Source organism: Verrucomicrobiia bacterium (assembly GCA_035946615.1).
Classification (GTDB): domain Bacteria; phylum Verrucomicrobiota; class Verrucomicrobiia; order Limisphaerales; family UBA8199; genus DASYZB01.
In genome coordinates this window covers 1-47,920 of sequence record DASYZB010000149.1, presented here as the reverse complement: position 1 = coordinate 47,920, position 47,920 = coordinate 1, and the positions used below count along the sequence as shown (strand labels likewise).

Here is a 47,920-nt window from a genome sequence, read left to right as displayed (position 1 = left end):
CGGAGTTGGTCAGTTGGAGGTGGAGTTTGGTTTTTCGCTTGGTGAATGCGGGCATGGCTATACATCACCATAATGGTGATGTTGTGTCAACAGATTTTTCACCTACCTGTGCATTTTTCCTCACCTGGCTAAGGATCGGGGAAGGCCGCTTCCATTGGGAGATTTGGCGCCGGATGCTGCGCAAGGTCAGTCCGCTTTGGGTGACGGCGATAAGACCGGCAATAGCTAAGGGGAGGGTCAAGACGACGTATGCCAGCAAGGCAAAGCCGCTGGCGACTGGTTTGGGAACGCCAAAAAAGCGGAGGCCGGCGACACACAGGAGTTGAAACACCCCAATCCCAGCCGGGGTGCTGGGCATGGAAATTCCAATGTAGGCGATGATGAAAACGGCTAACTGCGTCCAGAGTGAGAATTGTAACGCGTACGCGTGGAGCAGCGCCAGAAAGGCCAGGCATTGAATGATGAGTTTAATGATCGAAAGACCGAGAGCCGCCAGGATCAGATTTGATCTGCCAATGCTGCGGAGGCCTTGGGCCAGCCGCTGAAGAAAGGAATGCAGCCTTAACACCGTTTTCGAGTGAGAGAATCTTGCTGGTCTTTGGGTTGAACGCGGTTTCCTCTTGCGGAAGGTGGTCCAGGTTATCATCGCCACGCCGGCAACGATGAATCCGCCTAAAATCTCGCCCGTCCGCGCGAGTTTGCTTGGCAAAGGAAAGAAGAAGGCGGTCAAACCAATGCCCAACGCCAGCCAGAACGAGTCAAAGAGCCGTTCGATTAAAAGAGAGGGGAGCACCTCGGCAATGGTGGCCTTGGTCCAGGCCGAAGCGAGGTAAACGCGAATAATATAGCCTGCGTGAACGGGCAACACGTCATTGGCGAAGCGTCCGGCGAGAAGGGCTTTCAAGGTTTGCCCAAAAGATAGATGGCCGGCTGGTTTCAGGAGCAACTGCCATTCCCACGCGGCGCATGCGTACACGAGCAGGTCCAGGGCTGCGGCCAAGGGCACCCACCACCAATCGATTCTCAGGATCGAGCGCAGCACCTGGGCGAAGGGGACGTTGTGGAAGACCCAATACAAACAGCCAGCCGCTATAGCATAACCCAGGAGTTGCCATCCCCACCGCCGAACCGTCCTCGATGTTTCACGAGGCTGCAAGCCGTCTTTTATCGCCATTCAACTTAGTTGCCAAACATCCCTGATTTGGGTTTCCAGGTCCCGGGGAGTTTGCGGTCCGGCTGGAGCTTTGGCAACCGTGCAACGGCACGGGGCAGCGATTCTCTTGTCACCCGTTGATCTATAAATGCCACCCCATGATACCGAGCGCAGCCAGGGTCTTTCAACGAAAAATCCAAAATGCTCAATATTCATTGAGCATTGAGCATTTTTCATCTGCCATTTTTCGGAACAGCGGTGGGATGCTCAACCGGATGAGAGAGGGTATTCAACACCGGGTTTTCTAGCGGTTGGTTTGCACCGGCGCTCCGAGCTGGTTGGTCGGGAACACGCTCATTGGAGCGTTGCTGCGCGAGGTCGGAGAAAGTGGGCCGGCGCCCGGGACAGGGAGAGTGGGAACAAACGAACCGCTCTGGCCGGATTGGGCAGGGTTGCCCTGCTGGCCAATTTCTCCGGGTTCACCCTGCTCTTCGCTGCTGCCGATACGCAATTCATCCACCACCTCAACAACGCCTGGGGTGTTTTTAACAGCGGTTTCCAGGGCCTGCTTTTCCTGCGTCGAGCCGACGGAGCCTTCCAACTCAATGACGCCGTTGCGCGCGACGATATGAACCGAATCAAAGTCGTTTTGACCATGGCGATGGCGGCGCATCTCCCCTCGAACATCCCCTAGCACTTGGCGATCGCGGTCAGTCACCGCTTCGTCCTGCGGCACCGGGTTCCAGGGCTGGGAGGGGGCGACACTCAGATGATTGATCACGCGCGTCACACCGGGGGTTTGCTGCGCGATACTTACGAACTCCTGTCCCTCCTGCGGCGAGGGCACAAAGCCGGTGATGGTGACCACCCCGTTTTGGCTTGCCAGATGAACGGCTATCCGGTGCCTCCTGATCTCTGGGAGCAATTCATGCCGAATCTTGGCCAGAAGCGCCTTGTCCTGCGGGGTCAGTCCTTGATCGGGGAGGAGAATCGACCCGTTTTGATTTGTCAATGCGCCAAACTGGTTACCATCTCCGCCAACTGCATTTGTGCCGGCAAAACGCGAGTCGTCTGCGTCAAAGTCATTGGTAACAACCACCACATTGGTTCCTGGGAGCTGGCTCCCAAACTGGTTGGTTAGGATTCCGAATTGATTTGTCAAAGTACCAAATTGATTGGTCATGAGCCCAAACCGATTTGTCATGATCCCAAACTGGTTGCTCAGCATCCCGAATTGATTGGTGAGCATCCCAAACCCGTTTGTCTGCCCGAATCGGGGCACCGAAGGGATGACGTTGGTTCCCAGCAGCATCTGCTGCCGCAGCGCGGGTGGGACCTGAGATTGTTGCTGAAGGCCGGGCGGGACTTGTCCAGGTGCAAGGATAGGGCCTTGGCCAACCGGCGGCCTTGCGGCGCCCTGAACGGGAGCCATGGGGGCACTCGGCGCGCTAGGGGCCTGCTGAACTCCCTGTGCACGGATGCTCAACGTGCCAATTCCAATGACCAACAATACTGCTGTAACCTGTGCCTTCATGAATTGTGCCTCCTCTATTTATCTCTCGGCGGGCCGATTCCACGAGGCCCTGATTTGCTTCTCGCGAAGCGCAAATGGGACTCGCCGGACCCTTCGAACCTGAGTCGTTCGATTCCTACCCTTCCTATAATGCTTAACCGTGCCTCCCCTCAATAGGGTCATGCCCTTAAATGGGCTTGTTTTCAGTTGAAGTTTAAACGAGCTTTAAAACGGCAGAGGCAGAAAAGAACCCGTTCGCTCTCAGGCAGGGTACAGTGCGAGAGGAGAGAAGTCGAAATCCGGGAAAACATTGGCAAGGGCTTGGCGAGAGCCGTGGCGCTCGAGAATGGGGGCCAAAACATTCCGATAATTATTGATGACCGGCACATCACCGGGGCCTTCCAGCACATCCTGTGTAAGTCCAGGCCATTTGCCCAGCACTCGCCCCCCGTTGATACCTCCTCCCAGCACAAACATGATGCTGCCCCGGCCATGGTCTGTTCCGAAAGCAGAGTTCTCTTGCAACCGCCGCCCGAATTCGGTCATGACAATCACGGTCGTGTGCTCCAATTCGCCGCGCAGATCATGGTAAAATGCGGCAAGCCCACGGCTCAACCGTGCCATCAACGGGTCCATGATGGTTTCCTGGCTGAAATGGGAATCCCAGCCGTTGAGGTCCAGTGACGCGGCTTGGAGGCCGATGCGGGCTTTTATCAGGCGGGCAATCTCCATCAGACCCTTGGAGAAATCGTCATTTGCATAATTGGCTTGAGGATGGGGTTTGTAGAGGGAACTGCGGAGGGTTTCTATGCGGCGCACGGCTTCGAGTGTATAGCGCCCGGCCTGGCCCAAAAGGTCCGTTTGCGCTTCATACAAACTCCCGAGGCAATCAATCAGCCTTTTGGGGTCCTCTCCGAGGGAAAAATCCTCAAGGGATTGAAAGACGGTTGCAGCCGGCGCGCCCCGCAGCGATTCTGGCACCTCTTTGCCAATAGCAACCGCCGCAAGAGGTCCAGCAGCTCCCTGGTTCTGCGTACGCAAAAAGCGCCCAAGCCACCCTCCGCCCGTTACTCCCCCATGCTCCATCAAGTCCTGCGCCTCGAAATGCGAGCGTGTGCTGTCCTCCGATCCGGCGGCGTGAATGATGGCCAGTGTGCCGTCTTGAAACAGGGGGGCCAAATCTTTGAGGAGTGGATTCAATCCGTAGAAGCCGTCCAACTGGACAGCCTGGCTCTTTGGAATCGCAATGCGTGGCCGCGCGCGGTAATAACCATCGTCTTGGAGGGGCGCCACCAGGTTGAGGCCGTCGGCGCCGCCGCGCAAAAAGATGACCACCAGCGCATGGCGTTGGTCTCCATTCCCGCTTACCAGGGCTTTGGCATCACTCATATCAACACCTCTGGAAAGCAGGGGAAGCCAGCATGAGCGCCAGCCCAGCCCCGGACTCATCATAGGCCCTTGCCTCCTGGGCAGTGGCTTTGCGCCCAAGCAAATGGGCCATCAAGCCCGTATCCCCGCCCGCATTGCTGCGTAAGGTATCCAGATGAATGCGCGTGCCCTGGATACGGTTGCGGCTTAAGGCCACCGCGAAGTTCCAACGCCACAGCAAGGTCCCCATCCAGGGAGCCGCCTGCTGCGGATAGCCATCCGGTGTCGGGTAGCTAAAGGGAGCCTGCCCCATCCGCGAAAGAAAATCGATGATGCTCATTCCCCCGTCTGTTTGGGCGCTCGTCGCGCGCAACGCAGAAACCACAAAATGGAACGGGCGTTTAAACAGGTTCCCGCGTTCCTGCTGGAATTGCGCGGTATTAAAAAGAGCGCGCAACGTGGCGCCAATATCCCCAGACGACTGGGAGAAGGCGGCAGCCACCGTGTTCACGGCTTCAATGGGGGGCTCATCTGCAATGAACCGGCGGCACAATTTCGTGCTGATATGGCGCGCGGTGGCAGGGTGACACGCCGCCAACTGAATGACCTGCTCGAGTTCTTGTCGCCCCCTGCGTTGTCGCTGCTCCCGGCTCAATCCTGGCAGTGCCGCAGCTATCCGGGTTCCCAACACCTCCTTGGCGCCAAAATCATGCTGGCTCGGATTGAACTCAACCTTTCCGATCTGGAAAAAGGGCCGCTCCCCCTTCGAACGCACCGTCCAGCCGGTCAGGCAACGAGCCACGTCCATCACGTCCTTTTGGGTGTAACCGCCATGCACCCCAAGGGTGTGTAACTCCAACAATTCCCGCGCGTAATTTTCATTGGGCTTATCGGCCCCGCTTTGCCGGCGGTTCACCCGTCCATCGAGGTACCAAAGCATGGCCGGGCTCAGCGCCGAGGCCTGCAGCATTTCCGGGAACTTGCCCAGCGCGTGCTTGCGGATGACATCGCGGTCATCGCCCACTTTGAGCCATTTACAATCGCCTTTGGACGGATCGATGTTGAAATGGTCCGACCAGAATTGGACCATCACTTCGTACAACTGGCGCTGGGAACGCACGGCGCGCACCAGTGTGGCCCGCATGAGTTCATGATGAAGGAGATTCTGTTGGTACTCGAACAATTCGCCCAAGGGCAGGCTCAGCGTCTCAAACCGGCGCGCGGCATACTCGGCCTCTTCGTCATCGAGCTTTTCGGGATGCAATTGCTGCTCGATATATGCCGCAGCGGCCTGTTCTGGATTGCCGGCGAGCTTGCGGATGCGGGCATAATCGCCGGGACGCTGCCCGAATGTGATGCGATTGATGGCATGGACGACGGGATCGATGCTCTCCCTGCACGGCGGTAGGAAAGGGCCGCTCTCGTTGGCTTGAGTGAGAAGGAATCCTCTCAACTCTTGCGGGAGTTGGTCGCAACCGGCAGCCAAAAGCGCCAGACTGCCTGTGCCCAGCTTCAGGAATTTGCGCCGTGGAATATTCATCCGGCGGCTTGGGTGGGCGCGACCAAGGTTGCATGCGTTGAGGGACGGCTGCGGCCTTGCTCGAGCAAACACAGCATCAAGGCGCCCAGCCCGCTGACGAGCACCCAAACGGGCAGGATAACCCAGCCAACTACCGGCAGCAGAAACGAAAAGGCCAGCAACACACCCCCACGCAAAACTCGACGCCAAGGCTGTGACTCATCTATGGGAGAAGGCAGACCCTTGCCAATGCGCAGGGTCAATCCTGCTGAGCCGGCCAGGCCCAGCATTGCCGGGATGACTAAAAGCGTGAAACCACTCGCTTTCAGGAGCGGATTTGGCCTATTGCTAAGAATGTAACCCAGGATGAAAGGCAAGAGCACCGCGGCGAGACCAGCAGCAGTTATCCGAAATGGCCGGCTGTACTGCCGGCTGGCCCGTTCGACCAAAACCGGGAATAGGGCTTGGGCCAACAGCCAATAGCTGACATAAATCGTCAAAATGCCCACGACTATCAGCACGATCTTCAGAATATCTGCCATTATCATAGCGTTCCCAGAGTTGCAGGCTTCGCTGAACCTCGGCCCAAAGGCCGAAACCTTCAAGGGCTTATATCACAATACACAGTCAGGGGCCGGTTTGTTTCAATTTTCCTCGAACCTTGTGACCCGGCTGGTGTTTGATAAACTGGGCTACTATGTCCGTCGAGCGCGACCCCGATGCCGTCCTTATGTTGCGAGTCAAAGAGGGCGACGAGGAGGCCTTTGCCGAGCTGGTGGATAAGTATAAACAGCCGGTGATGAACCTGGCCTATCGGATGCTTCGTGACCTGACGGAAGCCGAGGACCTGGCGCAGAATGTCTTTATCCAGGTGCATAAATCTGCCCATCGCTACCGGGTGGCCTCCAGATTCACTACCTGGCTCTTTACTATCACGCGCAACCTCTGCCTCAACGAAATCCGCCGGCGCGGACGCCACCCGGCCACTTCCCTGGACGAGCCCCATCCAGAGAATGAGGACCAGCCACTGCATCAGTTTGAGGACAAGAGCACTTTTTCACCCCCGGACTGCCTGTTGCAGGGCGAACTGGAGGAAAAAATCGAGAAAGCGCTGGCGGAGCTTCCGGAAAATCAGCGCGCGGCGGTCCTGTTGTGCCGCCAGCATGACGTGAGCTATGAGGATATCGCCCGAATCCTGGATTGTTCCCTCTCGGCCACCAAATCGCTGATTCATCGCGGGCGCGAAACCCTTAAACAAAGGCTTAAACCCTATCTGCGCAGCGGCTCATGGCACCGATCAAAATGAACCGCAACTTTCCCCTTTTTACGGTTTTAACTATTAAAGAGAAGTTTTATGACCAATAACCCGCTGGAACCCCGATTGCGCGAGTTAGTCTGGCGCCGGAAACTGACTGCATCCGAGGAGACCGAACTCAAACGCTGGCTTGCCGCCCATCCCCAGGCTCAAACCGATTGCGATGCGGAGCTAATCTTGACCGAGGCTTTGGACCGGTTGCCTGACGCGCCGGTACCCACAAATTTTACCTCGCAGGTACTGGCGGCCATCAAGCGGGATGATATCGGCAGGGCCGAAGCTGGTGAGCTGCGAGGCGGGCGATGGTGGCTTCGTTGGTTGCCTCGAACCGCGGCTGCGGCTGTTATTTTGACCACCGTTCTTCTCTCCTATCATGGTTATGAAAACCATCGGCGCGCCCAATTTGTGCGCACCCTTACAGTCGTCTCAGGCGCACCTCTGTACGACCCGGAGGTCTTGACCAATTTCGACGTTATCCGCGCCATGAGCCCCGCGCCGGCCCCGGATTCGGAGCTTCTCACGTTGCTGCAATGAGCCGGCTATTTCTCACTTCCGGCAAGTTGGTTGGGCTGGTCGTTCTGGCTGTCATGGTCTGCGTTCCGGTTCAGGGGCAAACCAACTCAACTGGCTCTGTCATGTCTCCCCCGCTGCCTCCCCCGCCGCCAAAGTCGCCCGTCGAGGTCTTTCGCGACTTGCTCGGTATGACCCCTGTCGAGCGCAGAAAAGCGCTCGAAGGCCGCACGCCGGAAAACCGGAAGCTCATTTTAGAAAAGGTGGATGCTTATTCGAAACTTCAGCCAGAAGAACGCGAGCTGCGTCTGCGTGTGACCGAGTTGTGGTGGTACCTGCCCCCGCTGCTGCGCACGCCGCTGGCCAATCGGGCCGACCGCGTAGCGGCGATTCCTCCAGACATGCGCAAGTTGGTCGAAGACCGGCTCAAGTTTTGGGATTTGCTGCCGCCTACATTGCAAAAGCAACTTCTGGACAATGAAGCCACTCTGCGGTTTCTCACGGAAATGACCGGAAGCACGCCCGAACAAAAGGAGCACGCCTTGCAAACCCTGCCCAGCAGCCGGCGCGAGCAGATCGAGCAGGGCCTGCGGCAGTGGAACCAAATGACCGATGAGGAACGGGAAGGGATTGCCAGCAGCTTTAACCAGTACTTTCTGCTGACTCCCAACGAGCAGCGGGGCATCCTGCACTCGATTTCAGAACCGGAACGCATGCAAATCGAAAAGGCGCTGACTGTTTATAAGCACCTTCCGCCATCTCAACGGCTCCAATGCCTGCGCTCCTTTCAAAAGTTCGCCAGCCTCAGCCCGGCGGAACGCCAGCAGTTTCTGAATAATGCCAAACGTTGGGAGCGGATGACTCCCGCGGAGCGCCAGACCTGGAAGAATCTCGTCCAGCAAATGAGCATGGAACCGCCGCTCCCTACTGGCCGCGGCCCTTCACCGCCGTTGCCGCCCCGGCCGCGCGCGGCCATAGCGCCTTTCCCAACCGCAACGAACTAACCATGTAGTTCTTGGTTAGTTTTGTTTAACCAGCACACGCTCGATTCGGCGGTCGGGGATGACCCACATTACTGCCACCAGCACATAAAGGCTGTTGGCAATCCAAGTGTTAACAAAAGCCAGTGGGATAGCGCTCAGGTACAGCAGAGGTGAAACCTTGCCCTTCCAATCCTTGCCGACCGCCTCCGCCAGCAATGAACCTGGCCCCTGGTGGGCGATAATGGTGCTTTGGAGAATCCAATACGCGATCGCCGCCATTAACAGCACGCACCCGTAGGCCGCCGTTGGCGTGGGGGCCAAATGATTCTCTCCCGCCCATCCTGTGGCGAACGGGAAGAGCGACAGCCAAAACAGCAGGTGCAGGTTCGCCCACAAAATGCCGCCGCTGACGTGTTTGGTGGAATGGAGCATGTGATGGTGGTTATTCCAGTAGATGCCCACATAGACAAAACTGAGCACATAGCTCAGAAACACGGGGACCACCGGCTTGAGAACGGCCAGGGCCGCCCCTTTTGGCACCTTCATTTCCAGCACCATGATTGTGATAATGATTGCCAGCACCCCGTCGCTGAAGGCTTCCATCCGGTTCTTTTCCATGCTTTAAGGCCGAATCACGCGGTAATATCGCGCGCTGTTGGTTCCCGCAAAATAGGTGAAGCTGATGCTGGGTCCCGCTGCAACAATGGGAGAGCTGACATTGCTCCAGGAATTACTGGCCAGAACCTGGCTGGACTGCAACTGATAAGTCAATCCGCTGTCCGTGCTCCAGGTCACCTGCACAGCGCCCGCCGGCGAGACGCTCAGTCCGGTAATAAGTATCGGGTCAGGGGGAATCACCGTTAGATTATCGAGGTTGAGGTAATTGGCGCTGCCCAAAGAGGAATTGAAGCTAATGGAAATTGTGTTCGGCCCTGCCGGAAGGTTGCAGGCGAGCCGATTGGTGCTGTAGATGCTCCATGCGCCTGTGCTGACAAATCTTTGGTTTCCGACCGCATTGACCCCGTTTGTCAGGATAACACGAGTGGCGTCTCCAGCACCGGCAGCATAGCGGAATGCCAGCGTGTAACGGTCCGCGCGCCGGCAGTTCACGGTGAAATCCACCGATTGCCCATTGCTGTTCCAGCCCGCAACATAGCCCCAACCGGTGAACAACCCGTAAGTGGCCTCGACTCCCAGATTGTGGAGAGTGGCATTCTCGGCTTCGTATTGATTGGACGGCAAACCGGAACCAGGGTATAGCCCTGACTCCTCGGCGAACCGGCTCAGAGCGATGCATGCGGCATTGACCTGCGCCTGGTCCACATTCGTTTGAGAAGGGCCCCCCCAGTTGACCGCAAAGACAGTCGAATTGGTGTTGCGCGCCAGGTTCCAAAGCGCGTTCGCGCTACCCCGCAGCACAGCCAGGTAAGCCGCGTAGCTGGTGTCTTTGGCATAGAGCTCCATCAGGTAACGGCAGGCCGGCCCTTTGAACTCGTGGCAATCGCCGCCGCAGCCAGAGTTGTCGCCGTCATACAAGGCCGGGCCGTACTGGGTGGACACCACTTCGTTTTGGATCATGTAACCGGCGATGTTACGGGCTTTGGTGAGAACGCTCGAACTGGCCGTTGCATCATACAGGGCGACGCTGGCGCCGATCATCAGTCCTTCGTTATAGGTGAAGCGCCACCAGACCTTGGTCCCGGTGGTAGTGATGTGGTCGCAAACCTGGTAGGTGCTCCCGCTTACCATATTGGCATACCAAAAGGAATAAACCTGCTGCGCAAACGAAAGGTAAGCTGTGTTGCCCGTGCGGGAATACAACCGGGCCCCGGCCAGGGCGGCGCCGGCGTTGGCGGCCGTCGCCTTCTGAGTGTGGGCTTTGTCCCACCAGACACCCCCGGGAATGGCCCCGCAGCAACTGGTGTCCCAACCAGCCATGATGTCGGCGTAGAGCGTTGTGGCCTGGTTTAAATATTTCGAATTGCCGGTTAAATCAAAGGCATGAATTAGGGCCATCGTCATCCAGCACTCATCGTCGTAATAGCCGCTAAACCACCCGCGCTGGTTCTGTCCTTCATAAAAGCTCTCGATAAGGCCGGCATACTGCTGGCCGCCGGTGCGCTCGACACCATCCATGAGCGCCTGCCAACCGTTGGCGTAAGTCCAATAACCGGTAAGGGAGCCGTTGCTGGGATAAAGATTGCGCAGATACTGGTTGCCCCCATCCCAGAACTTAAGCAGGAAACTCTGCAGCGCCTGGTCCGCTCGCGCATGATACGTAGGGACAGTCTGGCCCAGTGCAGCCTTCATCATGCAAAAAGCAAAGGCCACCGCCCCTGCAATGAAAACACGATTTGTTAAACCAGATTTCAACACGCGATAGCCTAAAAGTCCTCGATTCGATAAGAAAGGCAAAAGGCCAAGGCCCTTAGGCCCTTCTCCGCATTACTATTGATCTTTCATCGGGCCGCCGTTCAAATATGTATCGCGCGGAAGATTGCCCGTGCCAGAATGCAACCAGAACCAAACAATTTAACTTCCGCTGAACAGTCCCTGCCAGGCAGTGCGGCCCCCGGTTCACCTGCATCCCAACCGCCGGAGGGCGCCCTTCCGCCTCCAGTCCCTGATAGCGCCCCTCCGCCCACATCGGCACAGGTTCGCAAGCCCTCGCTCACGCGGCAATTGCTCGCCCTCCTGCTGAGCCTGGGACTTGGCCTGTTCCTGGCCGACGCCTTCGTTTCCCTGCTGGACGATTCTTTGATCCTCTTTTTCAACGCGCATGGCCTTGCGGCTTTCCGCGGGACATTGTTCCTTTTGGCAATACTCTCATCGCTTCTGATCTACGCGCTCATGGAGCTCACCCCAATGATCCCGAAGCGCGTGTTTCTTCCGGTGACTTTGTTCAATCCGCTGGCCGGCCTTCTTTTGCTTCCCGTAATGATTTATTGGCACAGCCGCCTCGAACAAGCGGCCTGGCTGCTGTCGCTCTGCCAGGTTACCTTGGGCCTGGTGATTCTTTGGCGGCTCCAGGGGACCCTGCGGTTGCACTGGCCGCTGTTCCGGGAAGACCATCTGGCGCCCCGGGCCTTTAGCTGGTTGAACTTGTCGGGGTTCTTGCTGATGAACCTGTTCGTTCTGGTCCCTGCTGTCGTGGCCTACTGCTTTCTGTGCGCCTCGCTCGCGGTGGGCCATTTCAGCGAAGGTTTTGTGGCCCTGCGCGCCAGTGGTCTGACCGTCGAGGCCAGAAAATATGTCCGCAACGACGGCAAGACCATCCAGTTGGTCCCCATGGCCCACATTGGCCAACGCGATTTCTATCGCGAGCTTTCCCAATCTTTCCCATCCAACTCCATCATCCTTATGGAAGGGGTGAGCGACACCAAGAACCTGCTCACAAACAAAATCACCTACCGGCGCATGGCCAACTCCCTGGGGCTGGCGGAACAGCAGAGGGAATTCAGGCCGCCACCCAACGAAGCAGTCCCCGCCGATATTGATGTCGATCAATTTGAGCCCGGCACCATCGACTTCCTGAATCTCGTCATGCTCATTCATTCCAAGGGGCTCACCCCCGAGAACCTAATCAAGCTGATGCAATACTCCCCACCGCCAAACTTTGAGCAGCAACTGTGGGAAGACCTCCTTAAGAAGCGCAACCGCAATCTCCTCAACCAAATCGATGACCACCTCGACGAATCGGCCAACTTGATAGTTCCCTGGGGCGCAGCCCACATGCCCGGCATTGCCGACGGCATTCAAAAGGCCGGCTTCCGCCTCGTGGAGCAAAAGCAATATCAGGTGATTGGGTTCGGAGCGCGTCGCGCCCGGTGAGCGCAGAAACGCAAGAGCCATGCGGTCTCAGCGCGCTGAAATCTCCAGCATCCGACGAATCGGGAGGCGGGCGCGCTGGAGGACGGGCTCGGGCAATTCGATGCGCGGGGCCAGCACTTTCATGCAATCGCGGACTTTCTCGAGCGTGTTCATTTTCATGTAGCGGCACTCGCTGCAGTGGCACGGGTCGGACGGCGCCCGCATTACATCAACCGCAGGGGCGCAGATGAATTGTTTTCCGGGGCATTCCTTTTGCATCCGGTGAATAATGCCGGATTCCGTGACAATAATGAATTGGGCCGCCAGGCTGGTCCGGCAATAGGTAATCATCTTCTCGGTCGAGCAAATGGAATCAGCCAGGTCCCGCACCTCGCGCAGGCTCTCGGGATGAACAATCACCTTGGCCCCGGGGAATTGCTGCTTGAGCCGCAGCAAACTCTCGCGCCGGAATTCAATGTGCGCGTAACAATTGCCCCGCCACAACGTCATCGCCCGCCCAGTCTGTTCCATCACCCAGGCCCCGAGATTCTCGTCCGGAACAAAAAGCACCTCCTTGTCCTTCGGGGCGGCCTGAACGATTTTGACGGCATTTCCGCTGGTGCAGATGACGTCGCTGAGCGCCTTGACCGCGGCGCTGCAGTTGATGTAGGCGATGGTCCAGAAGTCAGGATTGGTCTTCTGCAAAGCCGCCAGCTTGTCTGCCGGGCAACTCTCCTCCAACGAACATCCGGCGGCTTTGTCCGGCAAAACCACTATCTTTTCGGGGTTCAAAATTTTGGCCGTTTCGGCCATGAAATGCACACCGCAGAAAACAATCACGTCGGCCTGGGTCTGGGCTGCCTGCTGTGAGAGTCCGAGCGAATCGCCAACGAAATCGGCCACGTCCTGGATTTCGGGGACCTGGTAATTGTGGGCAAGAATGACGGCGTTAAGCTGCTTTTTGAGCACGAGAATCTCGCGGGACAGTGTATCGAGTTGCGCCCGGGGCAAGGGCTTGCGCAACCGGAACCGGTCCACTACTGCGGCCTGACTTTCCAAAAGCGCCATTTGACAAATCTAGCGCCCCATAGATAGGGCGTCAATTGGCGCCGGGAATGGTTTTTCCATTGTGAATCCTGAGTGTTTCCCGCTATAACGCCCCGCATGTCTCAATATCGCGTCGGGCTAATCGGCGGCAGCGGTCTTTACCACATCGAAGGCTTTACCGGCCAGAAGTGGCTCCGACTCAAAACGCCATTCGGTTCGCCATCCGATGATGTCCTGTCCGGCACCCTGGCCGGGCGCCCGGTGCTCTTTCTGCCGCGCCATGGCCGAGGCCACCGTATCCTGCCAAGCGAGTTGAATCATCGCGCCAACATCTGGGCGATGAAAAAACTGGGCGCGCAGTGGATTATCAGCGTCAGCGCCGTCGGTTCGCTCCAGGCCAAATATAAACCCTGCGACATCGTCCTGCCGAACCAGTTCGTGGACCGCACCAAGCAATCCATAACCCACACCTTCTTTGGACGTGGCATCGTGGCGCACCTGGCCTTTGCAGAGCCGGTGAGCGAAGAATTGCGCCAAATCCTTTTGAAGGCGGCGCGAACATTGAAAGCCCGCGTCCACAATGGCGGGATTTACGTGAACATGGAAGGACCCGCCTTCAGCACGCGAGCTGAGTCGATGAGCAACCACAATCTGGGTTATGATGTCATCGGCATGACCAATCTGGGCGAGGCCAAATGCGCCCGTGAGGCCGAGATCGCCTACGCCTCAATGTCCATGGTGACCGATTACGATGCCTGGAAAGCCGACGAGGCCCACGTCACCGTGGAAATGGTCATTGCGAATCTGACGAAAAATGCGGCGCTTGCAAAGGCCATCATCGCCCAAGCGCTGCCCCAAATCCCGTCGGACCCCAACTGGCCTTGCCATCGCGCGTTGGAAACCGCCATTATTACGGATAAAAAACTCTGGCCGGCCAAGACGAGGAAAGAGCTGGAACCAATCCTGAGGAGGTTTCTTTAAAATTGAAGTCGTGAGAAGATGAGGTCCCTCTTTGGGAAAAAGACGAAAACGCAAAATAACTGTCCTGCCGGGACCGGCCCTTTCGTCGTATCCATGAAAAACGATATTAGCAGTCAACAACAAGAAAATTATGACAACCAATGCAATCGTCCAACCTTACATATTCTTCGACGGAAAATGCGAAGAAGCCATCGAGTTTTACAAGCGGGCGCTCGGCGCGGAAGTGAACATGCTGATGCGTTACAAAGACAGTCCCGAGCCGCCGCCGCCCGGCTGCGCCCCTCCCGATGCCAACAAAGTGATGCACGCAAACTTCCGCATCGGCGAAGCGCAGATCATGGCCTCCGACGGGCGCTCGACGGGCAAGCCGAATTTCCAAGGTTTCGCGCTGTCGCTCACCGTGCCGACCGAGGCGGCGGCGGACAAGGCATTCGCCGCGCTGGCGGAGGGCGGGAAAATTGAAATGCCGCTCGGGAAAACATTTTTCTCCGCGCGCTTTGGCATGGTAGTTGACCGGTTCGGTGTGTTCTGGATGGTCCTGGTCACACCGCACTGAAATCCAAAAGGGTTTTGCCTGCAAGGGCGCAGCCATTAGGTGGACATCGCCTGCGCCCTTGGGGAGCTACCCAATCTCCCACCCCAGTTATCCGCCACCCGGGGTCGGCATTCAAATGGGGCGTTCAAGGGCCTTTGGGGTATTCACCCCATTTCGTGCCTTTACGACAAGCGTAATCTAGAATCGTATGTCGAAGAACTTCGCGCCAGCCGCCCTCTATGCCTGATCCCCTCCGCGTCCTGATGGTCGAAGACTCCGAAGATGACAGTTTGCTGCTGCTTCGCGAACTTCAACGAGGTGGCTTTGAACCTATCCTGCGGCGTGTGGAAAGCGCCGAGGCAATGAGCGTTGCTCTGGATGATGAGGAATGGGACGTGATCATAAGCGATTATTGCCTGCCATTATTCAGCGGCCCGGAGGCCTTGGGTGTCTATCAGCGCAAGGGGCTGGACATCCCCTTCATCATCGTTTCGGGGGCTATCGGCGAGGAGACAGCGGTTGAGTTGATGAAGGCGGGTGTTCACGACTACCTTATGAAAGACAGGACATCGCGTCTTGCCTCGGCTGTCAGGCGCGAACTGGCCGCTGCGCGCGAGCGGCGCAGCCGCAAGCTGGCGGAGGCTGCAACGGCCCATTTGGCCGCCATTGTCGAGTCCTGCGAAGACGCGATAATCGGCAAGACCCTGGATGGAACCGTGGTCAGTTGGAACGCCGGGGCTGAGCGCCTTTACGGTTATACAGCGGCCGAAATGATCGGGCGTTCGGTCTTTTCCCTCGTCCCGGCGTGCCGGCCCCGGGATGTGGTTGAGATTTTTGAATTGCTCAAACAAGGGGAGCGTCTCGAGCATCTGCAGACCGTTCGTGTTCGCAAAGACGGTTCTTACGTGGAAGTGGACCTGACGATTTCACCAATCCAGGATGCCACAGGGCGTGTCATCGGCGCATCGAGCTTTGCGCGCGATATATCTCAGGCCAAGCAGGAAGAGCGCGAACGGCTGAAGCTGATCCAGGAATTGAGCCACGCCCTGGCCCATATCAAGACTCTCTCCGGCCTTTTGCCCTTCTGCGCAAGTTGCAAAAGAATCCGCAATGACGCCGGCTACTGGCAGGCGGTAGAGGTTTATATTAAGGAGCATTCCAACGCTCAGTTCGCATCCAGCGTCTGTCCGGATTGCGCCAGTCGGCCACATCCCGAGCCGTTCCCCACCTTTGTGTCGTAAACGGCGAATGGGAAAGTCTTGCATAGCATGCGATGATAATCGGCGTAAACCGCTCTGTGCACTCCGGCTGTGATCCTCAAACTTTCGATGTCAGCTCGAACGGAACTCAGAAAGTAGTCCCCCAATCCAAGCTCCTGCGAATCGTAGAATTGGAAGCCTTCCTCCAAATCGCGACGTGCCGAACCAACGATCCGGATCATTCGCGGCGGCGCGATCCGAGGGAGCTCTTGACCGAATCCCAGTCGAGGACCTCTTCGCGGCCTTCCGTGACGGCTTTCCTGCGCTCGTCCAGCAGCGTTTTGTGCCATGATGGCACGGGGACCTGATCGGCCTGCGCACGCAACTCTTCCCAGATTGATTCCATTATCTGAAGCTTCTCGGCCAAGGGCAGTTGCCTGATTTCCGTGATGCTCATAACACCTCTATGATACGCTGATGCGCACCTCGACACCTTTTTAGCCAACCGCTGAACACGAGAACACCACTCGCAGCGAACGGTTCAAATAAGCGACCGCCGCTGAAACTGAAACCAGCACGCGTTCAACGCCCAACTTCCAGCAGGGCCGCATGCGCGATGACGAAGCGTCGGTTCGCTTTCATTAAATGTTAAACCTCACCCGCGCAGCGTACAAAACAATTCGCGTGCCAAAAAGCAATTCAATTCAATATCAATAATTCAAACTGCCTGGTGCCAATCGGGCGCATCCCGAGCCGCCGCGCAATAGAGCGCAAGCAGGGCCTTCGAAGCACAGCCTTCGAAGCAAAAGCTGAAAAAAGGCTTATTGTCGTTTATAATCTTGGGACTCCATGAGATTATTTCAGCAGGTCCTGTTAATCTGCGTGCTCTCGGCTGGGGCGGTGTGTGCCCAATCCCCTGCATTCAAGGTGCTGGTGTTCTCGGCCACAGCGGGTTATCGCCATGCTTCGATTACCAATGGCATTGCTCTCATTAAGGCATTGGGCGCGACCAATAACTTTGCGGTCGATGCCACCGAGGACGCGACCTGGTTTACCGATGGCAATTTGGCTCAATACAAAGCGCTGATTTTCCTGAACACAACTGGTGACGTGCTCACCAATGCGCAGCAGGTGAGCGCCTTGCAGCATTACGTCGAGGCAGGCGGCGGCTGGGTGGGGGTCCACGCGGCCTCGGATACGTTCCATAACTGGCCGTGGTATGGGCAGTTGGTAAGCGCTTATTTCGTCAGCCACCCCTCTATCCAGCAGGCCACCATCAGGGTCGAGGATCATAGCGATCCTTCGACCATCGCGCTGCCCGCAGCCTGGGTCCGAACAGATGAATGGTATAACTTCAACATCGATCCGCGCGGTGCGGTCCACGTTCTGGCCACAGTGGACGAAAGCACCTACTCCGGCGGCACGATGGGGGCCGACCACCCGATTGCCTGGTCTCATTATTATGACGGCGGGCGCGCCTGGTACACGGCGGGTGGCCACACACCAGAGAGTTACTCTGAACCGCTGTTTCAGGCCCATTTGCTCGGTGGCATCCTATTCGCAGCCGGGAGCGCTCCCGGACACCCGCCTCTCCTTTCAGTTCGTTCCGGCAGCCAGCTTTTACTCTCCTGGCCAGCCGGTGCGACAGGTTTCCTGACCGAAACAGCGACCAACCTTCAGCCCGGAACGGCTTGGAGCCCGGTCACCAATACACCCGTGCCGCAGAACGGACAGGAAGTTGTGTCGCTGGCCATAACGCAACCCGAACAGTTCTTTCGACTTCGTAAACAGTAAAGCGGAGAGCCGTGGTTCTGTTGGCGCTCAGACAGGCAGCAAATCGATGCACAGTGCCGAGATGCACTCCAACCCCCCTTGCGCGGCTTCTCGCATTTCCTCATATTATGCATTGAATGAATCTGGCTGCCGCTTTCGCGAATGCTGTCCAAAAGCACGCAGGCAAAACCGCTCTGTTTTGGGGCGACCGCGAATATTCTTATGCCGACCTGTGGCGCCAGAGCCTGCTGGTCTCGGGCCGTCTTCAGAACGACGGAGTGAAACCCGGCGACCGCGTTGGCCTCTGGCTTAAGAATTGTCCGGAATTTGTTTCCGCTCTCTTTGGGATTCTACAGGCCGGGGCGGTGGCCGTTCCGATCAATAATTTCCTCAAACCCGACGAGGTTAAGTTCATTATTCAGGACGCCGGAATCGGTGTTCTGATTACTGACTCGGAACTTGGGGCGCATTTTCGGGCAGTCGCATCCGAGCGGCCAGGATTGAAGCTGTTTAGAGTTGAGGAATTCAATGAAACCGCTGGCAACGGCGCTGATTGGCCGCCAGAAATTCAACCGGCGCAGCCCTCGGCTTCGGACCTGGCCCTGCTCATTTACACTTCCGGAACTACTGGCCGCCCCAAGGGCGCGATGCTCTCCCATGGCAATCTGCTCCACAACGTCGAAAGCTGCCGAATCGTTCTTCAAACTGTCGAGTTGGACCGCTTCGCCGTGTTGCTGCCGCTCTTCCACAGCTACATGCTGACGGTTGGATTATTCTTGCCGCTGCTGGTGGGCGGCTCGATTGTCCTGATAAAGTCGCTGCACCCTGTGCGCAACGTGCTGCAAGAAATCATTCAACGCCAGGCTTCAATCCTCCCGGCCATTCCCCAGTTTTACCGCAGCATGGTCAATGTCTCGTTGCCCGTGCCGCTACCCGTCCGCCTATGCGTCAGCGGCGCCGCGCCTCTGCCTGTGGTCGTGCTGAAGGAATTTGAGGCGAAGTTTAAGATTCCTCTCATCGAAGGATATGGTCTGAGCGAGGCAAGCCCGGTTGTAACAAAGAATCCGCTCAATGGTGCGCGCAAGCCCGGCTCGATCGGGCTGCCTGTCGCCAATGTCGAGGTGAGCATCCAGGATGACGCCGGCAACCAATTGGGCGCGGGGGAGATTGGCGAGGTCTGTGTGCGGGGGGGCAATGTGATGCTGGGCTACTGGAATCAGCCGCAGCAAACCGCCAAGGTCATGCGCGAGAGATGGCTGCTCACCGGCGACATCGGCTACCGGGACGAGGAGGGTTACTATTTTATCACCGACCGCAAGAAGGACATGCTACTGGTCAATGGCATCAACGTGTATCCGCGCGAGATCGAAGAGGTCCTTTATGAATTCCCGGGAGTCAAGGAGGCGGCCGTCATCGGCAAACCGGATTTGCGGCGGGGCGAACAACCGGTGGCGTTTATTTCCTCAATCGACGGGGCGGTGCTCGAGGAAAAGGCGGTCCAACAGTTCCTGCGCAAAAAACTGGCGGATTACAAGGTCCCTCGAAAAGTGGTCCTTCTGCCCGCCCTGCCACGCAATGCCTCCGGCAAGATACTTAAAACGCGGCTGAGAGAAATGCCGCTGCTCGATTGACCGTGGACGCGTTTTAAAATTGTAGGAGCCGACGTGAGGAGGCTTCTTATCTTACCTTTGGTCCATGCAGAACTCCTTTGAAGTTTGAGCCTCTCTATATCTGCTCCTGCAAGGATTCTCAAAATGCGCTCTCAGTCACTCAGGCACTCCTTCAAGGTATTGACGACTAATTCGATCTGCTCGGGGCGCAACTCCGGGTACATCGGTAACGAGAGAAGCTCCTGCGCCAATTGTTCGGCAACCGGATAAGAGCCCGGGCGCAACCCCAAAAACGCGTAGGCCCTCTGCAGGTGAATCGGGACTGGATAATGGATGGAGCAATGGATGCCACGGGCGACCATCTTTTCCAGGACGCGGTCCCGATGGCCCACGCGCACGGCGTAGATGTGATAGACATGAAGATTGTGGGAAGCGGTTGAGAGGCGGCCCACTCTTGGTTCATCGACGAGGAGTTCGTCGTAAAAGCGGGCGTGAGTGCGCCGGGCCTGGTTGGCGGCATCCAATAAGCGCAATTTCAGGCTGAGAACGGCGGCCTGAATGCCATCCATCCGGGCGTTCCAGCCGATGGCCGAGTGGATGTGTTTAGTGGCTTGCCCATGGTCCCTCAACATGCGGATTTTAGACCAAAGCTCGGGTTCGTCCGTTGTCACTGCTCCTGCCTCGCCAAATGCACCCAGGTTCTTTCCCGGGTAAAAGCTGAAGCAACCCGCCACCCCCAGACTGCCCGCTCGACGCCCTCGGTACTCGGCCCCATGCGCCTGGCAAGCGTCCTCGACGACAGGTGTGCCGTGGCGGCGCGCGATCTTGAGAATCGCATCCATGTCGGCCATCTGACCGAACAGATGCACCGGGACGATGGCCTGGGTTCGCAAGGTGATGGCCGCCTCAAGCTGCGCCGCATCCATCGTGCAGGTCTGCTCGTCAATATCCACAAAGACCGGGCGCGCCCCGCACAAACTGATGGCTTCAGCGGTGGCCATGAAGCTGTTGGGAACGGTGATCACTTCGTCGCCGGGGCCCACCCCCAGGGCTTGAAGACTCAACCACAGCGCATCGGTCCCACTGCCCACCCCTAAGGCATAACGCGCGCGGCAATATGCGGAAAATTCCGCCTCGAACCGGGCCACATAGGGTCCGCCGGCAAAGGCGCTGGACTCTGTTACCTCACGGAACGCATCGAGCAACTCCGGCATCAGCGCTTCGTTTTGAAGCCGCAGGTCCACGAATGGGACTTGGAGGTCCACAAGATTTTCACACGGCAGCAAGACGAAGGACACGGGCGGGGTTGCCAGCGACGACCGCGCCTTCCGGGACATCCCGGGTCACAACGCTGCCGGCGCCCACAGTAGCGCCCTCGCCAATAGTAACACCACAGAGGATGGTCGCCCCAGACCCAATCGAGGCCCCCCGCTTGACCATGGTAGGCACACATTGCCAATCGGCTTCGCTCTGCAAGAGCCCTTCGGCATTGGTGGCCCGCGGATGGCGGTCATTAATGAAGATGACGCCGTGCCCGACAAAGACCTCGTCCTCCAGAGTTACACCTTCGCAAATGAAGGTATGGCTGGAAATCTTGCAGCGATTACCCACTCGTGCCCCCTTTTGAATTTCGACGAACGTGCCGATCTTCACGTCGTCCCCAATCTCGCACCCATAGAGATTGGTGAACGAGTATATCTTCACCCGCTGCCCCAATTTCACATCGGGGGCAATGCGTTGTAACAGTTGCTCGCTCATATCAAGCGGCTACCATCGCCCGTTCAGAATCGATAGGCGTGTTTTGGAGGCCGGCATTATGTCCGTTGCCGTTTGTGTGGCCATTGCCGTTCGTATGGCCGTTGTTCCAAGGAGCGGCTGAGCTCAGGGCCACCGAAGCCCCATGTTGGCGGAGCGATTCGGTGGAGGCCTCCAGAATCTTGACCACTTCCAGACCGAGCTGTCCGTTGGTGACCGGCACAGTCCCGTCACGGATGCATTCCAGAAAATGCTGGCATTCGAGCTTCAGAGGCTCGTCCTGCTTGATATAAGGCACATACGCATCCCCGTAGTGATAGGAATAAGTGAACTCGGCAAAGGTGTCGTAGTGCGGTGGCACCTCGACCCGGGCGTCATAAATTTTCAGCTTCTCGAGCGGCTCGGTGTCGTCATAAACAATCATCCGTTGGGAACCGATCACGGTCATTTGCCTCACTTTCTTTGGGTCCAGCCAACTATTGTGTATGAATGCGCACCGGCTCTTGCGGAATTTGAGATTCATCATGGTGACATCCTCGATGCCACGGGTGACATGGCTGCTGCCCTGGCAGGCAACACTCACCGGGAGTTCCTCGAGCAAATGCAGCAGGATCGAAATGTCGTGCGGGGCCAGGTCCCACGCTACATTAATGTCCTTTTGGAACAGGCCCAGGTTGAGCCGGCGCGCGGACACATACTGCACCTCGCCGATGTCGCCGGCCTCGATGATCTCCTTCATCCGGCGCACCGCCGGGGAAAACAGAAATGTGTGTCCCACCATCAGAATCAGTTTTCGCGCCTGGGCGATGCCGACCAGCTCGGCCGCCTCGACCTCGGTCCGAGCGAGTGGTTTTTCAATAAACACGTGCTTGCCAGCGTCCAGCGCGGCTTTGGCCATCTGATGGTGAAACCGGACAGGCGTGGCGATTACGATCGCGTCCAGGCCGTTATCCTTGAGCAGGTCGCTGTAATCCCGCGTGGTTTGCACCTCGGGGTAGAGCTTGCGCATGTGGCTCAGGCGGGATTCGCTCGCATCGCACAGGACTTTGAGCTGGCAATCGGCGGATTGCCTCAGGTTGCGCACTAAATTTGGGCCCCAGTAGCCGCACCCGATTACCCCGACTTTGATCGCTGTTTTCATCGCTTTCATACGTTGTAGGACTGAACCGATTTCCGAAGTGCCTGGCTGGGCGGCGCGCTTTCCTGGCTTTTGAATCCGCGCATCTCCCAGTATTGCCCCCAAAGAGCGGGGAGCGTTTTGAAAATAATCCGCACATCGAGCCAAAGATTTCGCCTCTGAGAATAATCAATATCCATTTGGATCATCTGCTCGAAGGTAGTATGGTTCTTGCCGCTGACTTGCCACAGGCCGGTCAAACCCGGCACCGCATCAAATCGTTTCCAGTGCCAGGCCTGGTATTTCTCGCATTCGTAAGGAATACATGGACGCGGCCCGACCAGGCTCATCTCACCGCGCAACACATTGAGCAGTTGCGGCAGTTCATCCAGTCCGCTGGCCCGCAGCACGGACCCGAAAGGAATCAAACGCGGGTCTCGATGCGCATCGAGCTTGGTCATCGGCTGACGCGACTGAATCAATTCATGCAAATGGCGCCGATGCGATTCCGTTTCCGCATCGACTCGCATGGTCCGGAATTTGTAGCAGGTAAACTGGCTGCCTTTGCAGCCGACACGTTTCTGGCGGAAAAAAATCGGACCAGCCGAGCCGAGCCTCACCAGAAGCCCCACGACGGTTCCGACCAACAGAATCGCCGGAGATAAAAGCGCAATGAGCCCATAATCCAGGCACCGCTTCCATGCCGGAAGCCCCCCTCGGCCCTCGACCACTTGTCTCCCCGACCCCTTATGCCTTCTTGCCATACATCATCCAGCTCTATCTTTTAAATTTTGAGTTTTCCGCACCCACATTTTCTTCCGTTGTTCGGGAGCAGGACGTATCGATCTCGCTCGCCAGAACGATTGGGTGATAACACTCGTCCATCATCCGCTCAGAAGAGAGACTCGCAACTCCGCCGATTACGGAGTAATCATCGGTGAAATTACGGAGCTACGAGAAGAATGGAGCGGGCATGGATTCATGCCCTCCAAATTGGGACGTATTCCCCATAGTCCGACAGAGGATAAAAAGTAGTGTGCCTGTATGAAACCGAGCACAAGAAACATCGCCAAGGGCGTTGGAAGACAGGTTAAGGGGAAAAGCAAAGAAGCCGCTGGGCGTCTTACCGGCAACAGGCGGCTTAAAGCGAAGGGCCGCTTGCAGAGCGAGGCAGGCCGTGTCCAGCGGAAGCTGGGTCAAGCCGAACGCGACCTGGATAAAGACCTGGAAAAAGAGACCGCGTGACCCTGGGGTGAGGTGTCCGCAGCCAGTTAGTTAGTCGTTAGTCTCCGGTGGAGGAAGCTCCTCTGGTTTTTTCGGCGCTTCCAGATTCCCGGGTCCGGGCCACGATGTCATGAGCGATCTCTCCGGAGAGCTCGGCCAGGCGACCCAGAATGCTGAATCCGTTCGAGTAGCGCGTTCTCTTGTGATCTGCTCTCGGTATCGTCTTCTCTGGAGCGCCCCCAAGCTTTATCAATCCCTGTACTGAACTAGATTAGCCCGGCGCAAATTCCAACCACTCAACCCGTTGGACCGCAAGCAACTGCGCAACCCAAACCACACCTCCCCATCGATTGCTGGAATTTGACACCTCCTTGAGACTGGTGGTGTTTGAAGGTTCACACCATTTGGCCCCAAAAACCGTCAAATTTCCTTCTTGCCACCCGTGCCAGAAAGGGTAAAAGGGAGGGCAAATGCAGGTTCCGTTGGCAACTCGTTTATTATGATTTACCACGAAAAGGCGCCCAGCAGGGACAACGGGCACGTAGAGCAGCTCGAGGTATACCGCTTGCCGCGTCCTGCAGGCATCCGGGAAACAGACCATCGGACCACCCGAAATAAGGGCAAACCTGCCCACGGCAGGCTACCGCTCTTTGATAAGGTCAAAAATTTCAAGAGCGCCGCCCAGGTACGGGCATTGGGATTATACCCTTATTTTCGGACGATTTCCTCTGCCCAGGACACCGAGGTCATGATCGAGGGCCGACGGGTCCTGATGCTAGGGTCCAACAGCTATCTTGGGCTGACGAACCATCCCAAAATCAAGGAAGCTGCCCAAGCTGCTGTTGCCAAATACGGCACCGGGTGCGCCGGATCGCGTTTTTTGAACGGGACATTGGATATCCACCTGGAACTGGAAGCGGCTTTGGCAAAACTGGTCAACAAGGAGGCGGTGCTGCTCTACAGCACGGGCTTTCAAGTCAACCTGGGCGTTATCAGCGCCTTGGTGGGCAAAGGCGACTATATCATCGGCGATAAAAGCAACCACGCCAGCATTGTTGAGGGCTGCCTCGTCGCCCAAGGCAAGTTCTTCCGCTTCCCGCACCAAGACATGGAGGCGTTGGAAACCCGCTTGGAGCAACTGGAACCGGGGGCCGGCAAGCTGGTGGTAGTGGACGGGGTGTTCAGCATGGAGGGTGACGTCATCCAGTTGCCCGAATTGTGCCGGATTGCGAGCAAATATGGCGCAGCGGTGATGATTGATGACGCTCACGCAATCGGTGTTTTGGGCAGGAATGGCGCCGGGACCCCCAATCATTTCGACATGACGGACCAGGTCCAGCTTATCATGGGCACGTTTAGCAAGTCGCTGGCCAGCCTGGGCGGATTCATCGCTTCGGATGCCGGGACGATTGATTACCTCAAGCACCACTCCCGTCCACTGATCTTCAGCGCGAGCATGAGTCCCGCGAACGTTGCCGCCGTGCTGGCGGCAGTCGAAATCATGATGCAGGAACCCGAGCGCATCGGGCAATTGTGGCGCAACACCGGGCGTATGAAGAATGGCCTGACCAGCCTGGGCTTTGATTTGGGCAAATCCGAAACGCCTATCCTGCCCGTCTATTGCCGCAGCCTGATGGTGGCGTTCAAGATTTGTAAACGCTTGCAGGACGAAGGCGTCTTCGTCAACCCGGTGGTCTCTCCTGCTGTTGCCCCTGGGCACGAGCTAATCCGCATCAGTCTCATGGCAACCCATATGGATGAGCAGATTGATTTCGCCCTTGAAAAGATCAGCAAGGTGGGCAGAGAACTTGGGTTAATCTGATTGGGACCAGTGGAAGCCAAACCGATTTCTCCGGACCCCCAAATTCCATTAACCCCGATTCCCTAAAGTCTTCTCATGCTCTTAAATGAAAGTCCTCCTCACCGGGGCTAGCGGATTTGTTGGAAGCCATATCCTTGATGTCTTGGTTGAGCGGGCGATTCCAACTGCCATCCTGCTGCGGCCCACCAGTAATCGACAATTCGTTCAGCGCCATCTGGGCTGCGTCGAGGTCCGGCCCGGCTCGATCAACGACCTGAAGAGCCTGGAAAAGGCCCTGGCAGATGCGACCCATGTGATTCATTGTGCCGGATGCACCAAGGCCAGGCGCAACTCGGATTTTTATGAGGTGAATGAAACGGGCACGCGCAACATGGTCGCAGCCCTCAATTTGCGTAACGGAGCAATTCAACAGTTTCTACATATATCGAGCCTGGCAGTGGCTGGACCAGCCACGGCCGAACGGCCCGCCACCGAATTGGATGCGCCAAATCCCATCTCGGAATATGGCCGCAGCAAGCTGGCCGCAGAGCTCGAGGTGCGCAATCATTGCCGCACGGTTTACACCATCCTGAGGCCGCCGGCTGTTTATGGACCGCGCGATAGCGGTTTTTTTGCCATGTTCAACGCTGTACACCGTCATTTGCTGCCGCGGCCAAACAGGCGACAAATACTAAGCCTCGTCTATGCCAAAGACCTGGCGCAAGCCGTCGTGAATTGCCTGGGCCACCCTGGCGCTGCCGGCAAGGCCTATTTTGTGGCCTCGCGTGAGCGGGTCAGCGCCAGCGGCATGGCGCAGCAAATCGCTGGAACCATGGGGGGTTGGACGCTCCCTTGCCCTTTGCCGGCTGCGGCGTTGTGGCCCGTGTGCCTGGCACAGGAGATCTTTGGCCGGCTGACAGGCCGGGCAATGTTGCTGAACATGCAGAAGTACTCCGAGTTGCGAGCCCCGGGTTGGGTGTGTGAGCCGTCACTCTTCGAGAAGGAGATTGGATTTCGATGCGAGACCCCGCTCAAACAGGGGATTTCAGAAGCTCTTGAGTGGTATCGAAAAGAGGGATGGCTGCCTTAATTTGGCTCGGTCATGTTGAGGCATTACACCTTTGTCGATTACGCCACCCAGGCTTACATGACTCTGGTGGGGGCGTTGATTCTCTTCTTTCATAATGCAACCGTTCCTCATTGGCCCTGGCTTCTGGCATCCGAAGCGGCTGGTATTGTTCTGGTCCACCTCCTCATTCAATTTCAAGGCAGCCGCCGATTGGGGAGCCTTTTGAATTTTCTGCGCCATTTCTATCCGGTCCTGCTTTACGCATGGCTTTTCGCGCAAACAGGCTGGTTGAACCGGATGTTTGTGGACCACTACCTGGACCCGTCGATCATCCGCTGGGAACAAGCGCTCTTTGGCTGCCAACCCAGCGTGCTGTTCATGCAAAAACTGCCGGACCTGGCCCTGAGCGAGATTCTTTATGCCTCTTATTTTTCGTATTACCTGATGATCGGCGGCATTGGCCTGGCATTGTATTTGCGCAATCGCCAACAGTTTTTCCATTACATCTCTGTTATTTCATTTGTCTTCTATGTTTGTTACCTGATCTATATAGCCTTGCCCATCGTCGGGCCGCGTGTGTTCTTTCATGATGTGCCCGATTATTCCCTCCCGCGGGCTTGCCAGCAATTAGCTCCCATCGCCTTTTACCCTGACACAGTCAAAGCCGGCCCGTTTTATCACATTGTGAGCTTCATTTACCGCGTCATTGAAGCTCCGGGGGCGGCCCTGCCCAGCAGCCATGTGGCCATCGCCATGTGCACGGTCTTTTTCTCATTCCTGTACCTGCCCCGCATCCGCTACGCCCATTTGGGCGTGGCCATCCTGCTGTGTGTGGCGACCGTCTATTGCAGATACCATTATGGCCTGGACGTTCTGACCGGTCTGCTGACGGCGGCGATCCTGGTTCCTATCGCCAATTGGCTCTATTTCAGACTGTGCCCTCCCCAGCAGGAGGGCTTAAAAACTGCGGAAGCCGAAGTGCAGAGGCTCTGATCTGACGCCGATTTCTTTGCCTTCCTTGCGTTGACAGCGGCTGCTGCTCTACGGCTTTATCGCCTTGATCTTCGCAATATAGTCGGGCGCCAGTTTGTTCTGCGGATCGAGCTTGCGGGTTTCCTCGAATTGGCGCAGGGCCTCATCCAACTGGCCTTCTTTCGCCAAAGCCACGCCCAGGTTCAAATGCGCCATGGCGTAATCGGGTTTGAGGTGAAGCACCTGCTCGAATTGTTCGCGCGATTCCTTGACTCGCCCGGCAAAGGCCAACTCCTCGCCCAATGCGTAATGCGCCTCCCAATTTGACGGCTGGAGCTGGACAGCTTGTTGGAACTGTGCGATGGCCTCGGGTTGGCGTTGGAGCTTCGATAGCGCCTTGCCGGCCAGCAAATAACTGCGCGGCTCCTGGGGCAGCAGCTTTCGCGCCTTCTCGTAGTCGGCTAGCGCTTGCTCCGGCTTGCCTTCGAGTGCTTCGATTTCGCCCAACTCAAGCCACCCCTCGCTCAGGTCCGGGCGCAACACCAGGGCTTGCAGCAAGCGCCCCCGGGCTGCCGTAAGTTTTGCCTGGCGCAACAGGAGCCGGCCGGACTGGAAGTACGCCAGGTGATGGTGCGGGATCAGTTCGATGACCCACTCCCATTGTGCGGTTGCGGCCAGCAGGTCGCCGGTGGCTTCAAGGAACTCGGCAAAATCCTCGTGCAACCGATAGTCTGCCGGAGACCATTCGATTGCCTGCTGATACAGCTTTCGGGCCGCAGCGGCAGCCGTGCCGTTCATCCGTTGTCTGAGCGCGCGCAGATTGGCGCGAAAAGATTCCAGTCGTTCGGCGTAGTTAAATTGCGCGCTGAACGGCGGCTGGGCCAGTCGGCGAAGCATCTCTTCCAGCACGCCATAGCGATTCCAGTCCGTCAGTCCCAGGCGCTTTTCGCATGTCTCCTGTGTAGCCCAAGTTGCCGCCGATTGGTTCATGGCGGCAGCCGGGACAAACCGCTCAACCTGCTGGGCCCAGGCTAGGGCGAGGCGATAGTTGCCGTCGAAATTCAAATGAACGTGTTCGTAAAACGATTCCTGCCCTGGAATGCCTGTTGGACTATTCGTGGCAAACACCGCCGCTGCGTCAAAGAACGTCAGCCCGGGGCCTGCAGAGCGGTGTGCGGAGTCGCCTATCAACGCGTTGATGCGCGAATCAGCGCGAAAAGGCAGGGCGTCCAGATCGCACGCCTTTTGGAAATGCCGGCGAGCGGCGGCGAAATTCGTCAAATTAAACAGGCAGCGGGCTTCTAAAAATTCGAGGTCTGCGCGCCCGGGGTCCAGGCTGGCAGCTTGCGCAAAAAGTTGCGCCGCTTGGGAGTAATTGGTCTGGCTGGCCATGCTCAAGCCATCCCTGAACAACTTGTCGGCTGTGGCAGGATTGCCCCCGTTGCTGAAAGTATTTGGGCTCGGGACGCTCGCGAAGGGAGGGGAGTCCAGAAGATTGACTGCCACCGTGCTGAGCACAATTTTTGCGCCGGAACTCAGGCCGGTTTCGAGAATGTCACGCAGGTTCTCGCGGAAATTCGCATAGACCCTTTCCTTTTGCGGGTTGCCGGGCGCGACCCAGTTCCTGACGAACATCTCCATCCCGCCCCAGGATTGGGGTTCCGCCGAGCGGTTCCTGAGCCTTCGCGCTACTCCGGCCAGCAATTGACCCAGCCGTGTTTTTTGCACTGCAAGGCTCACCCGCACCCAGGCGCGCGAAGGGGCTTGCGCGCCTAAAACCCCGGCAGCGCCAAAGGGCCCCACCATTTCGTTGTTCCCCATGTAGATGATCCAAATATCGCCCTGGCGCCGGGCGCATTCGCGGGCAATGTCGAGAATCGCGTGCGAATTGATGGCGGTCATGGCAACGCAGACCACTTCGAAATTGGTTTGTGGGAAACGCTCGCGCAGAAGCGCTTCCAAATACCGTCCGGCGCCATAAGCAGGGCGCGGGTCGCCCAACGCTGCGGACTCCCCGAGAATGAAAATCCGGCAAGTGCCCGGCGGCTTCCGAGCCTCCATTTTTACTGGCGCCGGGCTGCGCGCCAATTCGGGCGGAAAGAAGCGCAGACCGAATTTGTCATTCTCGACCAAAAAATTATCGTTTCCAATGCGTATGGATTTGAAAAACCCGGGGTCATAACCGAAACCTGCGAGGCGCAGCCCAAATTCAAGCCCCCCCAGGACCAGAAGCGGCCCCAAAACAGCGGCTGCAAACCGAAACCAAAAGCGCCGGGCTTTCGAGATCGGTGCTTCTGGCGGGCTGACCGTTGTCGGCGGACTCGGTGACGCCGGCGAACCGGCTTTTTTTTCGCTATCCTTTGGTTTCAATTTTGCAATGGGGCCGTTAACCGTACGCAAGCGCCCCCTTCAGCGCCTGGAGCTGTTTCGAATTTGCCGCCGATATCTTCCAGGCGCCGCCGCATATTGCGCAGGCCGTTCCTGCCTTTTTTCTCGTCGGCAGCGGTGAGGCCCTTGCCATTATCCTCTATCTCGAGCACGAACTGGCCGGCTTCGAGCCGCAACCGCAGCCAGGCGGCGGATGCCTTCGAGTGCTTCACCACATTATTGACGGCTTCTTTTGCGGCAAGAAAGACGTTGTGGCGAAGCTCGGGTGAGATGGGAATGGCGGGCAATTGCGGCGGGACTTCCAGCCGGTACTTTAGCCCGGCGATGGCCAAGTACTCCTGGGCGTATTTGCAGACGTAATTGATCAGCCCATCGAGCGTGTCGTTCGATGGATTGACCGTCCAGACAATTTCATCCAGAGCGCGAGTTGTTTCCCGCGCGGTTTGAGAGATTTGCCGGGCGTGGCTTTCGATCTCAGCCGGCAGCTCTTTATCTGTCTCAGCCATTTCGCCCAGCAGCGCGACCTGGGTGAGGTTTGCGCCGAGTTGGTCGTGGAGGTCGCGCGCGATTCGGGCCCGTTCTCTTTCGAGGGCTTCCTGCTGGCGCAAGGCCGCGAGTTGTCGCTGGAGTTTTTGGGTCGAAACGTAATGCACCGAGCCGACAATGGCCCCCAGCAGGCAGGCTGTGGCAGCGCTCAGAAACCACCACGTTTGCCAAAAGGGCGGCAGGACCGTGATGGCGAGGGACGCGCCAGTTTGGTTCCAAACGCCGTCTTCGTTGCAGGCCTGGACCTGGAACCTGTAGTGGCCATGCGGCAATCGGCTATACCAGGCAAACCGCCGTTGCGCCTCGGTCTGGGTCCATCGAGTTTCATGACCCTCCAAGCGGTACTTAAACAGACCTTTGTCAGGAGCTGACAGATTGAGGCTGGCGAAATGAATCTCGATGCTCTCCTTGTCGGCCGGCACGGTGACTTCCGTCGGGGCGGGGCCGCGCAGGACATCGGCATGCTGCGGTTGGCCATCCAACAGCACCCCATCAATCACGACCGGCGGTGGATTGGTATTGGGCATGAGTTCAGCGGGTTGGATGGTTGCGAGCCCCATGGTTGTGGAAAACCAAAGCGTGCCGTCAGTCGTGCGGCAGGCGCCCGGCTGGGAACCGGTGCTGCATTCGCCGGGCAGGCCATCGGTGGCGCCAAAAAGCCTGCACGGAATCGAATCCGGCGCTTGGGTCGAAAAACTGTTCAACCTCCGCTTATCCACACGCATCAAACCTGCGTTTGACCCAAGCCACAGAAAACCTGCGTCATCTTCGAGCAGGTAGCCGATTTTATTGCTGACCAGCCCGTCGCGTGTTGTATAGCGCTTCCATTGCCCCTGGTAAAAACGGCCAAGGCCACCCGAGGTTCCGACCCATAAAACCCCCTGCGGATCGAGGTAGAGCGAACTGACATCATCGCCCGGTAAATCCTTAGGGTCAGCGCGGAACACGGTGAACTTGCCATCATGCAGCCGGTTCAAACCACCGCGCTCGGTGCCAACCCACAGATTCCCCTGCGGGTCGTCGGCAATGGCACGAACATCGTCCGAGGAGAGCCCGTCCCGGGTGGTGAAGACCTTCCAGTTGTGGCCATCCCAGCACGCAAGGCCCAGTTGCGAGCCCAGCCACAACCGCCCGTCACGCCCCTGGTATATGGCGGAAATATCGGCGTTGATGAGCGGCTGACCCGCCATCGGCATGAACTGCTCATCGCGCAGCGTGAAGAGGCTGAAGTGAGGCGCTATCGTGCACAATCCCCCCGCCCACACCTGCCGCGCCTGGTCTTGAAACACCGACTGGATGGCAAACTCCCCTTTGCCAGGACGAATTGAAATGGAAGCGGGCCAGAGGTTTGTAAAGCGCCGAAGGGCGCGTGTTTTCCAGTGATCGACCCGCTCAGCCCTATACCCAATCCACAATCCACCGTTACCATCCGGGCAAACCGATTGCACTGTCTCGCCGCCAGTTCCCTCGAGCAAATCGAGATTCTGCCGCTTCACACGGTCGAGGCCGCCACCATTGGTGCCGACCCAGAGATTGCCCTCGCTGTCGGTCACCAAACACCAAATCGAGGGAGCCGTGACACCCTCGACCCAAGTGGATTTGCCCTCCGCGTCGAACCACCAGATTCCATTGCCATAGGTGCCCACCACGAGATTCCCGTCGCGGTCTTCACAAGCCGCCAGAACCGGAACGCCCTCTTTCCATGGGTAGCTTCCCAAATCTTTTTCCAACTTATCAGCCTTCCATTTCTGCACCCGGCCATTAGCCAGCCGCCAATAGCCACCGGGTTTGCTGGCTAAAAGGAAATCGAGCCTGCCACAGGGAATCTCATAAGCCACCGGAACCGCTGCCAGGCTGGGGCTGGAGATGGGGCCCAGGGCAATGAGCCTGCCATCGGACGTGCCTATCCAAATCAGCCCGGAATTATCTGCGACAAGCCCGCGGCAGTTATCAAGAACCAACCGCATTTGATTATTTCCATAATGGTAAAGCTGGCCTTTGGCCATGTTGAGCCAGATACCCCCGGCAGGGTCTTCACAGATGACGCGCACCGGCCCTTGGCTGGCGGTATTCGGCATTGAAAGCCGGTTAATCCTCCCGCCTGTAGCCACTATGAACACACCCGCCTTTTCAGTCCCAATCCACAGGTTTCGTTGGCTGTCCTCGAACAGTTTTACAATTTTGCTGTCGCTCAACTCGGGCGCGTCGCTCTGGTCGTAAGTTTGAAAGCGCAACCCATCAAAGCGGGCCAGACCGCTGCCGGTGCCCACCCACAAATAGCCGTCACGGGTTTGGACCATGCTGATGACGGCGCTTTGAGGCAACCCCTCTTCGGTCTTCCACTGTCGCACCAGATAATGAGAATTAGCAGCGCTGGAAAGAGGAACCGAAAAGGCGCAGAGCCATAGCCAGGAGGCGATGAAAGTCCAACAGTTCTGCGGCATATCCGTATCGGGGTTGCGGCCAGTGACACAGGTCTGCTGCCGCCCTGAGCTTAGATTGCCTGGACGAAGGGGCTGAGGCAAGCAAGATGGGCGTAGCGGCGGTAGCTTTCCTGGGGAATTGATACGGGCGCGTGGAATATCCCAAAGCGGTAGAGGACTACCGCAGTCCAAAACGCTGGCGCGCCATCGGGTAGCGGTCCGTTCTGACTTATCGAAAAACCGCCTAACGCTTGCTGAATCGGCTCTTTACGGTGCGCTTTTTGAGCGAGCCATTGCCCCTGGGGGCGCCACTTTTTGCCGGCTTGGCGGGCGGCTCCCCCTCTAATGCGGCCTGGGCTGCAGCCAACCGCGCCACAGGCACGCGGAACGGCGAACAACTCACGTACGAAAGCCCAATCCGGTGACAGAACTTCACGCTGTCCGGGTCGCCACCGTGCTCCCCGCAGATTCCCAGCTTGATGTCTGGCCGCGTGCTTTGGCCGCGTTCGACCGCAATCTTCATGAGCTGGCCGACTCCGGTTTGATCAATCGAGGCAAAGGGATTCTTCTTCACGATTTCCAGCTCCTGGTAAGGCGGCAGGAAAGAGCCCGAATCATCGCGGCTCATCCCGAGGCAGGTTTGGGTCAGGTCATTGGTGCCGAAGCTGAAGAATTGGGCGGTCTCGGCGATTTCATTGGCGGTGAGCGCGCCTCGAGGGATTTCGATCATGGTGCCGACGAGGTAGGCCAGCTTGACCTTCTTCTCGGCCATCACCGCCTGCGCCACGCGATGGACCAACTCGACTTGCAGGTCCAGTTCCTTCTTGAACCCGACCAGCGGGATCATGATCTCGGGTTTTACCTGGATCCCTTCCTTTTGCACATCCGCTGCGGCCTCAAACACCGCGCGAGCCTGCATTTCGGAAATCTCAGGATAAACCAGCCCTAGCCGGCAGCCTCGAAACCCGAGCATCGGATTGAACTCGTGCAGCTCTTTGACTCGCTGCGCTATCTTTTCGACTTTGATGCCCATCTTTTCAGCCAGCAGGTTCTGCGCGCCGTGGTCATGCGGGAGGAACTCGTGCAACGGCGGGTCGAGGAAGCGAATGGTCGCGGGCAGCCCCTTGAGTTCCCGGAAGATGCCTTCGAAATCGCCTTTCTGGTAGGGCAGCAATTTGCCGAGCGCTCTTTTCCGCTCCTCTGTGCTCTCGGCAAGGATCATCTCACGCATCGCATCGATGCGGTCGCCTTCAAAGAACATGTGCTCGGTGCGGCACAGGCCGATGCCGCTGGCGCCGAAGGCGACCGCGTTGGCGGTTTGTTCCGGGGTGTCGGCATTGGTCCGCACCTGCAAGCGCGTGACTTTGCTGCACCAGTTCATCAGCTTCTGAAACATCTGGTAGGTGGCGCTCTCATTGCCCCCAAGCGATTTCTCGACGAGCACCTGCACCACTTCCGAGGCCGCCGTGCGCAAGGAGCCCGGATAGACCTCTCCGGCGGTGCCGTTGATCGAGATGAAATCCCCCTCGTTATACATGCTGCCATCTACGGTCATCGTCCGGGCCGTGTAATCGATCTGCAACGCGCTGGCGCCGCACACGCAGACCTTGCCCATCTGCCTCGCGACGAGCGCCGCGTGCGAACTGACGCCCCCTTTGGCCGTGAGGATGCCCTCGGCGGCAATCATCCCGCGCAAATCCTCCGGGGAAGTCTCGTTGCGGACCAGCAGCACCTTTTCGCCTTTAGCTGCCGCTTCCACGGCGCGATCAGCGTTGAGGTAAAGCTTGCCGGAAGCGGCGCCGGGCCCGGCCGGCAGCCCTCGGGCAATGCACTTGGCGGCCTTGATTGCCTGTCGATCAAAAATCGGCGCTAGGACCTGATCGAGTTGGTCGGCCGGGACACGCCGGATGGCGGTTTTCCAGTCGATGAGTTTCTCTTTCTCCATCTCGATGGCAAACCGGACGGCAGCGAGCCCAGTCCGCTTGCCGTTGCGGGTCTGAAGCATGTAAACTTTTCCATCCTGGATGGTGAACTCGAAATCCTGCACATCTTTGAAATGGGATTCGAGCGTCTTGCGGATATTATCCAGCTCGGTGAAGGCCTCGGGCAAATGATTCTTGAGTTGGGCGACTGGCTCGGGTGTCCGCACACCGGCGACGACATCTTCGCCTTGGGCATTAATCAGGAATTCGCCATAAAACACCTTCTCACCGGTGGCTGGGTCGCGCGTGAAGGCCACACCGGAGCCGGAGCGGTCGCCGGTATTGCCATAAACCATCGCTTGCACATTGACGGCGGTGCCCCACTCCGAGGGGATATTGTACTTGCGCCGATAAACCATCGCCCGGTCGTTCATCCAGGAACCAAACACAGCCCCGGTTGCGCCCCAAAGTTGTTTCCAGGGGTCCTGCGGGAATTCATGGCCGGTGCGCTCCTTGATGAGGGCCTTGAATCGGGCGACCAATTCTTTGAGGTCATCGACACTCAACTTGGGGTCCTCGATGTCCTGCTGGTAGCGCTCATGCTTGAGCCCGTGAATGACCACTTCGAATGGTTCGTGATCTTCCCCGGCCCGCTTCTGGACACCCATCACCACGTCACCATACATCTGGATGAACCGGCGGTAGCAATCCCAGGCAAATCGCTCATTCCTGGTGGCGTTCACCAGGGCCAGGACTGTCTCGTCATTCAGGCCCAGGTTCAGAATCGTGTCCATCATCCCCGGCATCGAATCACGCGCCCCGGAGCGGACCGAGACCAGCAGCGGCATGAGAGATTTATCACCGAATTTTGTGCCGATGCTCTTCTCGATGAAGGCCACACCCGATTTCACCTGAGACTCGAGTTCCTTGGGGTAGCTCTTTTTGTTCTGATAATAGTAAGTGCAAACCTCCGTGGTCATGGTGAAGCCGGGCGGCACCGGCAGGCCAATGCGGCTCATCTCGGCCAGGTTCGCCCCCTTGCCGCCCAGCAGCGGCTTCATGCTCCCGTCGCCGTCGGCCTTCTTATTTCCAAACAGATAAACGTATTTTGCTGCTCTTGCCATAAAATGATTCCTATTTAAGGGTTTCAGGATGGTTCCCCGGAAACTACGTGGCCGACTCTAACAAAGCCCCTTTGTGTGTCAACGAACGAATGGGACAAATCCGTGAACGCCGACACCAAAAACCACGCAAAAAGCCCAATAAAACTCTTATTTCTCTCCTGGCCAGGGTGATGACAATAAATGCTAAATGTTCCGCAAAAAATGTGCCGTGGCTCCTCTCCCCTTCGCGACGATTTTCTGGTGCAGAATCCTTAGCAATCTTTGCGTTCTCTCGCGGCTTCGTCTTGGTTGCGGCTTCCTGTGCTGCGAAATGTCCAGGCTAGCTCCAGGCCTCGAGCTCTTTTACAAGCCGCTCCATCGGCAGACCGACCACATTGCTGTAAGAGCCGGCTATCTTTTCAACGATCCAATCGCCCTGCTCCTGGATGGCATAGGCCCCTGCTTTGTCGAGCGGATCGACCTTCGTCAGGTAGCGGCGAATCTGAACCGCATCCAGCGGGTGGAAAGTGACCTCGGTTGTTTCGGAAAAAACGCGCTGACGATGCCCGCGCAAGTGCAGGAGGCAGATGCCGGTGACGACCTGATGTGTGCGGCCCTGGAGTTGTTCGAGCATTTGATAGGCCTGCTCGAGGCCGGATGGCTTTCCAAACAGCGCGTTTCCCAGATAAACCAACGTATCAGCAGCCAGAACCAGGGTATCGGGGAAATGCTTGGCAACTGCCCGGGCTTTACGATAGGCATTGATTTGGCAAACCTCCCGGGCCGTCAATTGGTCGTGATGAATTTCCGGGGCGTCGCTGGGGACAATTCTGAACTCGATGCCCATATCGCCAAGCAGCTCCGAGCGGCGCGGCGAGGCGGACGCCAGGATCAGCGGTGGCAACTTCATGCGACGCGCAGGGCTCATAGACCGTTTATAGCTCTCTTTATTGGCTCCCTCTCCCCTCCCTGTACTCTATGCCATGGCCCATGTATATGCAGCTACAACATTTTTGTGGCGCCCTGCAATGTCAAGCGAGTAATGTGGCCCCATTGTGGCCACCAATACCGAGCAACTTTACCAGCAACGCCTCAACCGCTATGTAACCGCCATGCGCGATGAAAAACCGGACATGGTTCCGATCCGGCCTTTCGTGGCTGAGTTTACAGCCAAGTACGCCGGCTATACGTGCCAGGAAGTTGCCCATGACTTTACCAAGGCCTTCGACGCGGCGATTAAGACCGCCAAAGATTTCGATTGGGACGCCGTCGTGCCCAATATGGTCTATGTATGGACTGGTCTGACCCAGGCGATTGGCCTGAAGTACTATGGGATTCCGGGAATCGGCATCCCGCACACCACTGGATTCAATTACATCGAACCGGCGGAAGACCAGGCCTTCATGCGCCCCGACGATTACGACGCCCTCATTTCCGATCCGACCGCATTCCTGTACGAGACCTGGCTCCCACGCGCCTCCAGCGAGGTCTGCAAGCTCGGCCAGCCCTCGACTTACCGCAATAATCTTTCCTTTGTTAAAGGCGCCATGGCTATGCTCTCTTATTTCTATGCGTTTGGACCGCAAATCGCCCGCTTGCGCTCCGAGTGCGGAGTGGTTTCGGCCATCGCCGGCATTTTCAAGGCCCCCTTCGATATTCTGGCTGATAAGTTGCGCGGGTATGTCGGGCTCACGATGGACATGCACACCCAGCCCCGCAAGGTCCTCAAGGCCTGCGAGGCCCTCATGCCGCATCTGTGTCATGTGGGCCTCACCACCGCCGACCCGCAACGATTGGTCCCCATCGGCTTTTGGATGCACCGGGGTTGTGTTCCATTCATCAATCCCAAACAGTTCGATTCGCATCAATGGCCAACGCTCAAGCCGATTATCGAAGAGTTTTGGAAACAGGGCCACCAGACCCTGTTCTACGCGGAAGGCAAATGGAAGCATCATTTCGATTCCTTTCGCGAGTTGCCTGAGCGCAGCATTGTCTTTCACTGCGACCAGGACGATATCTTCCACGCGCACCAAAAGCTCCATGATAAGTTCGCCCTGAGCGGAGGCGTGCCCAACACGCTGCTGAGTTTTGGCAAGCCGGAAGAGGTCAGGGCTTTTTGCCGGCGCGTGCTCGCTGAGGTGGCCAAAGAGGGCGGCTACATTCTGGATGCGGGGGCCATCATGCAGGATGATAGCGACATCGGGAATCTGCGGGTCATGACGGAGACGGCCCGCCAATACGGTGTCTATCCAGCCGGCAGTTACTCCGCGCCCACTGCGCTGGCCCCGTGCGATTCGAGGGACTGTGTGCCCGCCCGGCATCACCTCAAGGCGATGGCCGCTCAGCCGCCGCCTGCCACAACCCCGGGCGCCTGTTTCCCATGGAAAGAACGCCTAAAAGATTTGCCTGAAATCACCGGCAGCCCGGAACTGGTCCGCAAAATCTGGGAAGACATCGATGCCTTCGGCAACATGTACATCTGGCAATTGCTGCTGAGCTTTTAAGCCGCGCGCAAATCTTTGCATCGATTGCGGCAGCCGCACTTTCCAGCAGCGCTCCGCCTGGCTGATGCCCATTGGCAACCATTTTCACCACAGAGAGCACAGAGGCACAGAGAAGACTGCGAAGCCACTTTCGTTCGTTTGATTCTCTCAGTGCCTCGGTGCCTGATACGCTTTCCAGAGTTATTCAGCCGAGGGCGAGGAGAGCCCCGGAAAGGTCCCCGCAGCCATCGGTGAATAACTCTGCCGCGCGCAGTGTGAAATCTGGTGAAAAACTTTTGCGTATCCGGCACTCTTGCCACGGCCGCATTGCCCCGGGCGGCTCACGGTCTTCGGTGCCAGATCCCTCGAGGATCTCCGTGGTTTGATAGTCTCCCTATTTCGGCTGGTACAGCAACAAAATGCGCGGCGTCCACCAGGGTTTGTTGCCACGCCAGCCTCCGAATCGGTGCCGTTAAATCAGGCACTTTTTCGGACCTCTGGTCGCTCGAAGACCTCCCTGGCACAAATTCCACCACTCTAGGATCCGTCTCGGGCGGCGAAGCGGGCTTTTCCCTTGACAAGCACCAGCCGTTGGCTTTATGGTCTGCCTCACCTACGGCGGGAAATGCTCGAAAATGTGTCCAGACACCGAAAAACCAATGCTCCCTCACCCGCGCAGCGCACAAAACAATTGGCGTGCCAAAAGGCAAATTCCTATAACATCAATTTCTCTTTGAATTTTGGAGTACCGGCTTTGAGCCTTACCTTATGTATCTCGGCATTATTGCGCAGGCAACATTGAGGGCTATGAAATCAGTTACTGGTTTACGACACAGTCTCTTTTATTTCACGTTCATGGTCCTGGCCTTGTCCTGGACCACATTGTCAGAAGCTCAATTCGTCGGCCCATACGCTCTGACTCCTCCAAACCTAGGGCTCCACACTATTTACGGGGGAAACCCGCAAGTTTTCGGAGACTGGACGCTGATCGCGGGACCACCGCAATCGACACCGCCGGTGTCGCTTTATGTGGAAACCGGGACCAATGGCCTGAGCTTGGACACCGGGCTTAAACAGACAAGCGTTACTGCTATTTTCTTTGCCCAAGTGTAGTGCTGCCGGCACGGTCACATTTGATTACTCCATCTCCGGGTCGAGCCAAGGTTCTTTCGGGTGGTTCAACGTTGGGTCGATTAAGCCTACTGGTTATTACGTCCCTTACGGTCAATTACAGGGATACGCGACGGACTTGGTTACCAATTTCACATCGGCATCGTTTTCCGTCGCCGCCGGGGATTACTTTGGGTTCCAGATCTCCATCCCGCCCTTTGCTCCACCACCAAACCAGCGAGTAGCGACCATACAGAATGCTGTGATGTCAACCAACGCTCCCGTCGTAAATATGAGTTACTTGCTTTCGGGTAAAAGCCTTGTTTTGTCCTGGTCTCAAGGCGTTCTTCAGTCCTCGGGCGATGCAATGGGCACATATACCGACATTACCGCTGCGACGTCTCCTTACACCATCCCGCTCACTGGCTCTAAACAGTTCTATCGGGTGCGAATTCGGTAGAATTGGGGCTTATGATCGCCAATGAAAAACCTTCCTCTCTCGTGCGGTTGCCAGCCCCTTCCAAGGACGAGTCGTCCCCAAACCTGAGGCTCGCAAATCGATCGACAAATCCGGTTCAACAGCGTTGAGGGCTATGAAATCAGTTACTCGTGCAGGACACAATCTCTCTTGTCTCACGCTCACGGGCGTGGCCTTGTCCTGGGCCACATTATCACAAGCTCAATTCGTCGGCCCATACGCTCTGACTCCACCAGACTTAGGGGGCTACATTCTCATCGGCGGAACGCACAATTTTGGAGGCTGGACGGTCATAGCGACACCAGAGGTGTGGCTTTTGCTGGGGACCGGGACCAATTCGCTGACCTTAAGTACTGACCGCTTAATAGTAAACAACAGTGCTGTTGTTTTTACTCAGGCTGCCGCCGCGGGCACCGTCACTTTTGATTACCACGTCGATGCGTCTGGCATCGGTTATTTTGGGTGGTTCAATTCTGGAGCGAACAAGCCCGCCGACTATTATATGCCTCACAGTCAATTGTTGGGGTACATTACGGATGCGGTCACCAATCACCAATTACACATCGGCATCGTTTGCTGTGGCCGCTGGAGATTACTTCGGGTTCACGATATCCATTCCAGAGACCCTTCCACCAACAGCAAACTCCCGAGGAGTGATGATTCAGAATGCTGTGATGCCAGTCGGCAATCCTCCTGTCGATTTGAGTTATTTGGTCTCGGGGAAAAACCTTGTTTTATCCTGGCCGCAAGGTGTTCTTCAATCCTCAAGCGATTCAATGGGCGCATACACAGATATTACTGCTGCTGTCTCCCCTTACAGCCTTCCGCTGACAGGCTCTCAACAATTCTATCGCGTGCGAACCCAGTAGAATCCCAGTAGAACACCTCTCTTTTATTTCGACTTGCGGGGGCAGATCGCTTTTGGCATGCCCGCATAGCGGGGGCCGATCGAGTCCCCCTTCCATTAATCTAATGCGATAGGCAAAGGGTCAAGCCCAGACAGGGGTGGGGTCAAGCCCTTGGTCAAGCCCAGACTTCGAGTCCTGCGGGATTCTGCGATCTGAAACTCTACGAAAGTAGAGGCGACCCCCTTCAGTGGAAGGCAGACCTCGGGGGATGGCGGAAAAATATGTGAAGTTGGCAGCTTACTATATCCAATTGCAAAGCGAGAACTATGACAGGTCTCTTAAGCACTTCTCAGAGACGAAGGTGTTTTGAAAAGCAGAACGTGACGTGAAGGTCATTGCCCTGCCAAGAATGGCGGGAGCGGACAATCCAGCTCAACAGCCGCCTCTTGGTTTAGCTCGTTTTGGTGAAATGGTTATTCTTTACCAGGGATGTCGTACGAGCCACACACTCCCGGAACGTAACCGCTGGCCGGGTTTTCCGATGTGCGGCGGCCGGGAGGCCGAGATTGATCTCCTCGTAGGCGAAGTGGTTGGTGGTGCTGCGTACTTAATACCTGCGGGATGGCTCGCCTGCGATGCCGCACTCGTGCTGAAAGAAGCGGCGATCAATGCGCGCCGGGTCGAGGCTCCAGCGCGCGGCTAAAAGCGGGACTTTATCCGTATTGCCTGAGAGCACATCGGGCTGTCCAAACATCGATGGTTGGGCTGTTTCATTATATCCAAAGCACTTGAGGTCCAGCTCCTTTTCGGCAGAGGACATCTTCCCCTGGTGCCAGAGTGTTTTAGCTGCCCAAGCATAGGCCCTGACGACGCGACCTGCATCCGCTTTGACCCAAGCATGGTAATGCAACACCCGGTTGGTATTGAAAAACTGGACGTGACCCAATTTCCGGCTCAACTCCATCACGAATCGGAAACAGGCATCCACATCATCGCTCGGATCAGGCAATCCACTGCCCATCACCAAAATCCAGCCCTTGACGGGCGGGGCAATGAAGAGTTTCTCATCGCCCACGAGCCCTTCGATCCAGGAACAAGGTTTTGGATTATGCAAACTGAGCGCCGACTGCACGGCGAGCAGGCTGCGGGTTTTAACTGCGAGCCAGCAGGTTGGCCTGGGCACAACGCAATTGGGCGCGTACTGGAGAGCCGCGGAACCACCCGCCTTTCGCGCCGGAGCCGCAGCTTTAGGCCGCGCACGGCGGATGACCAGGATGATAATTCCCATCCCGATGCTCAGCGCGATGCTGAACAGCATCAAGAGCAACACTGGCATGACTTCCCATCCATTCACCCGCTATAAATCTACGCACCTCGCGCAACTCATCAACTGGGCTTTTATAAGGTATTAGGACGGGGTGAGCCGCCCACCCGGCCAAAGACTACCGGACGACTAACCGTGTCAAAGGTGAGCAACAGGCCTGGAGCAGGACCAAGATGCCCATGAGCACAGCCAGCGCCAGACTGTGAAAGAAAAGATATCGAAGAATACGGCCCTCGTGCCCGTACCAATCCGTTGCCGTGCTTGCCACAACAATGCTTTGCGCATCGATCATCTTCCCCATCACACCGCCGGAGCTGTTGGCGGCGCACATCAGAATCGGGCTCAGGTGCGTTTGTTCGGCGGTGATTCTTTGCAGGCTCCCGAAAAGGGCGTTGGATGCTGTGTCCGACCCGGTGAGAGCGACTCCTAACCAGCCCAACAACGTGCCGAAAAATGGGTAAAGCCGTCCCGTTCGCGCCAAAGCCAGCCCGAGGGTGGCATCGATGCCGCAGTACTTGGTGAGTGTGCCCAGGGCGAGCATTGCGGCGATAGTTAACAATGAGAAGCGAATGCGCCAAAAGCTCTCGAGGTACGTCCGAATCAAGGTGCCAGGATTAAAACCCATTGCCAACCCAGCGACCAGGTCCGCCAGCAGGATGCCGGTGCCCGTTGCCGACAGAAAGTTGAAGGTGAACTCGGCGGGTTTGGGAGAGACGCCAAGTACTGCCACCGGAGGCATCCGTTGAACGGCGTGATGCAATCCGGGCACCTCGATGCGTGGGGCAGCAATTCGGTCGAGCCGCCGTTTGACTTGCGGCAGACCCCACAGCAGCATAAACCCGGTCAGGATCACCCAGGGAAACCAGGCTCGCAACCGGGGCGCCTTGGCCGGCTTGAGTTCCGACCCACTCGCGCCGGGGCTGGCTGCAGCCAGACCCAGTTTCGAAGCCGATTTGGGCCGCCAGAATCGCAACAGGGCAATCAGCGCGCCGATGGAACAGCTAGCCGAGATGGTATCGACCAGCCAGGGGCCATGGAGGTTTGAGACGAGGACTTGAGGCACAGCGAAGGCCAGCCCAGAGACCAGCGCGGCGGGCCAGATGCCGACCATTCCCCGCCAACCCGCGAAGGCCGCTACCACCCAAAAAGGCACCAGGACAGAAAAGAAGGGCAACTGCCGACCGACCATGGCGGAAAGTTTGAGCGCACTCAGGCCAGTGACCTGTTGCAATGTGGTAATGGGAATGCCCAAAGAGCCAAAAGCGACCGGCGCGGTATTGGCGATCAAGGCGAGACCGGAGGCATGGAGCGGCTTGAATCCCAGTTGCATCAGAATCGCCGCCGTAATCGCCACAGGGGCGCCGAACCCGGCGATACCCTCGATAAAGGCCCCGAATGAAAACGCGATGAGTATGACCTGGAGCCTTGGGTCGGGAGCAAGGTGCGCAAGGCCATCGCGCAACTGATCAAACAAGCCGCGTTTTACAGTAAGTTGATAAAGGAAGATGACGTTGAGAAGAATCCAACCAATCGGGAAAAGCCCAAAGACAGCGCCGTAAGCAATGGAAGCCCCGGCAGCCCGGGAAGGCATGTGGTAAATCCAGAGGGCAATTGCCAGCGCGGCTGCCAAACAAAGCAACGCGCACAGATGGATGCGAATCCTGGCTAAAGCGATCGAACCGAGCAAAATCACGGCCGGCAACGCCGCGGCAAGAGTGGACCACACGGCGCTATGGAGCGGGTCGTAGTTCTGAGACCAGACGTGTGTCATTTCATGCGCTAAATGGCTATTGTATCGGACGCATCGAGGCCGATCAGCAGCCTGATTCCAGACTCCTGCGAAGACAAGTGCTCAGCTCACGCATTGTTGCCACCAGCGAAGGTACCGTTTATTCCCTCGTTTGACGTGCAGCACGATGAATTCCGGCGTCACATAAGGATGTTCAGATAGAATTAGCCTCTCGAGGCCCACCAGGCGCGAAGAGTTCGTCTTGAGCAGCATCAGGACTTCCGAAGCCTGCTCGATTTTGCCGTGCCAGTGGTAATGGGACTCGACCTTCGGAATCAAATTGATGCAAGCCGCCAACCGGGCAGCGAGCGCAGATTTGGCCAAACGCCGTGCCGTCCTCAACTCCGGAGCCGTTACCAAAACCATAACAAATTGATTTTTTGGCATTGAGTCCGTTGGATGGTCGCTACCGTTTTAGCGTGGTGTCACCTCAGGCCAGGCCAGCGGAACGCCTTGTTCGCTGAGCAGCTTCTGAAACGCTGCCAGTTGGCTGCGGTCATTGCGCACCGCCCTCGGTGACGTCTTGCGCGCCAGACAGAATCCAGCCAGCGCGCCGGCGGCTTCTCCAATATTCCATTCCACCGGGTGCAGCCGGTAGCAACCGTTGCTTATGTGCGTGACCCCAAGATTTTTGCAGGCCGGGAGCAGGTTTTCCACGCGCTGCGGGATCAAGGCGCCCAGCGGGATTTGAAACGGGAGTGAACTGATGTCGATATAATTGTCTCCAGCCGTCGTGGGATGCAGATCGATCCGGTAACTGCCAATGCCCACTGAATCCGCGAAATGCGCCGCCCGCACTTTATTCCGGTCCAGCCCCGTCTCCCCCACCCGCGCCTCAGTGGAGACATGCTGCTCGAGGACAGTGAATTGGGCGCGAATCCGCCGGCTCTCGCGGATATAAGGGTATTGGGCCAGCCCATCCTCGGTCCCAACCACATCGGGCCGCAAACGCAATCCTTTCCAGCCCGTGCCGCCGTCGGGGCGGGGTGCCTCCGTTTGGAGCCAATACAACAGCGAAAGGCTGAGCTGCTTTGCCCGGGCCAAATGGATTGCCGCTTCCTGCTCGGCCACCTCGCAAATGTTGCCCAGCAAGTAATCATTTTGTGGCCAGTTGACCAATGATACATCGGCGGAATAGGTCCCAGGCGCAAATAGAGTCTTATCCGCAATCCGGCGATAGGACCAAAATCCTGTTCCTTTTTCGGGGTCAGTCTCAACCTTCCGAACCTTGAGCGTAACCGGGTCGCAACAGGTCAAGGAAAGGAGACGCCCGGTCCAGGGCGGAGTGAGCGCGGGGACAAAGTCCCGCCAGAAATCGTATTCGCGCGGTTTATCAATCGTGTGGTCCTGGTCGGCCAGGAAGTCCATCACAAAACAGCAGGTAAAGGCCTGCATGTTTTTCGGGGCGGCCTCTGGGGAGGCGTGCCGTTCGCCCGTCTCCTTTTGGGCCTCGGCCCCAGTCACGTATTCAGTTTTTGTGAGGGGAAGTAGCTCGCCCAGTTCGGTTGCGTCGATGAAGTAAGGCGCGCGCAGGACAACCTCGTTCCCGGATTCAAGACTGCGCGCTCGCACCGCCTCGACGCGATCCTGGTCGAAGGCGGCATCGGCAGCTTTGTGCCGCAGCAGGATGAGCAAACGCCGGCCTGCCACAAAAGGAGCAAAGCACTCGTTGAGCGCCGCCAGGGCCACGCGCGGGTCGTGGCACAAACGGGACACCCAGCCGTTGCCCGGATTCAAGTAAGGTTTGGCGCGCGCCTCGGCTGTGAGCGGGAAATTACGCCGATAATAATCCCGGATGCGCTCGCGCAGTTGGAGGTAGCTGCGCGTTGCGCCAAAGCTCTCGATCCACGGGTTCTCATCCGGCGGCACGGCCTGGGCCGTAAGCTGCCCCCCGATCCAATGGGTCTCCTCAGTCATAATAACCTGCAATCCGTTGCGGAGGGCCGCCAGGGCGGCGGCGCAACCGCCCAGGCCTCCCCCAACGATTACCAGGTCTGCGGCTAATTCGCTGGCAGCGGGAGTATGGTTTGGAGGGAAGGCCGCAGCGGGGCTTGGGACTGGCTCAATTGCCGAAGCAGGCGCCCGCCCCAAGAATGGCGCGGCAACACCGAGAGTTCTGAGAAAGCGTCGGCGGTCCAACCAGCGGTTTGGGGAGCTATCGGACATCTTCGCCCAATTCCACGTTCCAGTAGGCGAGGTCGATAAAATGCTTCCAACTGTCGTGCTGGTGCAGGCTGAAATTGATCTGGATGAAAGGGCGCCACTTTGGCCGCTTGGGTTTGCGAATAAGGTGCAACCCGGCCTCTTGCGGGGTGCGGTTGGCCTTGAGCGTGTTGCACTCGATGCACGAGCAAACAATGTTTTCCCAGGTCGTCGGCCCTCCCCGGTCGCGCGGGATCACATGGTCCAGGTTCAGGTCTTTGCGGTCGCAGCTCTTCCCGCAGTACTGGCACGTGCTTTTGTCCCGCTCGAAAATGTTGTGGCGGGTAAACTTCACTTCCTTCTTGGGCAAATGATCATAAACCAGCAGCAGGATGACTCGCGGCAGGCGGATTCGAAATGAAACGCTGCGCAGAGACTCCTGATGCGGTTCCTGTTGGGAGAAATCGCGCCACTCGTTAAAATCGAACGTTTGAAATGAGCCGTCGCTGCGGTCCAGCACAGCATGGGCGTGACCCTGAAAGAGCAGGGTGAGCGCCCGGCGCGCAGTGCAAACATTGACCGCCTGCCAGAGGCGGTTGAGCACCAAAACATGTTGGTTAAGTAGCGAGGTCATAACCTCATCCAACCGAGGCCAAACTACACAGAAGCACTCGGGCTGTCAACGCAAGCCACTCCCCCCTCGTTCTTCTTTTGTATCGCGAGGCAATTGCGGCCCTGATAAACTCCTGGCCAATGATCATACGAACGGTTGGCCTGACTTCGTGCCTGCTGCTGGCCTTGACGGCGAGGCCGCTGGCGCTGCAGGCAGCCGATGCGGCGTTCTTCGATGTTACCAAGGGGACGGAGTACACTCAGACCGGGTCCGGTGTGCCCACCCTCAATGGCACCAATGGCTGGGCATTTGAGGCCGAAGTACTGATGTCCGCCAATAACAGCGTCACCAATGCTGTTGTCCAGTCGCCCGCCGCCGTGCCCCCCTATCCCCTGACGCTCTCAGCGAGTCAGAGCAAACGGACCTACAAGCATAAGTACAACACGGTGACCAAGCTCAACGCTAATGACCCAAGCGGGGCTTACCTCATGACCATGCAGGGCGTCCATGACGGCACTCGGCAAGCCAGCCTCCAGTTGGCAGGCGATGTCTATCCGGCAGGGCCCTACATCCAAAATTTTCCCAGCACTCAAACCATTAACGCCAATGGCTATTGTTTGGTCACATGGGGACAATTCCCGGGCGGTGCCAGCGCTGATATCATCCAGTTCCGGGTCCAGGACCTGCTCGGCAACAAAATCTTTGAAACACCTGACCCCGGGAAACCAGGGGCTTTTGATGGAACCGCGATTCGAGTCTTGATAGCGCCCGGGATTCTGTCGCCGGGTCAGACCAGCCAGGCGACGCTCCTGTTTCAAAAGACAGTCGGGATTAACCAGACCAGCTATCCAGAGGCCCTGGGTGAGGCTGGTTATTTTGCAAGGACTACCTTTTATCCCATCACCACAACAGCCGTTGCGCCTGATGTCAAAACCTTCGAGATAGACAAGGCCAGCAAATGGATTCAAACAGACACGAACTCGCTAGCGCTGGAAACGGGACAGCAATTCGAGTTCGAAGCGACCATTCAGGCCTATGCTACCGGGGCGCTCACTACGGCCACCGTGCTGGTGCCCTCAAACACCAATTCCCTATCCCGCAGCCTGGTCCTTCAACCGGGAGGCACAACCCTCTATTTTTCGGATATCGCCCCGACCGCAGGCGGACTGGACGCATTCTACGGGGCCGGGGTTTATACCTTGGTGTTTGACACAGCTCATGACAGCAACAAATCGTTGGCCCTTTCTTTGCCCGCAGATGCCTACCCGCCCGCGCCGCGTATTTCAAATTTTAACGTCGTGCAAACGATTAACGTCAATCATGACACTCTTGTCTCCTGGGACCCTTGGTCCGGCGGCGGAGTGGGCGATTTTGTGCAACTGCGGATCGAGGACCACAATTTCAACAAGCTCTATCTGACATTTTGGCGCTAATTTATGGGAGGTTATTGGAGGTTCAGACCTTAGTTTTCCGCAGTGTTGCGCGGTTTTGCTGCTT

Annotated in this window: 39 protein-coding genes; 17 read left to right on the top strand and 22 right to left on the bottom strand. The window is 57.4% G+C overall.

The genetic code is table 11. From position 1 onward, the window contains the following. Positions 1 to 64 precede the first annotated feature (64 nt). From VG146_21710 to VG146_21690, 5 genes are all read right to left on the bottom strand, one after another. The gene (locus tag VG146_21710) at positions 65 to 1,174 is read right to left on the bottom strand and encodes a lysylphosphatidylglycerol synthase transmembrane domain-containing protein (protein HEV2394975.1); all 1,110 of its coding nucleotides are present in this window, start codon (positions 1,172 to 1,174) and stop codon (positions 65 to 67) included. Positions 1,175 to 1,457: 283 nt separating this feature from the next. Then, positions 1,458 to 2,687: a BON domain-containing protein gene (locus tag VG146_21705; GenBank protein HEV2394974.1), complete on the bottom strand. Its 1,230-nt coding sequence runs from the start codon at positions 2,685 to 2,687 to the stop codon at positions 1,458 to 1,460. Positions 2,688 to 2,927: 240 nt separating this feature from the next. Beyond that, positions 2,928 to 4,055, bottom strand: coding sequence for a DUF1501 domain-containing protein (locus VG146_21700; GenBank protein HEV2394973.1), 1,128 nt, complete (start codon positions 4,053 to 4,055; stop codon positions 2,928 to 2,930). 1 nt (position 4,056) lies between these two features. Then, entirely contained in the window at positions 4,057 to 5,574 is a 1,518-nt protein-coding gene (locus VG146_21695) for a DUF1800 domain-containing protein (GenBank protein HEV2394972.1), read from the bottom strand. Beyond that, positions 5,571 to 6,101 (bottom strand): hypothetical protein, encoded by a 531-nt coding sequence (locus tag VG146_21690; GenBank protein ID HEV2394971.1) that lies wholly within the window; start codon positions 6,099 to 6,101, stop codon positions 5,571 to 5,573. The genes VG146_21695 and VG146_21690 overlap by 4 nt, the downstream gene beginning before the upstream one ends. A 149-nt stretch (positions 6,102 to 6,250) precedes the next feature. Here VG146_21690 and VG146_21685 point away from each other — a divergent pair, with 149 nt between their 5' ends. Genes VG146_21685 through VG146_21675 form a run of 3 tightly spaced genes read left to right on the top strand, consistent with a single transcriptional unit; the run spans position 6,251 to position 8,382 of the window. Further along, positions 6,251 to 6,859, top strand: coding sequence for a sigma-70 family RNA polymerase sigma factor (locus VG146_21685; GenBank protein HEV2394970.1), 609 nt, complete (start codon positions 6,251 to 6,253; stop codon positions 6,857 to 6,859). A 48-nt stretch (positions 6,860 to 6,907) separates the two neighbouring features. Then, positions 6,908 to 7,402 carry a hypothetical protein gene (locus VG146_21680; protein ID HEV2394969.1) on the top strand — a complete coding sequence of 165 codons (495 nt, stop codon included), beginning with the start codon at positions 6,908 to 6,910 and terminating at the stop codon, positions 7,400 to 7,402. Further along, positions 7,399 to 8,382 carry a DUF3106 domain-containing protein gene (locus VG146_21675; protein ID HEV2394968.1) on the top strand — a complete coding sequence of 328 codons (984 nt, stop codon included), beginning with the start codon at positions 7,399 to 7,401 and terminating at the stop codon, positions 8,380 to 8,382. Before VG146_21680 ends, VG146_21675 begins: the two co-directional genes overlap by 4 nt. A 15-nt stretch (positions 8,383 to 8,397) precedes the next feature. On the opposite strand, the gene VG146_21670 is transcribed toward VG146_21675, so the two are convergent. Together VG146_21670 and VG146_21665 are read right to left on the bottom strand one after the other, a co-directional pair. Next, positions 8,398 to 8,979 (bottom strand): TMEM175 family protein, encoded by a 582-nt coding sequence (locus VG146_21670; protein HEV2394967.1) that lies wholly within the window; start codon positions 8,977 to 8,979, stop codon positions 8,398 to 8,400. A gap of 3 nt (positions 8,980 to 8,982) precedes the next feature. After that, entirely contained in the window at positions 8,983 to 10,674 is a 1,692-nt protein-coding gene (locus VG146_21665) for a glycoside hydrolase family 76 protein (protein HEV2394966.1), read from the bottom strand. 198 nt (positions 10,675 to 10,872) lie between these two features. Between VG146_21665 and VG146_21660 the strand changes: the two genes are divergently transcribed. Then, positions 10,873 to 12,192, top strand: a complete 1,320-nt coding sequence (locus tag VG146_21660; GenBank protein HEV2394965.1) for a hypothetical protein — start codon at positions 10,873 to 10,875, stop codon at positions 12,190 to 12,192. 27 nt (positions 12,193 to 12,219) lie between these two features. Here VG146_21660 and nadA read toward each other — a convergent pair whose 3' ends face one another. Further along, entirely contained in the window at positions 12,220 to 13,239 is a 1,020-nt protein-coding gene (nadA, locus tag VG146_21655; GenBank protein ID HEV2394964.1) for a quinolinate synthase NadA, read from the bottom strand. A 96-nt stretch (positions 13,240 to 13,335) separates the two neighbouring features. Here nadA and mtnP point away from each other — a divergent pair, with 96 nt between their 5' ends. The 3 genes from mtnP to VG146_21640 all read left to right on the top strand — a co-directional run bounded on the left by mtnP (position 13,336) and on the right by VG146_21640 (position 15,975). After that, positions 13,336 to 14,199: an S-methyl-5'-thioadenosine phosphorylase gene (gene mtnP / locus VG146_21650; GenBank protein HEV2394963.1), complete on the top strand. Its 864-nt coding sequence runs from the start codon at positions 13,336 to 13,338 to the stop codon at positions 14,197 to 14,199. Positions 14,200 to 14,329: 130 nt separating this feature from the next. Then, positions 14,330 to 14,755, top strand: coding sequence for a VOC family protein (locus tag VG146_21645; GenBank protein HEV2394962.1), 426 nt, complete (start codon positions 14,330 to 14,332; stop codon positions 14,753 to 14,755). Between the two features lie 218 nt (positions 14,756 to 14,973). After that, positions 14,974 to 15,975 (top strand): PAS domain S-box protein, encoded by a 1,002-nt coding sequence (locus VG146_21640; protein ID HEV2394961.1) that lies wholly within the window; start codon positions 14,974 to 14,976, stop codon positions 15,973 to 15,975. 196 nt (positions 15,976 to 16,171) lie between these two features. On the opposite strand, the gene VG146_21635 is transcribed toward VG146_21640, so the two are convergent. After that, entirely contained in the window at positions 16,172 to 16,390 is a 219-nt protein-coding gene (locus VG146_21635) for an addiction module protein (GenBank protein HEV2394960.1), read from the bottom strand. Positions 16,391 to 16,782: 392 nt separating this feature from the next. Between VG146_21635 and VG146_21630 the strand changes: the two genes are divergently transcribed. Beyond that, positions 16,783 to 17,727, top strand: a complete 945-nt coding sequence (locus VG146_21630) for a ThuA domain-containing protein (GenBank protein ID HEV2394959.1) — start codon at positions 16,783 to 16,785, stop codon at positions 17,725 to 17,727. Between the two features lie 116 nt (positions 17,728 to 17,843). Further along, on the top strand, positions 17,844 to 19,337 hold the full coding sequence (locus VG146_21625) for a long-chain fatty acid--CoA ligase (protein HEV2394958.1): 1,494 nt from the start codon (positions 17,844 to 17,846) through the stop codon (positions 19,335 to 19,337). A 131-nt stretch (positions 19,338 to 19,468) separates the two neighbouring features. Here the strand turns inward: VG146_21625 and VG146_21620 are convergent, their stop codons facing one another. The 4 genes from VG146_21620 to VG146_21605 are packed head-to-tail and all read right to left on the bottom strand — an operon-like array spanning position 19,469 to position 22,952. Further along, positions 19,469 to 20,581: a DegT/DnrJ/EryC1/StrS family aminotransferase gene (locus tag VG146_21620; protein HEV2394957.1), complete on the bottom strand. Its 1,113-nt coding sequence runs from the start codon at positions 20,579 to 20,581 to the stop codon at positions 19,469 to 19,471. A gap of 7 nt (positions 20,582 to 20,588) precedes the next feature. After that, a complete protein-coding gene (locus tag VG146_21615) occupies positions 20,589 to 21,074 on the bottom strand; it encodes an acyltransferase (protein ID HEV2394956.1) in 486 nt (161 codons plus the stop codon). A 1-nt stretch (position 21,075) separates the two neighbouring features. After that, positions 21,076 to 22,212 (bottom strand): Gfo/Idh/MocA family oxidoreductase, encoded by a 1,137-nt coding sequence (locus tag VG146_21610; protein HEV2394955.1) that lies wholly within the window; start codon positions 22,210 to 22,212, stop codon positions 21,076 to 21,078. Positions 22,213 to 22,217: 5 nt separating this feature from the next. Further along, on the bottom strand, positions 22,218 to 22,952 hold the full coding sequence (locus VG146_21605) for a sugar transferase (protein HEV2394954.1): 735 nt from the start codon (positions 22,950 to 22,952) through the stop codon (positions 22,218 to 22,220). Between the two features lie 280 nt (positions 22,953 to 23,232). On the opposite strand from VG146_21605, the gene VG146_21600 reads away from it, so the two are divergent. The 4 genes from VG146_21600 to VG146_21585 all read left to right on the top strand — a co-directional run bounded on the left by VG146_21600 (position 23,233) and on the right by VG146_21585 (position 27,275). Next, positions 23,233 to 23,433: a CsbD family protein gene (locus VG146_21600; GenBank protein HEV2394953.1), complete on the top strand. Its 201-nt coding sequence runs from the start codon at positions 23,233 to 23,235 to the stop codon at positions 23,431 to 23,433. Between the two features lie 478 nt (positions 23,434 to 23,911). Further along, positions 23,912 to 25,234, top strand: a complete 1,323-nt coding sequence (locus VG146_21595; GenBank protein ID HEV2394952.1) for an aminotransferase class I/II-fold pyridoxal phosphate-dependent enzyme — start codon at positions 23,912 to 23,914, stop codon at positions 25,232 to 25,234. A gap of 85 nt (positions 25,235 to 25,319) precedes the next feature. After that, the gene (locus VG146_21590) at positions 25,320 to 26,303 is read left to right on the top strand and encodes an NAD-dependent epimerase/dehydratase family protein (GenBank protein ID HEV2394951.1); all 984 of its coding nucleotides are present in this window, start codon (positions 25,320 to 25,322) and stop codon (positions 26,301 to 26,303) included. A gap of 12 nt (positions 26,304 to 26,315) precedes the next feature. Beyond that, positions 26,316 to 27,275: a phosphatase PAP2 family protein gene (locus tag VG146_21585; protein ID HEV2394950.1), complete on the top strand. Its 960-nt coding sequence runs from the start codon at positions 26,316 to 26,318 to the stop codon at positions 27,273 to 27,275. A 48-nt stretch (positions 27,276 to 27,323) separates the two neighbouring features. Here VG146_21585 and VG146_21580 read toward each other — a convergent pair whose 3' ends face one another. The 4 genes from VG146_21580 to VG146_21565 all read right to left on the bottom strand — a co-directional run bounded on the left by VG146_21580 (position 27,324) and on the right by VG146_21565 (position 36,564). Next, entirely contained in the window at positions 27,324 to 29,624 is a 2,301-nt protein-coding gene (locus VG146_21580; protein HEV2394949.1) for a tetratricopeptide repeat protein, read from the bottom strand. Next, positions 29,621 to 32,632, bottom strand: coding sequence for a two-component regulator propeller domain-containing protein (locus VG146_21575; GenBank protein HEV2394948.1), 3,012 nt, complete (start codon positions 32,630 to 32,632; stop codon positions 29,621 to 29,623). The genes VG146_21580 and VG146_21575 overlap by 4 nt, the downstream gene beginning before the upstream one ends. 223 nt (positions 32,633 to 32,855) lie before the next feature. Next, positions 32,856 to 35,657: a pyruvate, phosphate dikinase gene (gene ppdK / locus VG146_21570; GenBank protein HEV2394947.1), complete on the bottom strand. Its 2,802-nt coding sequence runs from the start codon at positions 35,655 to 35,657 to the stop codon at positions 32,856 to 32,858. A 319-nt stretch (positions 35,658 to 35,976) separates the two neighbouring features. Continuing rightward, complete coding sequence (locus tag VG146_21565) at positions 35,977 to 36,564, bottom strand: Maf family protein (GenBank protein HEV2394946.1); 588 nt, start codon at positions 36,562 to 36,564, stop codon at positions 35,977 to 35,979. Between the two features lie 127 nt (positions 36,565 to 36,691). Here VG146_21565 and VG146_21560 point away from each other — a divergent pair, with 127 nt between their 5' ends. From VG146_21560 to VG146_21550, 3 genes are all read left to right on the top strand, one after another. Continuing rightward, on the top strand, positions 36,692 to 38,140 hold the full coding sequence (locus VG146_21560) for a uroporphyrinogen decarboxylase family protein (GenBank protein ID HEV2394945.1): 1,449 nt from the start codon (positions 36,692 to 36,694) through the stop codon (positions 38,138 to 38,140). A 786-nt stretch (positions 38,141 to 38,926) separates the two neighbouring features. Then, positions 38,927 to 39,232 carry a hypothetical protein gene (locus VG146_21555; protein HEV2394944.1) on the top strand — a complete coding sequence of 102 codons (306 nt, stop codon included), beginning with the start codon at positions 38,927 to 38,929 and terminating at the stop codon, positions 39,230 to 39,232. Beyond that, positions 39,219 to 39,689, top strand: a complete 471-nt coding sequence (locus tag VG146_21550) for a hypothetical protein (GenBank protein HEV2394943.1) — start codon at positions 39,219 to 39,221, stop codon at positions 39,687 to 39,689. Before VG146_21555 ends, VG146_21550 begins: the two co-directional genes overlap by 14 nt. Positions 39,690 to 41,162: 1,473 nt before the next feature. Here VG146_21550 and VG146_21545 read toward each other — a convergent pair. The 5 genes from VG146_21545 to VG146_21525 all read right to left on the bottom strand — a co-directional run bounded on the left by VG146_21545 (position 41,163) and on the right by VG146_21525 (position 46,444). Beyond that, positions 41,163 to 41,891, bottom strand: coding sequence for a hypothetical protein (locus VG146_21545; protein ID HEV2394942.1), 729 nt, complete (start codon positions 41,889 to 41,891; stop codon positions 41,163 to 41,165). Positions 41,892 to 41,997: 106 nt separating this feature from the next. Beyond that, the gene (locus VG146_21540) at positions 41,998 to 43,650 is read right to left on the bottom strand and encodes an L-lactate permease (protein HEV2394941.1); all 1,653 of its coding nucleotides are present in this window, start codon (positions 43,648 to 43,650) and stop codon (positions 41,998 to 42,000) included. A gap of 81 nt (positions 43,651 to 43,731) precedes the next feature. Continuing rightward, positions 43,732 to 44,055 carry a divalent-cation tolerance protein CutA gene (gene cutA / locus VG146_21535; protein ID HEV2394940.1) on the bottom strand — a complete coding sequence of 108 codons (324 nt, stop codon included), beginning with the start codon at positions 44,053 to 44,055 and terminating at the stop codon, positions 43,732 to 43,734. 27 nt (positions 44,056 to 44,082) lie between these two features. Further along, a complete protein-coding gene (locus tag VG146_21530; GenBank protein HEV2394939.1) occupies positions 44,083 to 45,834 on the bottom strand; it encodes an FAD-dependent oxidoreductase in 1,752 nt (583 codons plus the stop codon). Then, positions 45,824 to 46,444, bottom strand: coding sequence for an HNH endonuclease (locus VG146_21525; protein HEV2394938.1), 621 nt, complete (start codon positions 46,442 to 46,444; stop codon positions 45,824 to 45,826). The genes VG146_21530 and VG146_21525 overlap by 11 nt, the downstream gene beginning before the upstream one ends. A 119-nt stretch (positions 46,445 to 46,563) precedes the next feature. Between VG146_21525 and VG146_21520 the strand changes: the two genes are divergently transcribed. Further along, positions 46,564 to 47,856 carry a hypothetical protein gene (locus VG146_21520; GenBank protein HEV2394937.1) on the top strand — a complete coding sequence of 431 codons (1,293 nt, stop codon included), beginning with the start codon at positions 46,564 to 46,566 and terminating at the stop codon, positions 47,854 to 47,856. Positions 47,857 to 47,920: the final 64 nt, after the last annotated feature.

Bases quoted from the DNA above. Each gene is read 5' to 3' on its own strand.
- VG146_21710 (HEV2394975.1), bottom strand. From the start codon at position 1,174: ATGGCGATAAAAGACGGCTTGCAGCCTCGTGAAACATCGAGGACGGTT.
- VG146_21705 (HEV2394974.1), bottom strand. From the start codon at position 2,687: ATGAAGGCACAGGTTACAGCAGTATTGTTGGTCATTGGAATTGGCACG.
- VG146_21700 (HEV2394973.1), bottom strand. From the start codon at position 4,055: ATGAGTGATGCCAAAGCCCTGGTAAGCGGGAATGGAGACCAACGCCAT.
- VG146_21695 (HEV2394972.1), bottom strand. From the start codon at position 5,574: ATGAATATTCCACGGCGCAAATTCCTGAAGCTGGGCACAGGCAGTCTG.
- VG146_21690 (HEV2394971.1), bottom strand. From the start codon at position 6,101: ATGATAATGGCAGATATTCTGAAGATCGTGCTGATAGTCGTGGGCATT.
- VG146_21685 (HEV2394970.1), top strand. From the start codon at position 6,251: ATGTCCGTCGAGCGCGACCCCGATGCCGTCCTTATGTTGCGAGTCAAA.
- VG146_21680 (HEV2394969.1), top strand. From the start codon at position 6,908: ATGACCAATAACCCGCTGGAACCCCGATTGCGCGAGTTAGTCTGGCGC.
- VG146_21675 (HEV2394968.1), top strand. From the start codon at position 7,399: ATGAGCCGGCTATTTCTCACTTCCGGCAAGTTGGTTGGGCTGGTCGTT.
- VG146_21670 (HEV2394967.1), bottom strand. From the start codon at position 8,979: ATGGAAAAGAACCGGATGGAAGCCTTCAGCGACGGGGTGCTGGCAATC.
- VG146_21665 (HEV2394966.1), bottom strand. From the start codon at position 10,674: ATGATGAAGGCTGCACTGGGCCAGACTGTCCCTACGTATCATGCGCGA.
- VG146_21660 (HEV2394965.1), top strand. From the start codon at position 10,873: ATGCAACCAGAACCAAACAATTTAACTTCCGCTGAACAGTCCCTGCCA.
- nadA (HEV2394964.1), bottom strand. From the start codon at position 13,239: ATGGCGCTTTTGGAAAGTCAGGCCGCAGTAGTGGACCGGTTCCGGTTG.
- mtnP (HEV2394963.1), top strand. From the start codon at position 13,336: ATGTCTCAATATCGCGTCGGGCTAATCGGCGGCAGCGGTCTTTACCAC.
- VG146_21645 (HEV2394962.1), top strand. From the start codon at position 14,330: ATGACAACCAATGCAATCGTCCAACCTTACATATTCTTCGACGGAAAA.
- VG146_21640 (HEV2394961.1), top strand. From the start codon at position 14,974: ATGCCTGATCCCCTCCGCGTCCTGATGGTCGAAGACTCCGAAGATGAC.
- VG146_21635 (HEV2394960.1), bottom strand. From the start codon at position 16,390: ATGAGCATCACGGAAATCAGGCAACTGCCCTTGGCCGAGAAGCTTCAG.
- VG146_21630 (HEV2394959.1), top strand. From the start codon at position 16,783: ATGAGATTATTTCAGCAGGTCCTGTTAATCTGCGTGCTCTCGGCTGGG.
- VG146_21625 (HEV2394958.1), top strand. From the start codon at position 17,844: ATGAATCTGGCTGCCGCTTTCGCGAATGCTGTCCAAAAGCACGCAGGC.
- VG146_21615 (HEV2394956.1), bottom strand. From the start codon at position 21,074: ATGAGCGAGCAACTGTTACAACGCATTGCCCCCGATGTGAAATTGGGG.
- VG146_21610 (HEV2394955.1), bottom strand. From the start codon at position 22,212: ATGAAAACAGCGATCAAAGTCGGGGTAATCGGGTGCGGCTACTGGGGC.
- VG146_21605 (HEV2394954.1), bottom strand. From the start codon at position 22,952: ATGGCAAGAAGGCATAAGGGGTCGGGGAGACAAGTGGTCGAGGGCCGA.
- VG146_21600 (HEV2394953.1), top strand. From the start codon at position 23,233: ATGAAACCGAGCACAAGAAACATCGCCAAGGGCGTTGGAAGACAGGTT.
- VG146_21595 (HEV2394952.1), top strand. From the start codon at position 23,912: ATGATTTACCACGAAAAGGCGCCCAGCAGGGACAACGGGCACGTAGAG.
- VG146_21590 (HEV2394951.1), top strand. From the start codon at position 25,320: ATGAAAGTCCTCCTCACCGGGGCTAGCGGATTTGTTGGAAGCCATATC.
- VG146_21585 (HEV2394950.1), top strand. From the start codon at position 26,316: ATGTTGAGGCATTACACCTTTGTCGATTACGCCACCCAGGCTTACATG.
- VG146_21575 (HEV2394948.1), bottom strand. From the start codon at position 32,632: ATGCCGCAGAACTGTTGGACTTTCATCGCCTCCTGGCTATGGCTCTGC.
- ppdK (HEV2394947.1), bottom strand. From the start codon at position 35,657: ATGGCAAGAGCAGCAAAATACGTTTATCTGTTTGGAAATAAGAAGGCC.
- VG146_21565 (HEV2394946.1), bottom strand. From the start codon at position 36,564: ATGAGCCCTGCGCGTCGCATGAAGTTGCCACCGCTGATCCTGGCGTCC.
- VG146_21555 (HEV2394944.1), top strand. From the start codon at position 38,927: ATGAAATCAGTTACTGGTTTACGACACAGTCTCTTTTATTTCACGTTC.
- VG146_21545 (HEV2394942.1), bottom strand. From the start codon at position 41,891: ATGCCAGTGTTGCTCTTGATGCTGTTCAGCATCGCGCTGAGCATCGGG.
- VG146_21540 (HEV2394941.1), bottom strand. From the start codon at position 43,650: ATGACACACGTCTGGTCTCAGAACTACGACCCGCTCCATAGCGCCGTG.
- cutA (HEV2394940.1), bottom strand. From the start codon at position 44,055: ATGCCAAAAAATCAATTTGTTATGGTTTTGGTAACGGCTCCGGAGTTG.
- VG146_21530 (HEV2394939.1), bottom strand. From the start codon at position 45,834: ATGTCCGATAGCTCCCCAAACCGCTGGTTGGACCGCCGACGCTTTCTC.
- VG146_21525 (HEV2394938.1), bottom strand. From the start codon at position 46,444: ATGACCTCGCTACTTAACCAACATGTTTTGGTGCTCAACCGCCTCTGG.
- VG146_21520 (HEV2394937.1), top strand. From the start codon at position 46,564: ATGATCATACGAACGGTTGGCCTGACTTCGTGCCTGCTGCTGGCCTTG.